Below are 57,178 nucleotides of genomic sequence, written 5' to 3' on the forward strand. Positions count from 1 at the left end.
ATCCACCAGTGCCAGCAGGCCTTGCCGCAGCGTCAGCAGATGCCCGACCAGGTTGCCGCTGTCCACGGTGGAGACGTAGCGCGGCAACAGCGGCACCAGCGTTTCGGTGTCGTACCAGTTGTAGAAATGGCCGCGATAGCGCGGCAGCGCTTCCAGCGTGGTCAGCGTATGGGCCACGCGGGCCATGACGCCGGCCACCGTCAGGTAGCCCAGATCGTAGGCGGCCAGATTGGCCAGCAGGCCCAGCCCGATATTGGTCGGCGAGGTGCGGTTGGCCACCACCGTGACCGGGTATTCCTGCACGTTGTCCGGTGGTAGCCAGTGGTGCTGCGCGGTGCAATGGCTTTCGAAGAACGCCCAGGTGCGCCGCGACAATCCACCGAGGAAAGCGCGTTGTTCCTGCGACAACTGCGCCACCGGTGCGGCGGGTTGTTCGCCCAGCCAGGCCATCAGCCAGGGCGCGGCCATCCACGCCAGCCCCAGTGGCAACGCCGCCCACAGCGCCAACGGCGCCCACCACGCCACCACGGCGATAGCCAATGCCGCGCTGCACGCGGCGCCGGCCATCAGCTGTTGCTCGGCATTGCCACTGCGCGCGCTGCGTTCCACTTCGCTGGATGGCGCCCACTGCAGCAGATGGCGCCGGGTGATCGACATCCGCACCAGCGTGCGGGCGATGGCGGCCAGCTGCATCCCTGCTTCGAACGGCAGGCAGGCCAGCACCACGCCGGTGCGCAGCAGATGCTGACGCAGCCCCACACCGACCTGGCGCGCGTGATGACGCAGCCCCAGGCCCTCGGGCGGATGCGCCAGCGCATACAGCGCCGAACACAGCCCTGGCAGCAGCCATAGCACCAGCAGCCACAGCGTCCAGCGCAATGGCGTGGGCGAACACAACCAGCCGATCAGCAACAGACTCAGCGCGGCCGGGGCCACCAGGCTGCGGCGCAGGTTGTCCAGCAGCTTGCCGCGCGACAACCACGACAAGGGATTGCGCGCGCGCCGGCCACCCCGGTCGGGTACCCACGGCAGCAACCACGGCAGCAACTGCCAGTCGCCACGCACCCAGCGCGCGCGGCGCTTGGCATCGGTGGCATAGCGTTGCGGGTGGCGCTCGTACAGACGCACGTCGCTGAGCAAACCGGCGCGCACATAGCAGCCTTCCAGCAGGTCATGGCTGAGCACGCGGTTATCGGGGAAGCGGCCGGCCAGCACCTGCTCGAAGGTGGCCACGGCATAGATGCCCTTGCCGATGAAGGAGCCTTCGCCGAACAGATCCTGATACACGTCCGAGACCACACGCGTGTACGGGTCGATGCCCGGCTCGATGCCGAACATGCGCGCAAAGCGCGACTCGCCGCCCTCGCTCATGCCGGTGCCCAGGCCCGGCTGCAGAATGCCGTAACCGGCCTCGACGATCTGCCCGGCCGCATCCATGCGCGGCACATTCAACGGATGCGACATCGCCCCGACCAGCGCGCGTGCCGCATCGCGCGGCAGGTGGGTGTCGCTGTCGAGCGTGATCACATAACGCACCTGCACCAGCGCGGCGACATCGCCTTGCACCTGCAGGAATTCGTGGGCTGCCTGCAGCCGCGCGTCGTCGGCGCAGAGCAGGCGGTTGAGCGCTTCCAGCTTGCCGCGCTTGCGCTCTGCGCCCATCCAGCAGCCTTCGCCCGCGTTCCACTGGCGTGCGCGATGCAGCAGGAAGAAGCGATCGCCGTGGGCATCGGCATAGGCCGCGTTGAGCCGGTCGATATGCTGCGCCGCATGTGCCACCAATGCCATGTCGCCAGGCAACAGCGCTTGCGCGGCATCGAGAAAATCGGTGAGCAGCGCGAAGTACAACTGGTCGTCGCGGTTGGCCAGGTAATGCACCTCCAAGGCGCCGACCAACTCGTCGATGGCCTCGTGACTGGCCAGCATGCTCGGCATCACCACCAGCGTGCGGCAATCGGGCGTGATGCCGGCACGCAGGTCCATGCGCGGCAACGGATGCGGGCGCACCCATAGCGTTGCCACCCAGTTGACCAGGGCAATGCCCAGCTCGCTGGCGGCCAGCAGCGCGATGCCAGCGGTGATCCACCACAGCGCTGGCGGCAGTGCGCTCACGCCCTGCAGCAGCACGCCGCTCCACAGCACGGCGATCACGGCGATCGGAAGCAGATACACCGGCAGCGCCACGCGTCGCGCGCGTGGGCGCGGTGGGGGCGGCGTATCTGCCGCTGCTGAGTCGCGAAGCGCGGCACGCAGCCGCGGCAATCCCGCATCCACCAGGTAATAGCCCACGTGGCCGGCCACCGGCATCGCGGCATCTGCGTGCGCCGCCAACTGCAGCACTGCCTCGGCCACGGCCGGCTCGTCGCGCTCCAGGCGCTGCGCCAGCTGTTCCACCACATGCCGGTAGGTATCGCGGGTGTGGAAATCCATGCGCGCATACACGTCGGCCGGATCCTTGCGCAAGGTCTGCTCGACCACGCTCATGGCCTCGACGAAATCGCGCCAATCCATGTCGTCCAGAAACCGCAGGCTGCCGATGCTGTTGCTGATCGCCACCTGCTCAGCCGCCTGGCGTTGGCTTTCGGCGTGCACCAGGCCTTCCACGCTGTGGCCCTCGCTTGCCAGCCATTGCTCCACCCAGGCGCTGGCCATCGACAACACCGGGCCGCGGCCCTGGATGCCGCGCGTCAGCTCGGCCACGAACGCACCGGTGGCCGGTGGCTGTGAGCGCGCCAGATCGGCCACCACCACCACCACGTCCTTGGGTTGCGCCGCCGCCGTGGCGTTGAGCAACGCGGCCCAATGCGCGGCCAGGCGGGTGTCGCGCCCGTCGTGCATGATGTCCTCGGCAATGCGGCGCAGATTGTCGATCAGCGCCAGCCGCAACATGATCGGAATCGCCCATAGCTCGCCGAGCTTGAGCGGCGCCACCTGTTGGTAGGCCGCGATGAAACGGCTCAGCGTGATCGCATCCACGCGCCCGTCGCCATGCGCCACCACCTGCAAGCCCAGCTCGTAGACGCGCGGCAGGCCCACCGACGTTGGCGTACGCAGACGCGGTAATTGTCGGCTATACCCGGGCGGAAGATGCTGACGCGCCAGGCGCATCTGCTCTTCCACCAGATAATAGTTGTCCAATAACCACTCGCCGGCCGGATGCAGGCGCAAGCCATCGGCAGACATTTCGGCCAATCGCGCTGCGGCCGTGCCGAGCGAGCGCTCGTTGAATTTGAGTTGCGACAGCAGCAGCTCGCGGGTTGGCCCGGTATAGAGCACATGCGCCTGCGCCAGGCTGTGCCCCAGCGCCTCCATCTGCTCGTCGCCAAGCAAGGCCGCACCTTCAGGCACGGCATCGCGCACCGACGGATGCTGCAGGGTTGCTGCCGGCTGGGTAATCGACTGCCACCAGAGAGAAAATGCAGAAGCCTTCCGCTGTGGCGGCATCGAGACATGACCTGTGCAGCATAAGAGCCGCTAGAACCACGATCATGCGCGCTTGGTCTGGCCGGCATGTGAAGGCACTACGTCGAGGCGTTGCAATCGTTGGCCTGGCGACAAACGCTCATGCGCCACGCGCGCCGATCCGGCAAACCGACGACTGCACGCGTGCCTCCATCGACGCAGCTGCAGCGGGCCGTACGCGGATGGTGCCGATCGCCGCCAGACGATGCGCGGCCAGGAGTGCAGACACGATTCGTTTCTCGCGCCGCTGGTTCTCCGGCGACCCGATGCACCACGCAGCCCATGCCGCACCCTGCGCGCCTGTTTATGGGATAACTGACATGCCGCTGAGTACCACTCTTTTCACCCGCAAGGTGCGCCACGCATGATCTGGATGAGCATGATTGCGACACGCAAGATCGCGAAAAGCACGATCTCGATCGGCAAGACAGCGCTATGGTGTCTTGCGGTGTGCCAGCTGATGCTCAACAGCGCAGCGGCGGCCCCGCCGACGCACGCCACGCTGACAGTTGCGGGATTGGAGCAGCCCGCGCAGATCCGTGTGGATCGCTGGGGCGTGGCGCATCTGTATTCCAAAACCGACAATGATGCATTTTTCGTGCAGGGCTTCAACGTGGCACGCGACCGCCTGTTTCAGCTGGATCTGCTGCGCCGCAAAGGGCTTGGTCACCTGTCGGCGGCGTTCGGACCTGCGTATGTGCAGCAGGATCGTGCCGCGCGGTTGTTTCTGTATCGCGGCAGCATGGCAGAGGAGTGGAGCAGTTACGGGCCCGACGCGCAGCGCGACGTGACGCGGTTTGTCGCCGGCATCAACGCCTACGTCGATTGGTTGGGCGCACATCCGCACGCGCTGCCGTATGAATTCCGCACGTTCGCGTATCGCCCGGAAAAATGGGCGCCGGAAGACGTGCTGCGTATCCGCACCACCGGCCTGAGCCGTAACGTCAAAAGTGAAGTGGCGCGTGCCAAGGTCGCGTGCAAGGCATCGCTTGCTGTCGATGCCGTGCGCCAAAAATTGCAACCGGCCTGGACAACCACGGTGCCTGACGGACTGGATCCTTGTCTGCCCGAAGATGTCTTGAAGGTCTACGAGCTGGCAACGCAAAGCCCCAGGCTCAGCGCCGACACCCACGTGGCAGAGGCGCAGACACCGCCATTGCGGCCGGGCGAGGAAGCCTTCGCCGAAGGCAGCAACAACTGGGTCATCGCACCGCAAAAATCGGCCACCGGCCACGCGGTATTGGCCGACGACCCGCACCGTGCCTACAGCGTTCCCAGCCTGCGCTACTTCGTGCATCTCAACAGCCCGGGCCTGGACATCATCGGTGCCGGCGAACCAACCGCACCGGGCATCGCGATCGGCCACAACCAGACCAGCGCGTTTGGGCTGACCATCTTCAACATCGACCAGGAAGACCTGTACGTCTATCGCCTGAACCCGGCCGACAACGCGTCCTATTGGTACAACGGCAAGTGGGAGCCGTTGCGCACGCAGCACGAGCGTATCGCAGTGCGTGCCGGCGCAGCGGTCGACGCGCAGCTTCAATTCACCCGCCACGGGCCGGTGATCTACATCGATGCAGACAGGCACATCGCCTATGCGATCCGTTCGGTGTGGAGCCAACCCGGCGCCGCGCCGTATCTCGGCTCGCTGCGGTATCTGCGCAGTACCTCGTTCGCGCAATTCAAGGACGCACTCGCACATTGGGGCGCGCCCTCGGTCAATCAGGTCTACGCAGACATCAAGGGCAACATCGGTTGGGCCACCGCCGGCATGACGCCGCGCCGCCCGCGCTCGGACGGCCTGCTGCCGGTGCCCGGCGACGGCCGCTACGAGTGGAACGGTTTCTGGAACGCAGATGTCCTGCCGTCATCGAAGAACCCCGCGGCAGGCTTCATCACCACGTCCAACGAGATTAATCTGCCGGCCGGTTATCCGTATGCGCAGCGCAAGATTGGCTTCGAATGGGCCAACGACGCGCGGCATGCGCGCATCACGCAGGTGCTGTCGCAGCTGCCGACGGTGAGCCTGCAGGATTCGGAAAGACTGCAGAACGACCAGGTATCGCTGCTGGCGCAGCGCCTGGTCGCCTTGATCGCCCCGCTGCAGGCGCACGACGAGGCCACCACTGCGGCGCTCGGCTTGCTCAAGCCCTGGGACGGCACGGTGAGCGCCACCTCTGCTGCCGCCGCGTTGGAAGAAGTGTGGTTCAGTCGCTATCTCGGCGATGCCTACAAGGCGCTGGTGCTGCGCGCCTCCGAGGCGGCCACCTTCGGCATGCCCGATGCAGCGGTGTTGATGGATGCACTTGAACATCCAGGCGCCGCCTTCGGCCCCGCACCGGCCGCACGCCGCGATCAGCTGCTGTTGGACTCGCTACGCAGCGCGTACCTGGCGCTGGTGGAGCTGCAGGGCCCGGATCCTGCGCAGTGGCAGTGGGGCAAGCTACACGTCAACAAGGTCTCGCATGCAATGAGCGCGGCGGTCGGCAGCGATCGTGCGCTGCTGGATGTCGGCCCGTTCGCCAAGGGCGGCAGCCCGTACACGCCGAATCAATCCAGCTACGACCCCAAGGATTTCCGCCAGACCATCGGCCCCTCCGCCCGCCTGATCATCGACCTGGGCAACTGGGACAACTCGCGCGCGATGAACTACCCAGGCCAATCCGGCGACCCGGCCAGCCCGCATTATCGCGACCTTGCACCGCTGTGGCTGCAGGGCACGTATTTCCCGTTGCTGTACACGCGCGCTGCAGTCGACGCGGCGACCGAGCAGATCGTGGATCTGGTGCCGGCCGCACGCCCAGGTTCGGTGCACGCGGGTCACTCCCACTGAGAACGTCCAGACCTCCAGTGTTCCAACTCCGCGCAGACGCTCAGTGCAATTCCGGCTGGTCCGGAACTGCCTAAGCGCAGTCCCACCGGAGATCGCAATGTCGGTAGCAGCCTTGCGCGCAGCTCAGGTTTGACGAACCTGAGCAGATCCTCGCGCCGGCGGGCAGGGCCAAGCAGCCCCACGAAGGCGCAAGGCGAGGCTGCCAAGGCCTGCAGCGACTCAAGATCGAGCTCGAAATTGTGGTGCATCAACAGCACCGCATCCGGCGAAAAATCAGCCAACAGCGCCGGGACGGACACCGATGCGTCGAGTGCCCCTGCGCCGCTGCGGTGACGCCACGTCGCGCGCGGCTCCCTGTACCTGGCCTGCCAGCCCAGGTCTTGCAACATCGCCGAAAGGTAGGTCGCCTCGGGGCCGGCCCCCAGCACCAACACGCGCGGCGGTGGCGCAATGCGAATGTTCCAGCAGCGGGACGGTTGCACGTGCTCCGGCAACACCGCCGCAAGCACGCGCTGGCTGATGTGCCCCGCACGGCCGAGGCGGATTTCGCCTGAGGCCATGACGGTCACCTCAAGTGGCGCGCCGCCTGCAGACCAGGTGTCGACGGCGGCGTCCAGGCAAGGGACGGCGCTCACTGGAAACAGCGCGACCAGTTGGCGGCCCCGACACCCTGTTGCGCCAGCGGAGAACAGGGCGCTGTCCTCCAGGCTATCGATCTCAAGCAGCTGCAATGTGTTGGTTGCAATTGCCTGCTCGCCACACGCAAGCAGGGCAGGTTCCAGGCAACCGCCGCTGAGCCACCCCACATGCCGACCCGAGCCGAACAGTGCCAGCGTGCCTTGCCTGGCATACACCGACCCTTCGGTGTCGAGCACGACGGCGAGCGCGGTGGGCACGCCGTCAACGCTGCTGGCGCGCGCTGCGGCAAGCACCACTGCTTGCGCGCCAGCGCTGCGCTCGCTGCACCTGCGCCAATCACAGGGCATCGGCACAGCGGCCGAGAGGCCGCTGTTGATCGAAAGGTTCCCAGCCATCCCTCACCTCGGTTGCCAACGCCTGACGCGTGCAACGTGCGTGCTCATCGTCCGGCAAGCTTGTCCAGCGTGATCGGCAGGCTGCGGATGCGTTTGCCGGTGGCATGAAAGACCGCATTGCCGATCGCCGGTGCGACGCCGACAACACCGATCTCACCCACGCCCTTGCCGCCAAGCGCGCTTGCCTGCAGGTCGGGAATACCGACAGAGATCACTTGCACCTCAGGCACGTCGGCGTTGACCGGCACCGCATAGTCGGCAAAGTTCGCATTGACGGTGCGGCCGTCGCGCTGGTCGATGTGGCCTTCCTCGAGAAGCGTCTGCCCGAGCCCCATGATCATGCCGCCGATCCACTGGCTCTCGGCCAGTTTCGGATTGAAGATGCGCCCGCTATCGAATGCCGAGACCATGCGTTTGACGCGGATCGTGCCGAAGTCCTCGTCGACGCGGACCTCGACGAACTGCGCACACCAGCTGTGCGCCGAGACGCCGCCTTCCAGCGCGGTTTTCAGTTGCGCGAAACTGCGATCGGCCTCGTCCTTCATTTGCTCGGTGGCATCGGGGGCGAACGTATTGCCCTCGACCGCCAGGCTGCTCTTTCCGACCGCCTTGAGCAGGTCGGCAATGGCGATACCGCCACGACGGCGCCGCGCAGGCCGGATGTAGCCGTCCTTGTAAACGAGTTCGGCAGGCCTGGAGCCCGCCAGCGGCGAGCGCGGGTCGGTCGCTGCAAGCGCCAGCAGAAGCGCACGCGCATTTCGCGCTGCACGGTCGACTGCGCCGGCCAGGTTGTTGGCTTGCTGCGAGCCACCGGCAAGCGCGGAGCGGGGCAGCACGGTATCGCCCAGGCGAACCATGACCGTTGCGACAGGCACGCCCAGGGCCGCCGCAGCGGTTTGCGCAAGGATGGTGTAGGTGCCGGTTCCGATATCGGTACCGGCGCTGAGCACCTCGATCTTTCCGCTGTCGTGGAACACGAGCCTGGCTTCACTGGCGGTGCGGATCATCGGATAGGCGCCTGCCGCCATGCCATAGCCGATCAGCTCGCGACCCTCGCGCATCGAGCGCGGTTGCGGGTTGCGCTTCCACCAGCCGATGGCTTCGGCGCCAGCCGCATAGGCTTCGCGCAGCTGCCGTGTCGTCCACGGCAACCTGCTGCTGGGATCGGTGTCTGCCCAATTGGCCAGGCGCAAGGTGATCGGGTCCATGTCCAGCGCGTAGGCCAGCTCGTCCATGGCGCTCTCCAGCGCGTAGGCACTTGGATTCTCGCCGGGGCCGCGCTTCCATCCGGGCATGACGGTGTGCACCGGAACCACGCTCAGCCGGGACGAAAAGTTAGGTGTGGCATACATGATCTTGGTGACGTTGTTGCAGGCCTCGACATGCACCTCGTCGATGGCGGTTTCGTTCCAGCTCTCGTGGACGATCGCGCTGATTCGTCCATCCTTCGATGCACTGATGGAGAGCGTCTGCCGCGTTGCAGGGCGCCCGCCCAGGCCGGTAAAGGTCTGTGGTCGGGTCAGCGAGACCTTGACGGGCCTGCCCAGCTGCCGCGAAGCCGCGCATGCCAGGCCCACATGCGGATGCGCGCCGATCTTGGAGCCGAACCCGCCGCCCACGTAAGGCGAGATGACCCGTACCTTCTCGATATCGATGCCCAGCCATTCCGACACCACGCGTCGCGCGCCTCCCACCCACTGGCTGGGCTCCCAGACGGTCATCTGGCCGTCCTGCCACGAGGCGATACAGGCATGCGGCTCCAGCGGCACGTTGTATTCGCGCGCGGTCGTGTACGCGACATCGACCTTCACTTCGGCGCTGGCCAGTGCTGCTGCAGCATCACCCCAGCTCGCACCCATCGCATCGACAACCTGCGGTGTCGCCTTGGCGTCGTTGAGGTCGAGGATGGGCGTGGCATCTTCGTAATCGATCTTGAGCAGGCTGGCCGCTTCGGTTGCCTGCTCGAAGGTGTCGGCGACCACGAGCGCGAGATGCATGCCGTTGAATCGGATCACATCGTCCTGTAGTGGCGTAAATTCCTCGGTCGCGCCGCCGCCCTTGCTGTAGACCGTTGGCTTGTTGAGCTTCAAGGGATGCTGCGGGGTGTAGACATCGATCACCCCGGGCAAGGCCAGGGCAGCCGATGTGTCGATACCAACCACACGCCCGGCGGGACGGGTGGATTGCACGGTGACGCCGTAGGCCATGTTCGGCAGCGTCTGTTCGATTGCGTAGCGGGCATTGCCCGTGACTTTCAACGGGCCTTCCGCGCGCGACAGGCGCGCACCCAATGGCGATTGGGTGTCGGCAGGCACACTTGCGGCAGCTTCCTCACCGGCCAGGCCAACGCCGGTGGCGGCAACCGTCACTGCACCCACGCCCAGTTTGATGAAGGTGCGGCGGTCAAGTTCCAGTTCGGTCTTGCGGGTCATGCGATGCCTCCTACCTGCATCAGAGCGCGTGCCACCACGCTGGGCGTCAGAGCAATCTTGAACGCGTTGTGTCCGCTCGCCTTCGCGTCGTCGACCGATGCTGCGGCTGCAGTGCGCAGCGTTTTCTCATCGAGCACGGCACCGTTGAGCAATGCTTCGACCTGGTGCAATCGCCAGGGCTTGGTTGCGACACCACCTACGGCGATGCGCGCCTGCCGAATGGTGGTGGTGTCGGCTTCCATTTCTAGACCGACCGCGGCACTGGCCGCAGCGAACTCGTAGGACGCGCGATCACGGACCTTGAGATAGTGCGAGCGCTTCAGTGCGGGCGAGCGCGGGATTTCAATCCCGACGATGATCTCGCCCGGTCGTAATGCGTGCTCAAGATGTGGCGTCTGCCCTGGAAGCAGGAAGAAGTCATCGACCGGAATCCGCCGTTGCGTGGATCCCTGGAGAAGGACCACCGCATCGAAGGCCACCAGCGACACCGCAAGATCGCCCGGATAGATGGCGATGCAGGCATCGCTGGTTCCGAACACGGCATGATTCCGGTTCATACCGTCCATCGCAGCGCATCCGGAACCGGGGTTGCGCTTGTTGCAGTTCGAATAGGCGCCGGGGTCGCGGAAGTAGGTGCAACGGGTCCGCTGCATCAGGTTGCCGCCAATGGATGCCATGTTGCGCAATTGCGCCGAGGCGGCACGCCACAGGCTCTGGGACAGCGCAGGAGCGAGCTGCTGGATGTCGGGGTGATCGGCAACCCTGCTCATCTTGGCAAGCGCGCCGATACGGATGACATCGGCCGAGATCGCGATGGTGTCCAGGCCCTGGAGTCTGGTGAGATCGACCAGGCGTGCAGGGCGCTCGACGTTGAGCTTCATCAGATCGAGCAGCGTGGTTCCTCCCGCAAGGAACTTCGTCTCCGGTTTGCTGCCTTCGGCAATCGCCATGGCGGCATCCTGTGCACGCAGGTAGTCGAAGCTCCTCATCGCACGGTCTCTTTCTCAAGGCGGCTGGCCGCATCGCGCACGGCCGCGACAATATGGGGATAGGCGCCACAGCGACAGAGATTGCCGCTCATGTACTCGCGAATCTCGCTGTCAGTACTTGCGTGACCTTCGCGGATGCAGGCGATGGCCGACATGATCTGACCAGGCGTGCAGTAACCGCATTGGAAGGCATCGTGTTCGACGAATGCATTCTGGACCGCGTGCATCACACCATCGGGCCCCTGCAAGCCCTCGATCGTGGTGACCTGATGGCCCACTGCCTGGACCGCCAAGGTGAGACAGCTCAGGACGCGTTCGCCATCCAGATGCACCGTGCAGGCCCCACACTGTCCGTGGTCGCAGCCTTTCTTCGTTCCCGGCAGGCCGGCATGTTCGCGCAGCGCGTCGAGCAGTGTTGTACGCACGTCGACGCGAAGTTGGTGGCGCTGGCCATTGATGTCGAGCGTCAAGGGAAGGGTTGCTGACATCGCATTTCCTTTTGAAGGTGGGGCTAATGGATCGCGCGTGGGCATCGGGCTTGCGGCCGTGGCCGGTATTCCCCCTGCCGGCCGGCCAACACCACATCTCCGCTGGACTCAGGCGGCTTTTCGAACGTTGAACCACCCTGTGGTGTTCGCGATAACCGCCCAAAGCTTGGCGGGAATGGCAAGACGCTGAACGTCGGACGCGGCGATATCGAATGCGACCTCTCCCTGTGCATCGCCCGTCGCGAAGTCGACCCAGTCCGGATTCATCACCAGCCCCTGGCCGACCGCGACCACACCGACTCCCGCAGCAAGCGCGTCCTCGGCGTGTTCCGGTGTCCGGATCTGGCCCGCTGCAATGAGCGGCACGCGGCCAGCCAGATGATCCCGCAGGACTTCAATGATCCTCGGGCCGTCGGGTGCATCGACCGGGCGCGCTTCAAGCGCATCCCCCAGCGACACATGCAGATAGTCAACACCGCTATCGATCAGGCGATCGACAAGCGCGAGTGATTCGGCAATGCGTAGGCCGTCCGCGTGCGGTTCGTCGACGGTGATGCGATAGCCCAGCACAAACGGTGTGCTGGCATGGCGTGCAATGGCGTCACGAACGGCCTGCATCACCGCGACAGGAAAGCGCATGCGGTGATCGAGGGAGCCGCCCCAGCGATCGGTCCGGCGATTGAAATGTGGGGACAGGAAGTTCTGCAGCAGGAACCCGTGCGCGCCATGCAGCTCGACACCGTCGAAGCCTGCCTCGATGGCACGGCGGGTTGCCTCGCCGAAGGCGCGCACAACGCCCTGGATTTCCTCATCGGCAAGCGCGCGCGGCACGACTGCCGGGGCATAGGGGCCAGCGTCGCCGGCAACCGCACTTGCGGCAACAATGTCCGAGACCAGTTCCGGGCTGGTCTTGACGCCGGCGTGGAAGAGTTGAAGGATCGCCGGCGCACCCCCGCTCTTGGCAGCGGTTGCAAGCCGCTTCAGGCTGGGAATGAAGCGGTCGTCATACGCGGCGAATTCGTCGGTGAATCCGATCCCGTTTTTCTGCACATGCGTACAACCGGTAATCACCAGTCCCACGCCTCTGACACGTCGCCGGTAATAAGCCTCCTCTGCATCGGACACCGTGCCGTCGGCATTGCCAGCCCATGTGGTCATCGGAGCCATCGCGATGCGGTTGCGCAGCGTCAGGCCATTGCCGAGCGAGAAAGGTTGGAGAAGCGCTGTTGAATTCATTACAGGGGTTCCATCATTTGCAAGAGTTGAAAGCTGTTTGTACGAGTTCTTGAAAGATCAACGTCCTCAAAGCGCCCGCTCGCCTGATCGACAGGGCGATGGCGCTGGAGCACACCGAAACGTCCACAGAGAAATGTGATCCGGCATCGGCGCGCGCTCACCACAACGGCGCCCGGTGCAGATGCGAACCGGAGCTACCAATGCTCCATGCAGCTCTGTTCCAACGCCCATGCTTGCCAGGATCGGGTTCGAGTTGGAAAGGCCCGGTTTTCCGGGTTTGGGAGACTGCATGGTCTGGATTCCTGCTCAGATACGCGCACACGGACGGTGACCCTTGCGCGTTGTCGAGATACCAAGACCATGGACACGGCGATGGGCCGTGCTTGCACACGTGCCTGATCTGGTTCGGGTCTTGAGCGGCGATACGCTGGGAAGACTTGCCCGAACGACGATAGGCCGTTGGCGATTAAGAGACTAGATGGCTAATTTCGAATGTGCCTAGAAGGCCGTTTTCTTAGTCGGCCGTATTGGCCGAGTGCCGGCGTTGAGCCGGCCTGCAGCGATGTCAGGGGCGGCGGTAGCGAAGCGCTTCGAGTACCAGCGCAAACGCCGGCGCGTGCTGTCGGCGGCTCGGGTAATACAGGTGATATGCCGGCCGTGGCGGCGACCAGGCACCAAGCACCTGCACCAGTGCGCCGTCTTCGAGGTCGGCGGCCACCTGGTCTTCCGGGAGATAGGCCAGGCCCAGGCCGTCCAGCGCGGCCTGGTGCATCATCCGCAATGAACTGAAAGTGGCCCGGCCGTCGATGCGCACCTTCAATTCGCGCCCGCCCTTGTAGAACTCCCACGCGTACGTCCCCCCATGGGTGGGCAGGCGCAGCCTTAGGCAGCTGTGCTGCGTTAGATCGTTGGGGCTGACGGGGCGTTTTCTGTTGGCGAAGTAGGCGGGCGCCCCGACGACGGCGAAGCGGAAATCGCAGTTGAGCGGCACCGAGATCATGTCCTTGTCGACCTGCTCGCCCAGCCGCACGCCTGCGTCATAGCGGTCGGCCACGATGTCTCTCAACGCGTACTCGCTGATGATTTCGATGTTGATATCCGGGTATTCGCGCAGCATCGGCGCAAGCCGCGGCCAGAGAATGGTTTCGGCAGCGTGTTCGACGGTGGTGATGCGCACCGTGCCCGCCGGCTTGTCGCGCATGCTACTGAGCGCGGCGATTTCGATTTCGATTTCGTCAAAGTGCGGGCCGATGCGGTTGAGCAGGCGTTCGCCGGACTCGGTGACCGACACACTGCGCGTGGTCCGCGTGAGCAAGGTGAGACCCAGGCGCGCTTCGAGCGTTCGAACCGTATAGCTCAGCGCCGACTGCGAGACCCCCAGTTGGGCGGCCGCCCTTGTAAAGCTCTGCTCGCGCGCGACTGCGATGAAGGCCAGGAAGTCGTTGACGTTATCTCGGCGCATTCATAAATCCAATTTATAGGTGCATGCGGATTATATGGGCTAATCAGTTAATTGGCCTTGCGCTATGTTGCATCCAACAGCCGCCGATTGGCCAGCAGAACACACATGGCCATTGCAGATTCCGTGGGCGGACCCTGCACGCGTAGCAGGCCCGCAGGGATGCAGTTACCACGTCCTTTCACCACCTGCGCGATGCGTGGGTGACAGCCGATCAACACACAGAGATAGATCTCATGACCGACAACAACGTTTGGTTCATCACTGGCACCAGCCGAGGGCTGGGTACCGATATCGCCCGGCAAGCACTGGACGCCGGCCACCGCGTCGTCGCCACGGGGCGCAATGCCGATAACGTGTCGAAAGCGATCGGGTCACACGACAATCTGCTGGCTATCGCGCTCGATATCACCGACCCGCACGCCGCGCAGGCCGCAGCGCAGCTCGCGGTCGATCGCTTCGGCAGCATCGATGTGCTTGTGAATAACGCAGGCAACTTCTACGCCGGTTATTTCGAGGAGATCAGCGACGCGCAATTCCGGGCGCAGATGGAGACGAACTTCTTCGGCCCCTTGAATGTCACGCGCGCAGTTCTGCCGATCATGCGCAAGCAGCGCAGCGGTCAGGTGATCACCGTTACCTCCACCGCCGCCTTCGTGGGCATGGAATTTTGCGCAGCGTATGCGGCCTCCAAGTTCGCGCTGGAAGGCTGGGTCGAGTCGCTGCGTTATGACGTGAAGCCGTATGGCATCGAGGTGATGGCGGTCGAGCCGGGATTCTTCCGGACCGAGCTGCTGGTCGAAGGCGCCTCGACGATCTGGCCCGAACTCTCCATCGAAGACTACGCGGCGCGCACGGCGCAGACGATTGCTGCATGGAAGGGCATGAACGGCCAACAAGGTGGCGATCCTGCAAAGCTCGCCGCTGCGCTGGTGACGCTGTCCGACGCCGACGAGCTGCCACTGCGCTTTGTGGCCGGCGCCGACGCCATGGACATCGTCGAAGCCGATCTGAAAACCGTTCAAGCGCAGATCGATGCGCAACGCGACTTGTCCGCGTCGCTGTCCTTCGATGCAGCTGCGTAGACCCGCAACGCGTCTTTGCTGATCGCCGCATTGATGCATTGCAACTGACAGGACGTTTCGCGCTGCTGACCGGTGCGAACAGCAGAATCTGGGCGGCGACAGTCGCCTCAACAGCCTATCGTCCGTCCGGGTCGTGCAGTCTTGAACGGACCTTGTTCCCTGGCAGTAGTGCAAAGATCGCACGCAGCGCCTCCACCTGGTTAGCCATCCAGGAAGTCGGACCCAGCCATGGAGTAGCGCGTACGCGTGCGCTTTCGTAGAGCTGTGTGAAAGATCCACGGAGCAGTGGAGCGGCCGGCTCTTCATTCTCAGCCCTTGCCTGCAGCGTGCTCCCACGCACTCCCGCGTGCCGCCGAATCCGCACCGCGGCAATGCTCTCCTTGCCAGCCCTGCCATCCGACCTATTGACTACAGTTGTCGTCACGCTTACGGTAGCGACAACTGTAGTCATGGAGAGCGGCATGCGTGGCAAGACCATCGGGGACCAGGAGCTGGCCCTGCTGCAACACATCGAGGAACAACGGCAGGCCAGTGTCGGCGAAGTGGCGGCCGCGTTCGGTGAGCCGCGTGGGCTGGCGCGCTCGACCGTGCTGACCATGATGGAGCGCTTGCGCGCCAAGGGCTTCCTGCGCCGCGAGCAGGTAGACGGCATGTACCGCTACAGCGCCACCAGCGGGCAGGATGCGGTGGTGCGCTCGGCGGTGGGGCAGTTCGTGGAAAAGACCTTGCAGGGCTCGGTGTCGCCGTTCGTGGCGTGGATGTCGCAGCGCGCCGAGGTCAGCGATAGCGAGCTGGCCGAGCTCGAAGCCCTGGTCGCCAAGCTGCAGTCGCAGCGCAAGGAGGATTGAGCATGTCGCCGATGATCGAAGCCTTGCTCTGGAAACTGGGTGCCACCAGCGTGCAGACCGCCGTGCTGGCGTTGGCGGTGTGGGCGCTGTGCCGCAGCGTGCGGCGGCTGCCGGCCACCACGCAGACCTGGCTGTGGTGGCTGGTGGGAGTGCAGGCCGTGGTCGGCCTGCTGTGGAACGCGCCGCTGCAGTTGCCGGTGTTGCCCGCAGCCACGCCCACGCCTGCCTTGATTGCCGGCGACAGCCTGGCGCCGATGGTGATGGCCAATGCCAGCGCATCCGGCGCCAGCGCGGTCGCCAGTGCGGGCGCGGCAGACGTGCTGCAGGGTGCAAGCGGTCCGTCCTGGGCGCTGTGGCTGGCCGCATTGTGGGTTGCCGGCGTTGCAGTGATGGCGCTCGGCACGGTGCGCGCATACCGACGCAGCCGTGCCCTGGTACGCGCTGCCGCACCGTGCACCGATCGTGCCCTGGTCGCCGCACTGCGCATGGCCGCAGAAGCGCATGGCCTGTCGCAGCCGCCGGAAATACGTCTGTCGCAGCAGATCGCCTCGCCGCAGTTGATCGGTCCCTGGCGCCCGGTCTTGCTGCTGCCCGCCGCACGCCTGCCGCACATGGCCGACGACGATCTGGATATGGCGCTGACCCACGAACTGATCCATCTGCGTCGGCGCGATCTGTGGTGGGGCTTGCTGCCGTCGCTGGCCCAGCACCTGTTCTTCTTCCACCCGATGGTGCATCTGGCCGCGCGCGAATACGCCACCGCCCGCGAGGCCGCCTGCGATGCCGCGGTGGTCGCAGGCCACCGTCATTGCCGCCACGACTATGGCCGGCTGTTGCTGCAACTGGGCGTGGCACCGCGCCCGCACGGCGGCGTGGCCAGCGCCTCGCCGTCCTTCCTCAGCCTCAAACGGAGATTGCTCATGTTGCAGAACCCGACCTCGTTCCCGCGGTTTGGCGCGGCCCTGATCCTGGGCGCGGTGGCCATCACCGGCGTGCTGCCGCTGCGCCTGGTGGCGATGCCCGCCGCGCCGGCTGTTGCTGCCGCATCAGCGGCCGCACCGGCCAAATCAGCTGCCGGCGTGTCCAGCACAGCGGCACCGGCCGCCGCCGCCGCTGCAGCTGCACCGGCAACTGCGGCAGCAACCGCCGCACCGGCAAACGCGGCCGCACCGGCTGCAGCGGCGTCGTCCACCAGCCAGACCTTCACCACCACCTCCACGCACGGCCAGATCAACCTGTCGCATGACCCCGACCGCGATGCCTACGTGCTGCTGCAGGGCAACGACAGCGTCATGAATGGCTCGGTGGACGATCTCAAGCATGTGCGTCGTCTGGCCGGCAAGGATGGCCAGCTGATGTGGTTCCGCAAGGATGGCAAGCAGTACGTCGTGCGCGATCCCGACACCTTCAAGCGCTTGAATGCGGTGTATGCGCCAGTCACCAAACTGGGCCAGGCGCAGGGCGCGCTGGGCGAGCGCCAGGGCGAGCTCGGCGAGCAGCAGGGCGAGTTGGGTGCGCAGATGGGTGAGCTGGGTGCACGTGCTGCCGACGCGGCCGCAAAGCACGTCAATGCATCCTTGCTCGACACCGATGCGCGCACACAGCAGGCCGCCGAGCGTGCGGCGCGGGAAGCAGAACGCGCAGTACGTCAGGCCGAGCAGGCCATGCAGCGCAGCGGCGCCCAGCAGCGGATGCAGGCGCTGGCCAGGCAGCAGGCGGCGCTCGCCACCGAGCAGGCAGATCTGGCCAGCCAGCAGGCCGCCGCCAGCGTCCGCGCCGACAAGGAAGCCCAGCGCATCATGCGCGAGGCGATCGCACAGGGGCTGGCCACGCAGATCGAGGGCTGATCGCTGCAGGCCGATGCTCGCCGAGACTGTGCAGCACGCGCAGACGGCGAGCAGCTGGCGCCCTCTCGGCCGGAGGCAGTGACTGGCGTCAAACCGGCTCGGCGCCGCACGCACCATGCAGGCACGCGCGGCGGGCGACACACAGCGCCGGTGACTCGGTGACCCGGCTGCTCGCCGATACTGTGCAACAGGCGCAGACGGCGAGCAGACAATGACGTACCGGGTGGTGGTGTTGGGGGGCTTCGGGCATTTCGGTGCGCGCATCGTGCGGGCGCTGGCGGCGACGGCGCAACTACAGGTGATCGCGGCCGGGCGGCATCCCGGCGATGTGGCGGCCACGTGGCCGGATGTGGCGCCCGGTCGCATCTCGTGCTGTCGCCTGGATATCGACGCAAGCGATTTTGCCGCGCAGCTGGCGGCCACTGCCGCCGATGCGGTGGTGCACACCGCAGGCCCGTTCCAGGGCCAGGATTACGCCGTGGCGCACACCTGCCTGCAGGCCGGCATGCACTACATCGACCTGGCCGACGGCCGCGCGTTCGTCCGCGATTTCCCCGCGGCAGTGGATGCAGTGGCAAGGCAAGCGCAGCGTGTGGCCATCAGCGGCGCCAGCACCTTGCCCGCGCTGTCGAGTGCTGTCATCGATGCCTTGCTGCCGCGTTTTTCCGCGTTGCATGGCATCCGCATGGTCATCGCACCCGCGCAAGGCACACCGCTTGGCCTGGCCACCGTGCGTGCGGTGTTGTCGTACTGCGGCACGCCGTTCGCATGGCTGCATGAGGGCCGCTGGCAAACGGTGGTGGGCTGGGCCAGACCCACGCAGGTGCAGTTCGCCCAGCTCGCGCCGCGGCTTGCGTCGCCCTGCGATGTGCCCGATCACGATCTGCTGCCACGGCGCTATCCCGGCGTGCGGAGCGTGCAGTTTCGCGCGGCGTTGGAGGTGCCGTTCCTGCAGCGCTGCCTGGCCGGTGTCGCCTGGCTGCGTCAGCACGGCGTGCCCTTACCGATGGCGCGCCTGGCCGAGGTGTTTGCACGTGCGGCACGCTGGTTTGACCGCTTCGGCACCGACCTCGGTGGCATGCGCGTGGAGCTGCGTGGCACAAGCCATCCCCAGACCGGCGATCCCCGGCCGCTGCGACTGCAGTGGGACCTCACCGCTGCGATGCTGCACGGCCCGGAGATTCCCTGCTTCGCCGCAATCCTGCTGGTGCGCAAGCTTGCCGCAGGGCAGGCATTACCGATCGGCGCGCATGCCTGCATGGGCTTGTTGACCCTGGCCGAATTCGAGCAGGAGTTTGCAGCGTGGCAGATGGTGACCGAGGTGTCGGACGTGCGTGTGTGAGGACACGTCGTGCACGACCGCTGCAGACGCACGCATCATCACACTGTGCGCAACACCTAACACCAGTACGTCACAACCAACGTGCCAGGGCGTAGAGCCTCTCTCCCCACGGGAAAGGGGTTGGGGTGAGGCTAGGGCCGCTAAAGATCTCAACGTCCTCCATCAACCACGCGCAACGTAGTTGCCATCACATGCAGCATGTAACGCGCTGCAGACGACTGTACAAACGAAATAGTGTGGTTTGGCGCTATTGCAAATGCGCCGGCGATTGCGAATGGGCGAGAATACGTACCCTCACCCCAACCCCTCTCCCGAGGGGAGAGGGACTTTACAGCGCTGCACGTCCATACACACGGCCAATGATCAGCTTGCAGCGCCGCAGCAGGTGTCGTTACACGCACAACAGATGGCCATACGCACTCAACTTCACACCTCGCGGAGCGTACGAAACGCATACATGTCGTTGAACGTGCAGAAGTGGAAACGCGGCACCGTGATCGGGCCGGCGGCAGCCAGCCGTTTCAGCCACACGCCCACCGCGCTGTGGTAGGCCGCTTGTTCGTCGGCATCGAGCGTCTCGCACAGATAGGCCAGCGAGATGTGGAACCGGTAGTGGCTGTAGTCCGGGCGCTGCAGTAGCGTCAACGCCATCAGGCCCTTGCGCGCCGTCTCCAGCCGCTGCGCGGTGGCCGCATCGGCAGGCAGCAACGGAATCAGCAGATTGTCGTTGCTGCCGGTCATGGCCGCGCTGGGGTCGACCACAAACCGGCACGCCCCCAGCGGCGTGGTGTTGCGCTGCTGCAACCGCGACAGGAAGCTGGCGTTGATGTCGGCCAGCGCAGCATCGCGCGCCAGATCGCTCGGCCACGGCCCGTGCGCGCGGTCGGTTTCATTGACCCCGCCCAGCAAGGTCACGTGATAGCTGCTGGGCGGCAGCACGGCGAGCTTGTTGGCAAAGCCGTGCTCGGGCAGCTCGCGGTAGATGTCCAGCACCCGGTCGAAGCTGGCGTAGCCATCGCCCTGCTGTTCGAGATGGCCGACAAACGTGTTGCCGGCAAACGGCATCGGCCGCCTGGAGCGCAGGAACTTGCGGCCCACATCCGCAGGCGGCGCTGCACCGGCAAGCGAAGGTAGTGCGGTTGCCAGCAACGAGGCGCCGGCGGCGCCGGTGAGCAGACGACGGCGGCTGAAGGTGGTATCCAGACATGACGACATGCGTAGCTCCTCAAAGTTTGACGTTGACGCCAACCATCACGGTGGGGGCCATCTTCCAGGCCGATTGCACATACTCCTGATCGCGGCCGATGCGGTATTGGTAGCCCTGGCCAGCCAGGTTGAGCACGTCCAGGCTCAGCGACACCGCCGGGGACACGTCCCAGCCCAGTTTCAGATCGATGCGGTCCAGCGGCTGCTGGTAACGGTTGCGATAGAACTCCTGCAGGCTGCTGTAATTGGGAAAGCGGTCATCCCACAGCTCGCCGGTGCGGCTCCAGGCCAGCGTGGCGCGCAGCGGCCCACGGGCGTAATTCAGGGTCAGATTCCACAACTGCCTGGGCTGCTGCGGCAGCACGTCCAGGGTGGTGCGGGTGCCATCGCCGAGCACCACCGGGTAGTCCACGTCCAGGAACGTGACATTGGCGGTCACCGACAAGCCGGCCAGCGCAGGCAGCCACGGCCCCAGCTCCTTGATGGCCCCCAGCTCGGCGCCGCGCAGGCGCACCGGCCGGTCCACATTGCGCGGCTGGGTGACCAGCACCTGCTCGCCGTCGATGCTGTCCATCTGGCCGTAGCGGAAGATTTCATCGTCGATGGTCTTGTGGAACAGCGCGACCGACAGCAGGCTGCCGCCGTCGTCAAAGCTCCAGTCGTGGCCAAGGTCCAGATTCTGCGAGCGGCGCGGCTGCAGGTCGGGGTTGCCCTGGTTGAGCGTGGGCGGTGTGCTGCCCAGCGTGAGCACGCCGCCGTTCAAGGCCATCTGGTCCAGGCGCGGGCGCCCGATCGAGCGCGAGACGCCAACGCGCAGCGTGCCGTTGGCGCTGGTCTGCAGTTGCCCGCTGAGCGATGGCAACCAGTTGCGGTAGGTGCGCACCGCGCTGACCGGTGTCCAGGTGGTTCCGCTCAGCTGCTGGCCGGCGCTGGCAAAGCGTGTCTGTTCCAGACGGATGCCGCCAGCCAGCAGCCAGCGCTCGCCGCGCCATTGCGCCTGGGCAAAGCCGGCGCGCACCTGTTCGTCGACCCCATAGCTGCCGCTGTTCTGCGCGGTGGTGTCCACCACCCCGCGCGCCTGGCCAGCCAGGGCATCCCAGCGTGCGTCGGCCAATGCCGGGTCGATGGTCATCATCTCCCTGTTGCAGCCCAGGGCGCAGGTCGGGCGGCCCAGCACGTCGGCCAATGTGTCGGGCAGGCCGTTCCAGGTGGTGCGCTGCACAGTGGTGCGCATATGCGTGCGGACCTGCCGTGCGCCCACGGCCAGCCCCAGCCCGCGGCTGTCCTCATCCATGTTGCGACGCAGCTCCAGCTGCAGGTCGCCGACCCGTTCGGCGTAGCCGGTGCGCTCCTGCTGGTGATAGGCATTGGGGTAGCGCGCCGGGTCATCAGCCAGGGCCGGATCCAGGGGCGTGAGGGCCGGCAGCGTGCCGCTCCAGTCGAACCCGTACCCCAGGCGATTTTGCTGGAAGCGGTCCCAGGTCTGCGGGTTGTCCACCGTGGCGCGCGAGGTGCTCGCACGCAGCGCGGCGCGCCACTGCGCCGGCAACTCGGCCAGCAGCTCGCCATTGATGCCCGTCAGCGCGCGCTTCCAGCGCAACTGCCCCAGTTCGACGTATTGATTGAGGTTGTCGAGCGTGCCGCTCTGCGCGCTAGTGCGGGTCAGGCGTGCGCTGTTCTGCACCTGGGCGTTCTGGGTATTGCGGTCCGAGGCCTCACGTTGGCGGAAGCTGTAGCCGGACACATGGCCGCTGAGCGGACCCTCCGGCTGCCAGTCCACGCGTGCGGTGAGGCCGCGCCGTTCGCGGGTGTTGGCGTAGTTGTACCAGCGCCGTTCGCCGGGAACCGCAGCGCCGGTGCCGCCGTAGGGCACCGGGTCGCGCGTGCCGTCGGCGGCGTACCAGTTCAAGCCGCCGCCGTTTTCCTGCTGCGGCACCGAGATCTCGCGCCGCCACTGGCTGGCAGCGCCCAGGAAGGCGAACTGCCCATCGCGACCGAAGCGCTTACCCCATTTCAGATCGCCCTCGCCAACCGGCGAGCGGCCGCCGTAGCGGCTGCCCATCAGGTTGGCGCCGCCCTTGGCCGAGAAGGTGAGCAGGCCGTCCGGGCGGCCGAAGCCGGTGGCGGTGACCAGGTTGGTGACGCCGCCGATCGCGCCGCCATCGTTTTCCGGCAGGAACGACTTCACCACATCGATGCGGTCGACAAAGTTGGCCGGCAGCACATCCATCATCGCCTGGCGGCTGCCGATGTCGTTGCTGGCAAACGCAAAGCCGTCGATCAGCATGCTGTTGTAGTTGCCGTTGAGGCCACGCACCGTCACGTAGCGCGGCTCGCCCTGGTACTCCACGGTGCTGACGCCGGTGACCCGGCGCAGCGCATCGCCCACATTGAAGTCCGCCAGCTGCCCGATGCTGTCGGCGGCGACCGAGTCCACGACGGTGGGCGCGGCCTGTTTGGTGGCGATGGCGCGCGTGTTCTGCGACTGGAACGAGGTGCGCACCTGCACCGCATCCAGGGTCTGCGGCGAGGCATCGGCGGGCGCCTCGGCGGCCTGCGCCGGCGCCTGCATCCAGCCCGAAACGGCCATGCCCAGCGCGAGCGACAATGTGCGACGCTGCGCGATGCAGGCCGGGCCGGGCAAACACAGGAAGCCAGAGGGAGAGCGATGAAACAGACGCATGGCACGATCCGCACTGTCGGGCAGCCCCAACGTGGTGGCCGCAAGCCGATTAAATTAATCTGCTTAATTTAAGCTTATGTGACACCACCGGTTCTTTTGCCTTCCATGTCTTCCTTCTTCGCCCACGCGGCCATTCGTTCGCATTACCGCCGTCGTAGCGACGGCCAGGCCGCCGGCTCCAGCGAGCGCGCGTTGCTGGATCTGATCCGCAGTGCCGGCCAGCTGGCGCGCGCGGATCTGCCGCGCGCCAGCGGGCTCAGCGTCCCCGGCACCAAGGGCATCATCGACCCGCTGGTCGCACACGGCCTGCTCCAGCTCGGCCCGTCGCTGCGGCGCGGCCGCGGCCAACCCAGCGTCGAGCTGAGCCTGGTGCCCGACTATGCATTCAGCGTGGGGGTCTCGTTGATGGTCGATGGCATCGCGGTGGTGCTGATCGACTTCGCCGGGCAGGTGCGCGGCATGCGCCAGCTCACGGCGTTCCCGCTGACGCTGGACCTGGTCGCGGCGCAGTTGCCGCACCTGGTGGAGCAGTTGCTGCAGGCGGCCGGTGTCGACCGGCAGCGGCTGTTCGGGGTGGGCGTCAGCATGACCGGCCCGCGCATCGGCGATGGCACGCGGGTCAATCCGCCGCTCACGCTGGCCGCCGAATGGATGCAGGTCGAGCTGGACCGCTTCATCGCCGAACGCCTGCAGTTGCCGGTCTGGATGGACAACGACGCCCATTGCGCCGCCCTGGCCGAAGCCTTGTACGGGGTCGGCCGCCAGTCGCCGGATCTGGTCTATCTGACCATCGCCGACGGGTTTGCCGCAGGCGTGATCGCCGCTGGCAGCGTGCACCGCGGCGCGCACGGCAACGTGGGCGAACTGGGGCGCATCTCGGCCATCACCGGCAGTGCGCGGCCCACGCTGGAAAGCCTGCGCCAGGCGCTGGTCGCCGATGGCCATGCGCTGCCGGACCTGCACACCATGCTGCAGCACTACGATCCGGCATGGCCGCAGATCGAGGCCTGGCTGGATGCGGTGCAACCCACCGTGACCCTGGCGGTGGCGGCGATCATCGCGTTGATCGACCCGCGCGTCATCGTCTTTGGCGCGCGCCTGCCGGCAGATCTTGCGCAGCGGCTGATCGCCCGGGTCGCCTTCGAGCCGGCGCCACGGCGCGGCGTCGCATCGCCGTATCCGGCATTGCTGGTCGGGCAGGTGCAGGCACACGCCACGGTGCTGGGCGCGGCCATGCTGCCGTTCAAGGAAACGCTGTTCTAGCGCAGGCGATGGACCAGCCGGCGTAGTGCGCCGGCGTTGCGGCGGGGCATCGTTTCGCATCGCGGCGGCATAGTTCGCCTCGGTTGCGCATTGTCATCTGCCAAGCGGTTTACTGGCCGCCCGCAGTGCTCTTGAGGTCGTCATGCGTATTGCTCCCTTGCAACCCGCCGCCACGCCCACCACCGCGCTGGCAACACCGGCGCACACCAGCGCGATCACCCCGATGGAGGTGCCGCACCCGCCAGGCGGCAACCCGCCGTTGCGCGCACGCCCGCGTCGCCAGGCCGCCGTGCTACCGCCGCTGGTGCCATTGGACGACAGCGCGATGACCGGCAAGCAGGCATTGGTGGCGCTGGACGGCGAGTTCTCCGAGCAGCGCCTGGCCGAAGTGCAGGCGCACCAGATCACCTTGCAGGCCGCGCAAAGCGCGCTGGCCAAGCAGTTGGCTCAGGAGGCCACTCCCGCACCCGGGCCCGACAGCATCGCGGCACGCTTTGCCGCCGGAACGCTGCAGCCGGTGTATCTGGACACCGCCGCGTTCGACGAGATGACCGCCAGCTTGCCCGAGCACTCGCGTGCAGCGGCCGGCCCGGTGCTGGTCGATGCGCAGCAGGGCCGCATCGTCTTCGATCTGGGCCACGCGTTTGCGCCTGGCGATACTTTCAGCGATGCCGCATGCACGGCATTGCGCAAGGCGCTGGATCTGCGCGCCCATGGGTTGGAAACACCCGGCTGGCTAAAGCCCGCCGCGTCCACGCCCGCGCAGCCGCGGCGCAAGTTGCAGCAGGCCGCGCGCTACCACGGCCACGAGGTGCCGGCGCGCGACGGCGGCGCAGCGTTCTTCAAGCGCAACGACCACCATCTGGTGGCCGGCAAGGACGCGCTGCTGCGCAAGCACCGCAAGGAGCTCGTCCACGACGCGTATTTCCAGGCGCCCAGCACGCGCGCGCTGGGCAAGGACGTGATGGTGCACCGGGGCCTGTTCGATAACCACGCCGGCATCCCGGAAAACTCGCTGGCCGCCATCGATCGCGCTTACGAACACGGCTATCGCAACCTGGAACTGGATGTGGAGGTCAGCGCCGACGGCGTGCCGGTCTTGATGCACGACTTCAGCATCGGCCGCATGACCGACGACCCGCAGAACAGATTGGTGTCGCAGGTCCCGTTCGCGCAGTTGCGCGAGATGCCGCTGGTGATCCGCAACCCGGTCGACGGCAACTTCATCAAGACCGATCAGAGCATTGCCGCCGTGGAGCAGGCGCTGGAGCACGCGTTGCAGAAGCCGGAGGCGATGTCGGTGGCGCTGGATTGCAAGGAAGACACCGGCGAAGCGGTGGCGATGCTGCTGATGCGTCGGCCGGACCTGCGCCAGGGCGCCGCGATCAAGCTGTATGCCAAGTACTACACGGGCGGCTTCGATCAGTTTCTGTCCAATCTGTACAAGCATTACCAGATCAATCCGCTGCACTCGCAGGACGCGCCCCGCCGTGCCGCGCTCGATCGCCTGCTGGCCAAGATCAACGTGGTGCCGGTCTTCAGCCAGGGCATGCTCGCCGACGCGCAGTTGCGCGATTTCTTCCCGGGCAAGGACGATGGCCCGGAGGGGCTGGCCGACACGGCGGTGCAATGGCTGGAAAGCTGGAACCGGATGCGCCCGGTCATCGTGGAGGCGGTGGCCACCGATCAGCAAAGCGCTGCGGGCAAGGCCATGGAGCTGACACGCACACGCCTGCGCCAGCCCGACTCGTCCTACGCGCAGGCGGCATTCTCGTCCGGCTACCGCTACGAGGATTTCTCGCTGCCGCGCGCCAACCACGACAAGGACTATTACGTCTGGCGCAACTTCGGCGAGATGCAGAAGCTCAGCGGCGAAGCCTTCGGCATCCAGCGCACCACCGCCGGTGCCTTTCGCGACGCCGGTGAAAGCCTGCTGACCGACCAGCCCGAAGAAGAACTGCTCGCGCTGCTGGAAAACCGCACCCTGGCGCGTGGCCACACCGGCATGGAACTGGACCTGCCGCCAGAGACGCCCATCGACAGCGCACGCGATGCGGCGATCGTGCAGCAGCGCACCAGCGAATTCCGCGCCGCGTCCAGGCCTGCCGACCCGGCGCATGTTGCGGCTGTGCGCGAAGGCCGGCTGCTGGATCGCTCGGCAGACCATTCGCACGATGCCGCCGCCAGGCAGGCGGTGGATGCACGCGCCGACGCGCTGGGACGGCTGACCGATCAGTACCGTGGCGCACCGGTCACCCATTACCTCAACGAGCAGGCCAGACAGATCGAGCCGGGCGAGTGATGCCGGTGCACTGATGCTGCGCCGGCGCGCGTCACTTGGCGGCATGACCGCTCAGGTGCTCGCCAATGGGTGGCGGCCTCGCAGTGTTGCCGGTGGACATCGCCTCTGCCGGCAAACTGCAGTGGCGCGCGCACCCAGGATGCGCGCATTGCGCCTGCTCCGGCGCTACGGTGTCTCCAACATCGGAATCACTTCACGGTCCTGCGCGTCCACCGCCACCAGGCGCTGCATCAGCAGCGACAAGGTCACCACGTCCTGGTGATTGTGCTCGGCCACGCGGCGCAGGTTGCGCGCGCTGCCGCCGCGCAGGTAGCTCAACCAGGCGGCCGGCGCTTCGGAGCCGGGCAGGTCGTCTTCGCGCACCACGCGCAGCAGCTGCCGTTCGATGGTGGCCAGCTTGCAGTTCTCCCAGGTGCCGCGATAGCGGCGCCGGGTGGGGAACAGCAGGTCCACATGATCCAGCGCAGAGATCGGGTCGCCGCGGCGCGCCAGCCGGTAGCGCGTCTTTAACAACGGCGCGTCGTAGCAGCGGCCGTTGTAGCTGGACAGCACTGTCTGTGGCGACAGCCAGCTGCGGAACAGGTCCAGCATCGCGCTTTCGGCCGCCATTGTGGACATCATCAACTGGCGCACGCGCAGCCCGCTGCCCTGCGTAGCGTCGGTGTACCAATCGGCCACGCCGATCATGAAGGCGCGCGTGCCGGTGCCGCCGGCCAGGCCGGTGGTTTCGGTGTCGAAGAACAGCAGGTCCATCGGGTCCACCGCGTCCTCGCGCTTGGCGAATGCCAGCGACAGCGCCTGGCGCGGGATCGCCTGCGGCAGGAAGGCTTCGATCAGGTGCAGGCCGGGCGCGATCTCGTTGCCGGGCAGATGCCGATCGGTGGACGCAGCGCGCAGCGGCGTATGTGTCGAGACCGCGCGCTCGCGCAGGCCGATCATCTTGCGCAGGCCGGCGATATCGGTGCGGCGCTGCGGTGCCGGCAGTGATGTGGGCGCAGCCGGTGTCGTGCGTACAGCCGGCACGCGCGCCGTCGCATCGGCCGCCGCACTTGCCGGCTTGTGGCGCACATCGTGGTCCACCCAGGCAAACGCCGAGCTATCGCGCGCAGGCGCTGCAGCAACTGGTGCCTGCAGGGCGCGGCGCGTCATTGCCGGTGCGGTGGGCGGGGTGCGCGGTGCACCGGCAGCCTCTGCGCTGCCGGGCTGCGCGCTTCGCACAGCAGCATCGCGCGGCAAAGCGCGTGACGCAGACGCAGCAGCACCCGGCGCAGGCTGGCGTTGCGCACGCGTGGGCATCACCGCATCGCCCTTGCGCGCCGTGGGTGTCAGCCCGCCGACCTGGCGGCGTAGCAGGCGCAAGCGTTCTGCGCTCACCCCAGGATCGCTGCCAGGCATCGGCGCTGCCGGCGCACGCATTGGCTGCGCCGCCGCAGGCATGTCACCTGCGGCACGCGTGCGCGCATTGCCTGCCACTGCATCCGCACCGACTGCATCACCCGAGGTGCGCGCCACCACCGCCGCGCGCAGCGGGTGGGCATCGGCCTGCGCATCGACCGCAGCGGAAACATCCGCACCATCCACTGCAGCGCCATCTGCAACCGCCGCCGGCGCTGGCACATCGGCGTGCCCGGCCTGACGCCGCAACAAGCGCAACCGGTCCGCACTCACGCTCATGCAAGCACGTCCAGCGCCAGGTCACCGTCCACCTGGGTGGCATGCCGCAACGGCGCATCCGCATCGAACAACAGCGCCAGCACGGTCAAGGCCAGCGACTTGGGCGACTCGCCCTTGCCTTCCTCATGCGCGGCCAGCACCGGGCCCACGCAGGCAGGGCAGCCGGCGCTGCAGTCGCAACGCCGCACCAGCTCGTCGGCGCGCTGCAGCAGCTCGGCCTGGCGCAGCCACAGCGGCTCGCTCAGGCCCACCCCGCCAGGGAAGTTGTCGTACAGATACACCGTGGGCACGAAGGCCTGCTGCAATTCCACCGCGCCTTCTTCGCCCTCGTCCACGCCGCGCAGCTGCCCGCGCCCGGTCTGGTCGGCCACCGCAAACCACGCGCCGTCGCCATTGCCCACGGCCTTCTGCAGGTCGCGCGCATCGGCCATCACTGCCACCGTGGCCACCACGTGCAGCGCATAGGCCGCACCCAGAAAACCATCCAGCGCATCCTGCTTGGAGGCGAACGCCTTGCCCAGCGTGGCCTGCGGCAGCTGCCACCACACCGCAGTGGTGTGCAGTTCCTGGTCGGGCAGATTGACCGGCCCGTAGCCGATGTTCTCGTGCGTGTAATAGCGGATCTTCTTATAGCCGGACACGCGCCGCACCACATGCACCTCGCCATGGTGCGAGTCGCCGCGCCCGGCCACGCCGCCGTCGAAGCGGTCCAGCACCTTCAGCTTGGTGTAGTCGATGCTGTCGGTGTAGTAGTCCACATGGGTGCGCGTGACATAGGCCTTGCGGCCTTCCCAGTCCAGTCGCTCCACCTGGTACGGCGTGCTCTGCACCATGTGGATGGCGCCTTCGTACAAGGTCAGCGCCGCGGCCGAATAATCCACCTCGGCGATGATCTGTTGTTTGCCGTCGCTCTTGTCCACCACCACGAAGTTGCCGTCGGCCACCGAGCGCAGGCTCACCGCATTGGCCGGGTAGCTGTCGGCGATCCACTCCCAGCGGTCGCCTTCCTGGTGGATCACTTCGCTCTCGGCCAGCGCTTCCAGGAACACCAGCGGGTCGATGGGCCCGAACGGTTCGCTGGCAATGAACGGCAGCTCGAACGCCGCGCAGCGGATGTGATCGAACAGGATCAGCGGCTGGTCCGGCGCAATGCGCGCATGCTCGGGCGAGGCATCGGCAAAGAAATCCGGGTGCCGCACCACGTACTGGTCCAGCGGCTGCGAACTGGCCACCAGCACACCCAGCGCCGGTTGCTGGCGGCGCCCGGCGCGGCCGAAGCGCTGCCAGGTCGCCGCCACGCTGCCGGGGTAGCCGTTGAGGATCACCACATCCAGCGCGCCGATATCCACGCCCAGCTCCAGCGCCGAGGTGGACACAATGCCGTCGATATTGCCGGCGCGCATCGCGCGCTCCACCTCGCGCCGCTCGGTGGGCAGGTAGCCACCGCGGTACGCACGGATGCGTGGCGGCTTGCGCGGGTCGTGGTCGAAGATGTCCTTCAGGTATTTGGTGAGCACCTCCACCATCAGGCGCGTCTGCGCGAACACCAGCGTCTTCAGGCCGCTCTTGATCGCGATGCGCGCAATGCGGTTGCTCTGCGAGCGTGCCGATGCGCGCAGCCCCAAATCCGCGTTGACCACCGGCGGGTTCCACAGCAGCACGTGCTTGTCGCCGGTGGGCGCGCCGGATTCGGTGATCGCATACACCTGTTCTTCGATCAGGGCCTGCGCGTGCGCATGCGGGTTGCCGATGGTGGCCGAGCACAGGATGAACTGCGGGTTGGCGCCATAGAACGCGCAGATACGCTTGAGCCGGCGCAACACGTTGGTGACGTGGCTGCCGAACACGCCGCGGTAGGTGTGGATCTCGTCGATCACTACATAGCGCAGGTTCTCGAAGAACTGCGCCCACTTGGTGTGATGCGGCAGGATCGCCTGGTGCAGCATGTCCGGGTTGCTCACCACGATGTCGCCATGCAGGCGGATCGCCTGGCGTGCATCGCCGGGCGTATCGCCGTCGAAGGTGAAGGCCTTCACCCCCAGCTCGCCGGCGCGGTTCAACTCCAGCAGCTCAGCCACCTGGTCCTGCGCCAGCGCCTTGGTCGGGAACAGGTACAGCGCCTTGGCCCCGGAGCTCATCGCCGCGCTTACCACCGGCAGCGTGTAGCACAGTGATTTGCCCGACGCGGTGGGCGTCACGATCGCCACATGGTCGCCGCGTTGCGTGGCCGCCCAGGCATCGGCCTGGTGGCTGTAGAGCTGGCTGATGCCACGCGCGCGCAAGGCGTCGGCCAGCGCGGCCGGCACATCGGCGGGAATCGGCGCATAACGGCCGTCGCGCCCGGGCAGGGTAAAGCTGCCGGTGATGCGGTCGTGGTAACGCCGTTCCAGGCGTTCGGTGAGCAGTGCACCATCGCGGCTGGGCCGGCCATCTGTGGTGGCCAGCGCGCGTTCGGCGGTTTCGGTGCGGGGAGCGAGGGCAAACGGAGGCATACGGCGGCTCCCAAAGAGGGGCATGAGACAGGGGAGGTGTCTCAGGGTATGAGACCAGCGCCGAACCGGCGAGCCTGTGTCACTGAGCGGATTCAGCAAGCCGGGTATTCTGTTGCCCCCACCGCGTCACCGTTGCCTTGCACGCTGTGGCTCCCCCATTTCGAAGAACCGCCGTGCCCGTTTCCCCCAGCCCCACCGCTCCGCACTACAAGACCCGTTCCGCCCGCCGTGCCGATGTGATCGTGCATGCCGCCGGCCTGTTCCTGGCCATCGTCGGCGGCGCCTGGATGGTCTGGCGCGCGCATGCCAACCAGACCATGCTGCTGGCCACCTGCGTCTACGCGCTGGGGCTGCTGGTCATGTTCGGCTGCTCGGCGGCGTACAACTTCGCCCCGCCGCAACGCCAGCCGATGCTGCGCAAGTTCGACCATGCCGGCATCTTCGTGATGATTGCCGGCTCCTACACCCCGTTCCTGCTGGTCGCCCTCGACGGCACCTGGCGCTGGGCGATGATCCTGGGCGTGTGGGGCGTGGCCTTGTTCGGCGTGTTCGCCAAGCTGTTCCTGCCCGGCATCGCCAAGGGCTTCTGGGTGGTGATCTACCTGTTGCTGGGCTGGGCCGGCATCGTGGTGATCAAGCCGCTGCTCGCCGGCCTGGACAGCACCGTGCTGTGGCTGATCGCCGCCGGCGGCGCGTTCTACACCGTGGGCGTCACCTTCTACGTGCGCAAGTCGCTGGTCTACAACCGCGCCATCTGGCACGCCCACGTGCTGGGCGGCGCGCTCTCGCACTGGTGCGCGATCTGGTTGTGCCTGCAGCCGTTGGGTGGGGTGTAGCGCGCTGTCGATGTCGTCGAGCAGTCGCGTATGCCCATCGCTCGGTAGCATCGACGCGTCATGGATCTATTGATCGCCTGACTACGCCGGCTTCCAATCAGAGCGCGCAGGTACGAGGGCAAGGATCAGCACATCGTCGCCGTCGCGTGTGTAGATCAAGAGATATCTGCCGTCCTGGCAGGTGTACAAACGCGTTCCCGGCAGTGGCCCAGAGTGATAGGTGGCGGCACCATCCAGCGCGTCGCCCTCGGCTTCGATCTGGTCGTCCTGTTCACATGCGGCGAAATAAATCTGCGGGTCGGAGATTTCGATCGCGCGCGCCAATGCTGAAGCGAGCAACGCGGTGCGCGCATCCAGCGCGCTCTGCTTCCAGGCCACGCTCACGCACGCGTGCCCTTTGCAGCCAGGGCTGCCTCAAGCGCCGCACGGTGTTGCGTCTTGAGCGTCTCCATCTGCTGCTTCGCCTGCGCGCTGGAGAGTGCGGGGCGGGGGTCGGCCAGGGCATGCTCGGTCTGGGTGCGTAGCGACACCGCATAGCGTGCATCCAACTCCTTGACCTTCATCGCCTCGGAGCGGTCAGGCCGGCGCTTCGCATTGCCGCCCTCGGCGTCCCACTGCGCAGCGTCCACGTGAAGCACGTCCAATGGCATGCCCATCTCGCGCAAGACCTTTAACGCACTTTCGAAGCTGCCAAACCGGCGCGGCGCATTCGCCTTGGTGGCCAGCACACGGGTCTGGTCATGGGTCTGCAATTGCACGGTCCAGGCACCGGCTTCCCCGATGACCGACGCGTGCCTGACCGCACTGGCGTCGACCAGCGCGCGTGCGGTCGCCAGCTTGACCAGATTCGTCATGGCACTATCCAGTTAACGATTAGGTGGCAGCCACCTTACCATTGATCAGGAACGCCAGCTAACGGTTGTCAGCCAGGCTCACACCCTCACAGCTTGGTCTTCATCACCGCCTCAAAGGCCGCATCCGGCGCGATGCTGTCGGAGAGCACGACCACCGAATGCAGCGTGCCCTTTGCCTGCACGTTGTATTCAAAGCCCACCGGCTTGCCGCCGCGGCTGAACACCTCGATCTCGCTGTACTCGCCGAGCCGGCCTTCATAACTCTCGCGCTCCAGCCCGTGCTCCTTGGCAAAGGTGCCGGCGGCGCTGCGTGCGCCCTCCCACACCGCGTCCTCATAGCTCATCGGTTGCAGCAGGCTGATCATGTGGGTCGCGCAGGCGTTGGTGCTGGTGACACCATAGCCATCGACCTCACCCAGCAACGGGATCTTGCGGACATCGCGTTTGGGTGTGGCGGTGACGGTGCAGCCAAGCTGCTGCAGCTCGGCAAGGGTGAAGTGCTCGGACTCCGGGCGCGGCGCGCTGGGGGTGGCCGTGCCACCGTTGCAGGCAGACAGCAGGCCCAGACAGGCGAGCGGCAGGAAGCGGCGTAGGGAAACGTGCGACAACGGTGACGTCCTTGTAGTGATGGGAAGAGCGGCGCGGCTGTCCTAGACATCGGTGCGCAACATGACGCCAACGCGTCACGCAGTCGCCCAGGTCGGGGCAGCCAGGGCGCGCGAGGGTAGCGCGTCAGGCGTCAACGCATGCTGAGAGCCATCAACCACGTCGCCGCGCTCATTCCGGCATCACCATGCGGATCTCGCGTGTGCCGATCTCTGCACCGGTGACTGCATCGATGGCAACCGGCTGCAGCTCGGTGCCGGTTTCCGCATCCAGAAAACGCAGCAACTTGCCCTCGCCACGGTGCTTGCGGCCCCACGCACCGATCATGAACAGCACCGGCAGGTAATCGCGCCCTGCCTGGGTCAGCACGTACTCCTCGCGCGGCGGGCGGGTGGAATACAGGCGCTTTTCCAGCAGCCGCTCCTCGGTCAGCGTCGCCAGCCGCTTGGTCAGCATGGTCGGGGCAATCCCCAGGCTCTGCCGGAACTGATCGAAGCGGGTCAGCCCGGAATTGGCGTCACGCAGGATCAGCATCGTCCACGCATCGCCCAGGAAGGTCAGGCTGCGCGCGATCGGGCACAGGCTGTCCGACGAATTTTTTGAGTTCATATCATTTCCGTATTGACTCACTATCAAATCGATACTAGCATGCGGCGCATGGGCAGTCCAACCGCGCGTTTCAGGCAGGTGACGGGCGCCCAGGCCGCGGCGGCAACCGCGGCGGCAGTCCGCATCAACGCACACCGCAATGCAGGTCAGCGTCAGGCACCGCGCAGCTGCACGCCGATGGCTGGCGATGTTTCTCCACCTTCCCTAAACCGCATTCCTTCAGAGACACCACGATGAAAAAGACAGTGCTGATCACCGGCGCATCCTCAGGGTTTGGCCTGTTGCTGGCCACCAACCTGCACAAGCAGGGCTTCAACGTCATCGGCACCAGCCGCGAGCCGGAAAAGCACCAGGCCAAGCTGCCGTTCAAGCTGCTGCGCCTGGATATCGACGATGACGCCTCGATCCAGTCGTTTGCCACAACGCTGTTTCAATCGGTCGACCGCCTGGATGTGCTGGTCAACAACGCCGGTTATATGGTCACCGGTATCGCCGAAGAAACCGCCATCGACGTGGGCCGCCAGCAGTTCGAAACCAACTTCTGGGGCACGGTCAAAACCACCAATGCGCTGCTGCCGTACCTCCGCAAGCAGCGGAGTGGGCAGATCATCACCGTCAGTTCCATCGTGGGGCTGATCGGGCCGCCGAACCTGTCGTATTACGCGGCCTCCAAGCACGCGGTGCAGGGGTATTTCAAATCGCTGCGGTTCGAACTTGCCCAGTTCAATATCAAGGTCAATATGGTGGAGCCGGTCTGGTTCAAGACCAATCTGGGCCATAACGCAGTGCCTGCCGCCGGCAACCCCATTGCCGACTACAACGCTTACCGCACGCAGGCCAATGCGGCGACCCAGAAGGGAATCGACACCGCAGAAGCACCGGATGCCGTGGTGGACACCATTCAGAAGCTGATCCAGGCCAAGGACCCCAAGTTCAGCAACCCGGTCGGAAAGATGACCGGCATGATCCTGTTCCTGCAGAGTTACCTGCCAAAGATGTTTGAAGGCGCGATTTTCAAAAGCATCAAAACAGCCTGAGTGCTGTGCGTTACATGCAGCGCCAATCCAGCTGCTGATTCAATCAAGTAAACCCCACAAAACCCCCGTGTTATCACCCGATCAACGGCTTTGCTAAAGCCGTGACGCATCCCCTATGCCACGAGTAGACAAAAATGAAAGCGTATTTCTGCAAATTCATCCCGCCGCGCGCTGACTTTCTGGCCACCATGTCGGATCAGGAAAAAGCCCTGATGCAGCAGCATGCTGCGTTTCTGGACCAGCGCCTGGCCGAGGGCGTGCTGCTGGCGCATGGCCCGGTCATCGATGAAACCGGCGGCTTTGGTCTATCGCTGTATCAGATTGCCGACGACCAGGACATTGCCGCCATCACCGCACAGGACCCGATCATCAAACACGGCGTCGGGCAGTATGCGCATTACCCCATGCTGCATTTGAAGGCGCGCGGATAAACGCCGCGCTGCAGGCGGCACGCTCAAATCGTCATCGCAACAGCGCGTTGCGGTGACGAGAGCGCGCCGCGCATGCAGCAAGCCATGGCGGCCGCAGGCGGGCTGCGCTCAGGCCACGCTGTCAGTTGCCCGCCGCCCGGACGGGCCGGGCGAGCGCTCTCACCGCACCGGCACCCGCGCAAGCCCTGCGTGGGAAACGCCGCCTCTACTGGCGCACGCCGCTGCACCCACATGTCACCCATCATCCGGTCCAGCCCGCGGTCCAGGCCGGTGACCAGCCCCGCACCCGGGGTAAAGGTCAGCTCGCCGAAATAGACCTGCCCGTGCTGGATGTACCAGTCCACCCGCACGTAATCGAAGTCGCTTGCCAGCAGCTTGCTCAGCTCCAGCGCCTGTTCCAGCAGCGCCGGCGCGCAGGGCGGTGCGCGCCCGTCGTCGCGGATGCGGTGAAAGGCCTCGTGCAGGTTGCCGACAAAGAAGGTCATGCCCAACTTCGGCGTGTCGAAGCGTCCGTAGATCACCTGCAGCACGTACTGAAAACTGCCGTCCACCTGCCGGAACATGTGGAACTTGTAGTCCACCGGCACCTGCTGCGCATCGCCGATGTACTGCTCCACCAAAATGCGCGGCGGAATATCGCGGTAATGGATCTCGCGCACCTTGTCGGAGAAGTCGGTGCGCAGCCATTGGCCGCAGCGCTCGATGATGCGGCGCTTCTGCTGCGCATCGGGCTCATCGCGCACCACCTCCACCATCGCCGCGCCATGGTTGGCCTTGATCACGGTCTGCCGCCACTGCGGCAGGCGCAGCAGCTCCTGCGGGTCGGTGCTGTCCAGCAGCAGCGGGATCAGATGCGCCTCGCCGATCCTGGCCGCCACATACGGGCGCACCGCAAACTTGTCCGCCAGCCGCCGGTACAGCGGGTAATCGCCGTGCACGCACTTGCGGTAGAGGATCTTCTCGTTGAAGCACTTGGGCGCGTACAGATCCGGCAGCCGGCCGAAGGTGTGCAGGTAATACAGCCGGTCCTGGTGCCGCCAGGGCAGGGTGCGCAGCAGGCCGCGCGCGCCCTTGCGCAGCAGGCGCTTGAGGCTGATGGCGTCAGTGGCTGGCGCAGCTGCGCCAGGCAATGCGGCCGGGCGGGCGTCGCCTGCAAACCGCGTCAACCCCGGCAGCAGCGCAGCCCACGGCTCACCTGCTGCCCCAACCCGCGCTCCCAGCGGCTGCGTCTGCAGCCCCATCCCGTTGTCCATCGCCAGATCCCTCTTCTCGTCGTTTAGTGAGACGCAGGTCACAATTAAATGTGATGCTAGTCACGGTATACGGGAAAAGTAAGAAGAGGGTTGCGAAACGTCTCAAGCAGACCGATTTCGCAAAGATCAGTGCGCTTTAGGGCCTAAAGACGGGTCTGGCGGCCGCTGTCGCGTCCGCTTTGCTGCGTTGCGGCAGCCTGCGCGGGCTAGGACGACGCAGCCACGGCCGGGCGCCGCTTGGGCACAACGCCGGTGAGGGGCGTAGGCGGAGGTCGCGCAACTCAAATGGCGGCGTGTGCGCTCCGCCACGATGGGGAGGTGCACTCAGGGGAAGCGCCAGGCGTTGAAGGCCAGCGCAGGCCCGCACTCAGGGGACGCAGTCGCATCGCGGCCCAGGATCGAGCAACATCAGGCGATACCACTGCAGTCCGCAACGGATGGCCCATGCACGTCACCAAACTCCTGTCCCTGGCAGCGCTGTGCCTTGCGCTTGCCGCCTGCGGCAAAACAGACCAGCCCGCACAAGCCGATAAGGCGCCCACATCGGCGCGTGCAGCATCCAGCCCCGCCACTGCAGATGGCAACGCCACCGCACTGCCGCCTGCCCAGGTGGCCAATAGCAGGCCGCCTTCGGTCAGCCAGGAGGCAAGGCGCTATCTCTGCCCGCAGGGCCCCAATGCCTGCCCGGCCGGTGGGCCGTTGATCGCCAACTCCGATGCAGAGGCGCAGTGGCTGCTGCGCCACGGCTACCCGACGGAACACGAACTGGCCCGCTTGGAAACCCTGACGCTGGACCAGCTCAAGGCCGAGTCGCAGGCAGGCAACCAGGCCGCAACGGTGATCTACGGCAAAAAGACCGCACTGGCGGGCCGTTTTTATCAGGGCATCGGCATCCTGCGGCGGGCCGCGGTGGCGGGGAACCTGTATGCGTACTACGGGCTGTCGGACGTGTACGTCAGCGACACCGCAAACAAGAACCTGGTCGACAGCCTGGCCTACCTGCGCCTGGCCTACCTGTTGGGCGATGCAAAAGCCTCGGCCGTCATCGCATCGCGTGGCCTGAGCAGTGTTGAAAACGTCGTTGCCGACGAGCGCGCCGCCTCACTGCACAAGACGTTTTCCAAGTACCAGCGCCCCTCGCCACGGCCGCTGGAATAACGCCGGGCGATCAGCCTCCCACATTCAGTTGCGGAATCTTGGCAAACGCCTCGGCAATAAAATCCATGAACACGATCGCCCGCTTCGGCACCAGCCGGTTGGCCGCATACAGGATGTGCATGGGCACCGCAGGTGCGGAGAATGCGCCCAGCACGATCTGCAGCTGCCCGGCCTTGAGCCCCTGCTCGAACAACCACTCCGGCCCCTGCCCGATGCCCAGGCCCGCACTTACCGACTCGCGCGCGGCCTCCGGCGAATTGACCCGGATCCGGCCGGACACCGGCACTTCCACATCCTTGAAACGCCACGTCGCCCCGGAGGCCAGCAAGGTGTACAGCACGCAATCGTGCTGGCGCAGGTCCTCGGGCACGCGGGGCACACCGCGCTCGGCAAGATAGGCGTTGCTTGCCACGCACACGCGCTTGAACGTGCCGATCCGCCGTGCGCGTAGCGCGCTGTTTTCCAGGTGGCCGATACGGATGGCAAGCTCCGCGCCCTCGTCAAGCAGATTGACGAAGCGGTCGTTGATCTGCAGATCCAGCTCCAGGCCCGGAAAGCGCCGTAAAAACTCCGGCACCAGCGGCATCACATAGTGATGCGACAACGCCGTGGGGCAGGCCACCCGTAGCAAGCCGGACGGTTGCACATTGTCGTGCAGCGCCATCTCCGACTCGCCCACCGCATCCAGGATGCGGCGCACCTCCGCGTAGTAGCGCTCGCCCTCCGGCGTCAGCACCAGCTTGCGGGTGGAGCGGTTGAGCAGCCGCGTGTGCAGGTGCTCTTCCAGCGCCGCCACGTGCCGGCTGACATTGGGCTGGCCCAGGCCCAGGTCGCGCCCGGCCGCAGAAAAGCTGCCGGTTTCCACCGCACGCGCAAAGCAGGTCATCAGCAGAAACCGGTCCATTGCCCACCCCCATTCATGCGCAGATCGCATGAATGGTATGTGCCGGCGCGGTCTTCCGGCAAATCGTGCATGGGCGCACGCTGCACCCCATCGAAGGCCGGCCACACGCGGCGGGCCTGTCACCCTCCCAGGAGCACCCCATGTCCCGTCTAGCAGGCAAACGCACCCTCATCACCGGCGGCACCAGCGGTATTGGCCTGGAGACCGCCCGCCAGTTTCTGGCCGAAGGCGCCCGCGTCATCGTCACCGGCAACAATCCCGAGTCCATCGCCAATGCCAAGGCCGCGCTGGGTGCCGAGGTGCTGGTGCTGCGCGCCGATTCGGCCAGCGTCGCCGCGCAGCAGCAGCTGGCGCAGGCGGTGCAGGCGCATTACGGCCAGCTCGACATCGCCTTTCTCAATGCCGGCGTGTCGGTGTGGGCACCGATCGAAGACTGGACCGAGCAGGCCTTCGACGCCTCCTTCGCCGTCAACGTCAAAGGCCCGTACTTCCTCATGCAGGCGCTGCTGCCGGTGTTCGCCAACCCCGCCGCGGTGGTGCTCAACACCTCCATCAACGCGCATGTGGGCGCGGCCCGCTCATCGGTGTATGCAGCCACCAAGGCGGCGTTCCTGAGCATGGCCAAGACACTCTCTAGCGAACTGCTGGCGCGCGGCATCCGCCTCAACGCGGTCAGCCCGGGCCCGGTGGAAACCCCGCTGTACGACAAGCTCGGCATCCCCGACGCGTACCGCGACCAGGTCAACCAGGACATCGCCGCCACCATCCCGCTGGGCCGCTTCGGCACCCCGGACGAAGTGGCCAAGGCCGTGCTGTACCTGGCCTCGGACGAATCCCGCTGGACGGTGGGCTCGGAACTCATCGTCGACGGCGGCCGCACGCTTAACGGCTGAGCGTTTCGAAGGCAGTGGCAGGCGAACGGCCACCCCCACACCCTTCAAGCCACCGAGCGCTGCAGTGTGCGTCCACGTTGCGGCGCAAGTGCAGCGACTCAATAATGCGCACGCCCCTCTTCAGCGGATGACACGTGCGCGCTTTATTCGTCTATGCCGCTGTCCCCGCGATCCTGCTGGCGGGGGTGGCAACCGCCCACGCAGCCCCTGCCGCTGAGTTATGCGAGGTCTTGGCCGCCTTTGTCGGTGCAGTACAGCCGGGCCAGACACGCAGTTTTGCGTTCCACACCTCGTGGGGAACCAACTTCAGGCATGCGCAAGAGCAGGCGCTTTCCGCCAAACGGTGTGAGCACGGTGGCGACCCCGCCGCGCAGGCCGTCTGCGCCTACCTGATGCAGCATGGGCAAACAGAGCTTGCAGACGCCACGGTAATGGACTCGGTGGCCTGCCTATCGAGCGGCACCACATTTGACAGCAGCCTGAGACTGCATCACGCCGAGCTGACCTTTCGCCATGAGGCCATCAACGCAGGCGCGACGGTCACAGTCACCTTTGGCGAAGAGACGGAACAGGGCGGCAGGGTGTTTCGACTTCAGGCAGAAGGCGACTAGCGCCGCCCTACATTTGCTCAGAGGCGCAACGCGCATTCGAGGTAACAAGCAACCGCTCACTAACCGCGTGCGGTTGCGTCATGCGGCTGTGGAAGGCCCGCATCCGGGCACGTGCTACCGGCGCAACACGCCGGCATGCCGCGTCAATGAATCTGCAACTCCGCAATCTTGCCGTCCACAAGCTGGAACACATGCTCCAGCTGCAGCGGGCTCTGCGGGAAATCGCCGGACACCTGCACAGTGACACTCACTTGCTCGCCCTGGGTGTGCACGCCAACCGGCACCGCACGATACGGCGTGGTGGCCTGCGTCTGTGCCAGCCATGCGGCTATCGCGGCAGCGCCACGGTGCTGGCGGTGCTCGTCATGCACCACCGCATCGTCGGCCAGGTGCGGCAGCAGCACCGCGGCATCGCCGGCGTTGCTGGCGGTAAAAAAGCAGGCAATGGCGGCGGGCAGGACAAGCGACATGGCGGCGGTGCTCGGTGGAAACGGTATGCCATGATCAGCAGCGGCATCACCTGCCGCAAGAACGCACGCAAAGGTAAGTCACGCACCCATGGGAAAGCCGCACACCCCGGACACCGCCGCGTGCGATGTCGAAGCCCTGCTCAAACTCATCGAAGGCCGCTGGAAACTGCTGCTGCTGTTCCACCTGTTCGACGGCAAGGTGCAGCGCTACTCGGACCTGGAGCGGCTGATTCCCGCCATCTCGCAAAAGATGCTGGCCCAACAGCTGCGCCAGCTAGAACGCGACGGCCTGGTGCTGCGCACCGTCTACGCGCAGGTACCGCCGCAGGTGGATTACCGCCTCACGCCATGGGGCCAGGCCCTGTGCCCTGCGCTGGACGCAATGCTCACCTGGGGCCAGGCGCGGCAGCCGTTGCCCGAGCCTTCGCCGCAGTGATGGCTTGGCACGCGGCTGTGGTACGCCGGCCTTAAAACATCAGGCACACAGCACCACGCATATCGCCAGAGAACTGACCCAGATAACGCACCGGCGGTCTTGCAGCATCTGCCGTCTCGCGCGCTGCAACCAGACTTGTGCGGCCAACATAATCGGCCTAGTTTCGCCTCGCCACCATTCGGGTGGCGAGGAGGTCACACGCATGGCGACCAACGAGAAAACCGGCCCCAAAGCGGCCAAAGCCGCAAGCAAGGTCTTGCGTAGCGGCAGCACCGGCAAGGATTCAAAAACTGCGGCCGCGTCCGCTTTGAGTCAAACGCCGGATAAAGGCGGAAAGAAGAAATAAGCGAACGCTGCAGTAAATGAGTAGGGGCGTTCGCACAAAGGCGAGCGTCTCTAGTCATGCAATTTAGTGCGTGCAATCACCGCGGATGACACCGCTGAGACAAAATGTCGGGTACCCCGCTGACAAAACCGCTACATAACTATAGGGTACAGACTGGAACGGGGGTTTCATGCATGGGAAGCAGATGGGGAAGTACCGAGTTTAACGCTGTGCGGTCACTATCATGGCCGCTTGGATCGCTATGGGAGTTGGTGCTTTTTTCACCATCCGTACCGGCGTGCCGTGGCTGCTATTGCAGCAAAGCGGTCCAATCGCACAAGGCCTTAGTCAAAGCGTCAGCGCAGCGCTCGCGTTCGCCACGCGTTGCCTGGGTGTGCCCGCTTCGTCTGTTGGCAGGCACAGGCAGCGCACATTGTTAAACACACATACCACGCTAGAGAGTCGGCCACCAATGGCCGGCACTACTTCGGGTTGTTGATTGGCGAAGTCTTCCGCAGCCAAGACTGTGCCGTAGAAGAAGCCGGCTGGGCGGCATCGACCTAATCCTGAGGGAAGACGGCCACCGCGGCTTAGCGCAATGCAAGCAATGGAGAGGAGTGTCAGTCTGCAACGGCTGAAAATATTTCTATGAGTTATGAAAAAATCAATCTAAAGGGTAAAAAATAAATGAGCTTTACCAAAACAATCGTATGTCTGGCTAATTCTAGAAAAAACAGCGGGCGCTGTCTCGCGGGTAAGGAGAAGTTAGCGGGAAATCAATTATCATGGATAAGGCCTGTCGGAACTACGGAAACGAAAGAGCTAAACGAATATGATCGGCAATACTCAGATGGAACCACGGCCCAGAACCTTGATATAATAGAAATACATTTTAATCACGTAGATCAGCATAGCTTTCAAGCAGAAAACTTTGTTATCGACTCCAAGGCTTATTGGCGAAAAGTGGGTTTTTTTCCAAAGCATAGGCTAAATGAATTGCAAGATTATCCGATGCAATTATGGGAAAATGGTGAAAGTAGCTATAGCGGCTTCAACGATAGAGTGGCGCTTGCCCATCTTGCAGCTAAGAGAGCAAGCCTTTATTTTATAAAGCCCAATAAGGCTCAGATTCACGTGAGTGCCGAAGGCGCTGCTTTCAATGACTCAAAGTTAAAAGTCCGGGCGCATTTCACATATAACAATGTCAACTATGCTTTATTAGTTACGGATCCATTCATCGAGGCGAAATACGTGGCAATGGGTGTCGGGCAATATTCGATAGATCCGGATTCTTACTTTACAGTTAGTCTCGGAGAGCCCTACAATGGCTTTGCATACAAGTTGGTTGCCGCAATATTATGAATATAAAAATCTTCACTATCGGCTTTACTAAGAAAAGTGCAGAGAAGTTTTTTTCTCTTTTAAGAATCTCGGGCGCTGTTCGGGTTGTAGATGTTAGATTGAATAATGTGTCTCAGCTTGCAGGTTTTGCCAAACGCGACGACTTGAAGTTTTTCTTGAAAGAAGTTTGCGGGATGGATTATTTTCATGCTCCAGAGCTCGCGCCAAAGAAAGAAGCGCTAAAGGCGTACCAAGAAAAAAAGATGAGCTGGGCGCAGTATGAGGCAGAATTTATAAATCTAATGACTCAGAGAAGAATAGAGACATCTTTAGATAAAAAAATGTTAGATAAAGGATGTTTTCTGTGTAGTGAAGACACGCCACATCAGTGTCACAGGCGATTAGTTTCCGAATATTTACAAAAAAATTGGCCGGATGAAAATGTCGATGTAAAACACTTATGAGAAAGGCTTGTGTTCTAATTGACTATCCAGAACATTTTATTTCTAAAAGTAAAATGGATCGAAAAGTCAGAAATTACTGTAGAGAATTGTTGGTTGAAAGTTTTGTCGCCAAAGCAGATCCACATGATTTCATTTCAGGTATAGCCGAATCTTTCGGCTTGCCTTTTCGACTGGACGAAGATGCCGCTGCTAGCTGCTCTCATGCTGTAATTTTCTGTCAAGGAGCTTGCGAGTTGGAAGCTACTTTACGAAGTAAAAAAGTACCGACAAAGATTGTCCAGTTTAAATTGACTTCCGTAGCGAATAAGGACAAGGGTGAAGTATTTGATGTATATATAGGACGTGGCACAGTCTGGGGGAATCCATACGTAATTGGTCCTGCAGGAGATCGTGAGGAGGTGCTGAGAAAATATAAGTATGATTTTGATCGGAGGTTGCTTAGGTTTTTCGAAAACCACGATGAGAATGTAAATAAGATAAAGGGGAAAATTTTAGGTTGTCATTGTAAGCCAGCAGCTTGCCATGGAGATATTTTAGCTGCGTATATAAATTCGTTAGACGACGGCGAATAAGTCAACGCATTAAAAAATCCGTTTTCCATGGTTTTTACATTGAAATTTTTCGAGTGTCATTTGTATTTTTAAGTTGATTTTTAAGTTGGGGTATTTGTGAGTAAGAAAATTTTTGCGGTACTCATGCAAAAATTTTCGGCATCAGCTACGTAAGCATTGCGCGAGGAATGCCAGCACTGTTCTTAAAAAACTGGGAGGCCAGCGTACAGGCGGGATTATTCCTGATGTGTGCAATCGCCACTCCTCCGACGCAAGAATATGCGGTGTTGATTCAATTGCATGCGCCCCAACGATTAGAATGGTACGTCATCGTCATTAAAGTTGTTGATATTGTCGTTGAGCGATAACGATTGACTTAGTGCTCTCTCTCTGGCTCGATCGGTTCTTGGCTTGCTTGTCACAAAAAGAGCGTCATTCGCCTCAATCCAGCTCCAAGCTCGATCAGTCAATCGAATTCCATCGTAAGGCTCATAATCACCGTCTACTTTTTCTAAATTAACGAAACTGCGAGCCATGAGCCTACGTAGAGCCAACTGAAAGCCCATAGACGTAATGCCTTGACGCTCCACCGACTGCTTTACTGACCAAAGGCCGGTGAAGTCCAGTGGCATATTAAGTTCCGAGGCTATCGCGGCTACCAATACTAGCTCGGAATGAGATATCCCACTCACTTCCGATACCAACTCACTATCCGCTGCTTGCTTAAGCATCTCGGCCTTGGATAATCGAGCCATCAAAGTCATTGTAATTCGAGAGCGAAGGTCATCGAAGTCACTAGTAGATTCTGTCCGATACACAATTATGCTTCTATGCTGGATATCAAACGGAAACTTTTGTCTCTCATCTGCACATATCATCACAACTGGTTTCCCCAGAGCCAGAGCGAATCCTAACTCGTACCACACGTTAGCGTTGTCGGATGTTATATCGGCAAGACAGATTGCAGCATTTTTGATGCCATCTTCTATGGATGAGATGAGAACCTCTGCGGCTGGATCACCATCAACTCGATATGGTTCGAGTCCTGCGTCTATAATCCCCGGTCTAAAACAATCTACAAATCGCTTGTCAAACTTGCCCCGATCAAATGGCTGGATTACGAAACATGTGGTCAAAGTGGGATCCCGGTAGTTATTTTTCGCTGTCAATACTAGCCCAGAGTAAGAAGAAAATTTCTCTTTTTCTTACTTAAGTGCTTGCACTATTGATAAGTAAATCTGTTCCCATCCGCAGCGGCTTCAACGACGGATCTCGTACGCCTGCATCGCCCAGCCGCTTAGTTTCCTCAGTGCGTAGCCCCATTAACGCGGTGATGGAGTCCGATAGAGCAGGGTGCCACTGTCGATGCGCTTTGTTGGAAAGGGTCATGTTTTGATACCGTGGCAGTGGCGCACCATGCACGAATGCTGATGCCGTATTGGTTCCAGTCTAGCGAGTGGTGCAGCACGCCATGGAGTTATAGGGTGTCGCGTCGACGGAATGTACTTCTTCGTTGCTCTCCAATTGGCGAAGCGTATGCATTGGATGTTAGTCGGCAACGCATATGTGGCTATGTACAGCACTACTTCTGTCCGCACGACGCGCCACACGCTAGCGTTGATCCTGTCCATGGTGCTACCCCCCTACCCGCCAATCCTAGCTCAGGCGTTGCGCGCGCGGGTTGATCAGGCCGCCTGGCAGCGTCGCGCTTTGTTCGGTCACTTGTCGCTTGGCTCGTATTAAGGGCAACACTCATCAGGCAGCGCCCGACTCGCCCAGCACGGCATCCACCTGCTCAGCCAGATGCTGCAGGCAATGCGCCCATTGTTGTAGTGGAATCGTAGGCGCTCCCAGCGCCCCTTCGTCGCGGGTGCGTGGCGTGGCAAGAGTGGCGAGTAGACGCAGTTGGTCGCGTATGCGCAGCAGTCGGTATTGCGTGCTTTCGGACATCCAGTAACCGGGTTCGTTGTGCATGCCGCTCTCCTTGCCGTGAGGCAGCTCCCGCTGCACAACGCAGCGGGATGCCGGGAGGCTAGAAACCGCAGACAGCCGGCGGGCTTATTCCCCTCGCGGGTGTTGTATTCGCCGCCCTCCCGGCGTAGGAACGCCGAGCAGTGCCAAGCCAGATGGCCGAGCACAAAAAACCCACCAAGTTCTCGGAGGTGGGTACCGCTGTCTGTGTGGAGTTTCTAGGCTCCGAGCGGAAGTGTGCGTGTGGCGGTGAGTTGGGTCAAGTTGAAGCGATGTCCGGCGCCCACGTGTGCGGCTTTGCACGTATTTTTTCGAGTGGATGCGCTGTGGCAATGACGCACTAGCTATCAGTTGACACATCGCCAAACAGGTAGCAATCTCGGCTGCAAGGAGCCTAGAAACTCCTCAGACAGCGGTACCCACCTCCGTCAAACCGGTGGGTTTTTTGTGCCTGGACTTTTTGTACGAGTGCAGCCGACGCGATGCCTATGTCGGAGTGCAGCCAATGCAAAGATGTTTGGGAAAACAATTCTGAAGTCTGTCTATGGTTTCTAGCCTCCTGACATCCCGTCGCGTCGTGCGACGGGGCATGTTCGTCAAGGAGGGCTTTGCCATGCGTCGGTCCACGTCCAGTCCCAAGCCATCGCGCAAGCGCGCCACGGTACCACCGCCTACCGAAGTCGTCTGGCGTTCGCTGGATCCCTCGATCCAGCCGCGGCGCTACCTCGAGCGCACGCCCGTCCCCGAACCTCGCGCCGAACCCCGCACACCACGGCGGCCCGGCCGCCCGCGTGCGCCGCAGCAGTGCACCGTCGGCTATGGGTACTATCCCGACAGTCACCAGCGCATTCCCACCCTGCGCCTGCGCGGCCGCTGGCTGGAACAATTGGGCTTTGCCATCGGCAGCAAGCTGCACATCCGCCAGCGCGATGGCGAGCTGGTCATCAGCGTTGTAGACCCTCGCTGATCACGCCGCAGTGCATGTGCGCACCGCATGTGCCCGGCCCGTTGCTGGAGACGTCGCATGATGAGTGAGGGCATGACCGGCGCGTCGCGTGCAGACCGCCACGGTGTCATCGACCAGGTGGTCGCGGCGCGCGCGCGCGCCGCAAGCGCGATGCCGGTTGAGCGCTACGGCGGCCGCCCGTGGCGCCACCGCAGCGCCTACGCCGTGCGCGAGCTGCCGGCCCGCGCACCCATGGCGGGCATCTACGCGCTTGGCCGCTTCACCACGCGCTGGCAGGTGCGCGAGGAGCGAGCGCCGGCCAGGGAGCGCTTCGACCAGGCCGTGGTGCAGCTGCAGGCGGAGCTGCTCACCTACATGCGGCGGCGCCTGCGCGACCCGCACACTGCCGCCGACCTCGCCCAGGAAGCGCTGCTGCGCCTGCTGGCCTACCGCGACACGCCAGACATCCACAGCTACAAGCTGCTGCTGTACCGCATCGCCCACAACGTGGTGCTGGAGCATTGGCGCACGCGCCACCGCAGGCACGCCTCCCGCCACGTGCCGCTGGAGGGCAGCGAACCGCTCGCCGCCGCCGGCACGGCGGTGGACCAGCTGGTGGACGCCCGCCGCACCCTGCAGCACCTGCACACCCACACGCTGCCCGCGCTGCCACCTAAATGCCGCCAGGCCTTCATGCTCAACCGCTTCGACGGCCTCACCTACCCGGAAGTCGCCGCCGTCATGGGCATCTCGGTCAAGATGGTGGAAAAACACATCAGCCGTGCTCTGGCTGCCTGCCGTGCGGCTGTGGGCGAGTAACGCCAGGCAATGCATCGCGCAGGTGGCGGTGCGTCACGACCAGCGGGCACTGCCAGGATTCATCGCACCTAGGTATTCGGCTAAGTTAGCAGCGGTTGTGGCACGCGGCCCTAGGGATCACCAGTAGGTGACGCTCATTCAACCAGAGGTCGCGAGGAAATCCGCTCGAGGCACGATTGGGAGCGAAGGCTCGATTATTAAAAGTATTGATTGTTAGGTTGAGATAGCAGAACGATATGCTGAAAAATGTAAAGTTCCCACTCTTATACATAGTTGAGCTACTGATATGGCTGCCGCTGCTCATCTCGTTTTATGTTACGTCCACGTTCCTTGCAGCCAAACCCATCGCTACTCTCGATCTTCAAGGTAAATCCTTACCAGCCGGCTGGGAGGCTGCAGTTCCGAGTCACGGTAAATTCTTGCAGGGCTATCTCATCTCAAATCATCCTGCCCCCTTCGGCTGTAGTGCAGTGATCATGGTTGGCCTGGCGCTCTTGCTTTACCGTGTTAACCGGGCACAGGCGGTGCAACGTGCTGCAGCTGGCAGCCGTAGCAATCGCTCCCACTTGATAGGGAATGGTCTTGTTTTCGCAACGTTGGCGCTGATCGGCTATGTACTACTGACGCGGGTTTTGGTCGGCGTCAGCGCGGTCTAACTGCACCGGGATCAGATCAGCGCCTTGCCGCCCCGTGCTCCAGGTTGGCTCTGAGTTGGTCTTCAACGGGCCGCAACCCGTCGTGGACTTTGTCTATGTGCTGGCATCCCCGTGCCTGCTGGCCAGGTGGGTACATGCATTGCTGACCAGCAGTGCGTCGCTTCGGATACACAATCGCCCATTCGCGTGTGCTTGCGCAGTGCCGGGGTAAGCCCTGGTCTACTTGCCGCCCGGCATTGGCGTCTCAGGAAAAAGCGATGGGCAACTGTTTTTCAAACAATGTCAGTAGCACGTATGCGCATGTGACCTACGCGCAGCACGAACCCACGCCCCAGGGGACGCCGCAGCGGCCGACGCCATCCACGCCCTTGCCGGATCAGTCGCCACTGCAGGGCCTGCAGCGCCGCTCGCCGCGCCCGTCGCGCCCGACAACCCCATCACGGCCCACATCACGGCCAAATCCCTCGCGGCCAACGACGTCACAGCCAACGCGGCCACAGCGCTCGGGCGTGGAAACTCGCATGCTGTTGCAGATGCAGGGGATGGCGCACGCGTTGCTCAATCAGATTGGTCCCATCCTCAACAATGAAGCGCTCCGTGCCGAACACAAATCAGCGCTCAGGCTGCTCAAGCACATGAGTGACTGCGCACTCGGAAAACGGGCCGTTGGCGGTAGCGACGATATTGCTGAAAGAATTGAGCAGATCCAGAACCGGATCGCGAATCATTATGCGAACCCGGACGCAGCTGCGCCGCCTGTCGAGGGCATCGAGCAATACGCGGGCCGCGCCACGTTCAAAAAGATGCGGCAACTTGCGGCGGATGTCGATCTTGAGATCCAGGTGGCCAAGGCAGGGGGCGATGAAAAGTTCCTGCGGTTCAAGGAGGGCCTGGTCCTCGATCGAGACGTGGCAGCGCAGGCTGCGAACCTGGTGTCCGGAGTCGAGGAGACCTACGACGCGCTGAGCGAAGAGCATGGAAGACGCATACAGAATCTTCTTAGAAAGCTTACGGAGGGAGCGGCCCTGTCAGGGGGACTCTTGGACATTGTCTGGCCGTTGCGCAAAGACCCGGTTGCATTGGCCGACGCACTGCACACGCTGGTCAGGCGGTACCCGACATTGGGAAATAACCCGAACTGGAAGAAATCCGATTAAGCGAGCCGCGCACCACCTGCACGAGCCCGTTCACAAGTGGCACCTATCGCGGTAACCAAAAAGTGACTGCAGAGCAGGTGGTTCCGTTTCGGAACATATGACCGCACACGCGTAGCAGCGCGCATGGGGTTCAGCTATCGGGCAGGGGGCCACCCTATGCTGCGCGCCCAGCGGAACATCTCGGCCACCCGGCCGGCGCCGCAGCGGAGGTTTCATGCAACGCCTGCTCCTTGTTTCCAGCCTGCTGGTGGGCCTGTGTGCCTGCAGCGACAAATCCGCACAGCACGCCACGCCTGCCGGCGCTGCCACCGCAGCGCCCGCCAAGACCGCTGCGCCGCCCGAGTTGCTCACCCGCGACGCGCTGTTTGGCGCCGCCGAGAAGGTGCACGTGCTGGTGAGCCCGGACGGCGCCTACATCAGTTGGGTGGCGCCGCTGAAGGGCGTGCCCAATCTGTGGGTGGCGCCGATCGATGCGCCCGACAAGGCACGCGCGGTCACCCAGGACAGCGGGCGCGGCATCAGCGAATATTCCTGGAGCCATCGCGCCGGCACGTTGCTGTACAAGCGCGACCAGGGCGGCGATGAAAACTTCCACCTGTACGCGCTGAATCTGGCCGACGGCAGCAGCAAGGACCTGACCCCGTTCGACAAGACCCGCGTGGAGCTGTACGGCCTGAGCGCGCAGCACCCGGATCAGGTCATGGTCGGCATCAACAACCGCGACGCGAAGTGGCACGACCTGTATCGCGTGGATCTGGCCACCGGCCAACGCACGCTGGTGGAGAAGAACACCCAACACATCGAAACCTATCTGCTCGATGTTGACCTGCAGCTGCGCTACGCAACACGCGTCACCGAAGACGGCGGGGTTGAGGTGCTTACCCGCCAGGGCAGCGCCTGGAAAACACTGGAACGCGTTCCCTTCGAAGATGTATTGACCACCGAAGTGGTGGGCTTGAGCAACGATGGCAACACGCTGTACCTGCGCGACTCGCGCGACCGCGACACCGCCGCGCTGTACGCGCTGGACACCGCCACCCACGCGCGCACGCTGCTCACAGAAGACGCGCGCGCCGATGTGGACAGCGTGCTGAAAGACCCAAAGACCGGCGCCGTGCAGGCCGCCTCGGTGGAGTACCTGCGCCGGGAATGGACCGTACTGGACAAGGGCATCGCCAAGGACCTGCAGGCCTTGAAGGCGCTGGGCCCGGGCGATGCGAAGGTGGAAGCACGCAGCCAGGACGATGCCACCTGGATCGTGAGTTATTCGGCTGCAGAAACGCCGTTGCGCTACTACCGCTACGACCGCGCCACTGCCAAGCTGACCAAGCTGTTTTCTGCGTATCCCGCCCTGGAAGGCAAGCCGCTGGTGCCGAGCTGGCCGCAGACGCTGACCGCGCGCGACGGGCTGCGTCTGGTGAGCTACCTCACCCTGCCGGCCGATGCGGACGCCAACCACGATGGCAAGGCCGACAAGCCGGTGCCGCTGGTGGTGTTCGTGCATGGCGGCCCCTGGCTGCGTGACAGCTACAACAGCTACGGTGCTTACACGCAATGGTTTGCCAACCGCGGCTACGCGGTGCTGGCGGTGAACTACCGCGGCTCCACCGGCTTCGGCAAGGCCTTCACCAATGCCGGCAACGGCGAGTGGGCCGGCAAGATGCACGACGACCTGCTCGACGCGGTGCAGTGGGCGGTCGCCCAAGGCGTCACCACGCCGGACAACGTGGCCATCATGGGTGGCAGCTACGGCGGTTACGCCAGCCTGGTGGGCCTGACCTTCACCCCGGACACGTTCAAGTGCGCAGTGGACATCGTGGGCCCGGCCAACCTCAACACGCTGTTGGCCACCATCCCGCCGTACTGGACAGGGTTCTACAAGCAGGCGATCAAACGCATGGGCGACCCGGCCACCGCGCAAGGCAAGCAGTGGCTCACCGAACGCTCGCCGGTGACGCATGTGGACAAGATCCGCAAGCCGCTGCTGATCGGGCAGGGCGCCAACGACCCACGCACCAATCGCGCCGAGAGCGAGCAGATCGTCAACGCGATGACGGCCAAGAACATCCCGGTGACCTACGTGCTGTTCCCGGACGAAGGCCACGGCTTCAAGCGCCCGGAAAACAGCAAGGCCTTCAACGCGGTGGCCGAAACCTTCCTGGGCCAATGCCTGGGCGGCCGCGTGCAACCCATCGGCAGCGACCTCACCGGCTCCAGCATCACCGTGCCCGCCGGCGCCGAGCAGATCAATGGCCTTGCCGATGCATTGAAGACGCATACGCAGGCGATCCGGAACTAGCCTGCGGGTGAGGGTGCCGGCTGGGACGTGGTGCGGTATGGCCACCCAGCCGGCAGCGCTCAACCTTGTGTTGCCTCACTGCAGCGTTGCGTGGATGGCCGCTGCAGTTGGTGCATAGGGCGAGGGCGGCTGGCGCGCGGCGTTTTGCGTGCCGAACGAGGCGAGCAGGAAGAGCAGCCCCAACGCGGCCGGTACCGCGCCCTTGGGCTTGCGCACACCCAGATGCGCCATGCCCGACAACAGCAGGTGGTAGAACATGCCGGCGTAGGCCAGATCGCTCAGCGCGGTGTTGAAGCGCCACACAATCGCCACCGGGCCCAGGATCTTGATGACGATCATCCACGGCACCAGCAACGGTGCCGAATACCCCAGCTCGGCCTGCGCCTTGCGCACGAACTCGCCCTTGGCCAGATACATGCCGGCAGAAGCCAGGTACAACAGGCACAGCAGGGCGGTACTGATCCAGTAAATAGAAATGCTCATGGTATTTGCCAGTTAATATTTAAATGCAACCGGCCATCAGAATGTCGCCTAAGATATCGATTGAAAAGTAGGATGAATCACCAGGGCCTAGTATGAAAAAGCAGACCATTGAGGACGGCGAGCGCAACATGCACGAACAGATGCGCCGTGCATTTGCGTTGCTGTCTGGCAAATGGAAGCTGGAAATCATGTGGCTGCTCAATCAGCGCGTGTATCGCTTCGGCGAGCTGCGCAAGGCCATCCCCGGTGTTACCCAGCACATGCTCACGGCGCAATTGCGCGAGCTGGAAGCAGATGGCCTGGTCACGCGCACCGTGTTTGCGCAGGTGCCACCGCGCGTGGAATACGCCATCACGCCAAAGGCGCGCGGACTGGGCCCAACGATGGAAGCGCTGACCGCGTGGTGGCAGCAACATGGCGACAGCGTTGCAAAGCGGCCCGCTGCACGCGGGCGCAAGCCCAGCGTCTAGGAGGAAGGCCAGGGAGCGCGTTGTGCGCGTGCACCTGGCTTGATCACCGTTGCGGCGACATGCAAACAATCCTGGCCGTCAGCCCGGTAAATCAAAAACTATTTCCAAAGCCCAAAACGCCAACGCCCCGATCATGTCGGGGCGTTGGTGCGATCTCTCGCCGAAGTGGGGTATAGCGTCTACATCGTCATACCTGACGCCTGGCGGCCAATCCACTGCTTCAGCGCGGCGGGCGTAATGCCTGCCTACGGTGCTGACTTGCCAGCGTTACTTGGCGGCGTCGCGCACTTTGTCGGCGACCTGGCCAGCCTTGTTCTGCACCTTGCCGACATTCTTTTCGGCAGCGCCTTCCAGCTCGGTGCTCTTGTCGCCGGTGACACGGCCAACGGTTTCCTTGATGGAACCCTTGACCTGCTTGGCGGTACCTTCGATACGGTTCTTGTCCACGGGGTGCCTCATACGGTTGGGGATGTTGCAGCCCAGTCTGTACCCGCAGGACGTGAGTGCGACGTGGGCATGCCGTCATCCCCGCGTCAGCACGCCCAACTGCCGCGCGCAGCGCCACCGCAGGGCACGCGCGTATCTGCACGGCTTGCTGAGGTCGCTGCGTGCCACAATGCGCGCACTTTCCGCCAGGCAATGCCGTCACGTGAGCACACAGCGCCCCGCCACCGAGTCCGCCGGCCTGGAGTTTCTTGCGGGGGGCGGCGAGATGGGCGCGTTGATGCGCATACACGACTGGGCCGCCACGCCGCTGGGGGCGCCGGAGACCTGGCCGCAGTCGCTGCGTTCGTCGTTGTCGGTGGTGCTCAACTCCACCCTGCTCGGTGCGGTGCTGTGGGGGCCGGAGCTGCGCCTGCTCTACAACGACGTGTACGTGCAATCGATGGGCGACCGTCATCCGCAGGCGCTGGGCCAGCCGGTGACCGAGGTATGGAAGGAAACCTACGCGCCGATCGCACAGGACTTCGCCCGGGTGATGCAAACCGGTGAGGGCTTCGGCCAGGGGGTCATCGCCTTGCCGATGCTGCGCAACGGCGTCAACGAGATGACCTACTGGAATGCCACCGCCTCGCCGATCCGCGGCGAAGACGGCAGCATCGTGGGGCTGATGAATATCGCCATCGAAACCACCGCGCAGGTGGCGGCCGACCGCAACCGCGACATCCAGCACGCGATGTTGAGCAACGAGAACACCCACCTGGTGCACGAGGTGGTCAACCGCACCAGCGAGCGCGATCGCGCGCTGGAGGCGGAAACCGTGGCGCGCCGCAATGCCGAGCGCGTGCAGCTGGCGCTGGCGGCCGGGGCGATCATCGGCACCTGGATCTGGGACCTGCCCACCGACGCGTTTTCGGTGGACGAGGCGTTTGCGCAGAACTTCGGCTTCGATCCGTCCACCAGCCGCACCGGCCTGTCGCTGGAGCAGGTGATCCAGACCGTGCACCCGGACGACCGCGAGGGGCTGCGCGCGGCCATTGGCGAAGCGCTCGCCCGTGGCGGTGCCTACGCGCACCAGTACCGGGTCAAGCGGCGCGACGGAAAGTATTACTGGCTGGAAGCCAATGGCCGGGTCGAAAAGGGCGCCGATGGCACGCCGCTGCGCTTTCCCGGCGTGCTGCTGGACATCGAGGCGCGCCACGCACTGTCGGAAGAGCGCGACCGCGCGCTGGCGGCACTGCGCGAGCTGAGCGACACGCTGGAGCAGCGGGTCACCGAGCGCACGCGCGAGCTGATGACGGTGGAAGAGGCGCTGCGCCAATCGCAGAAGATGGAAGCGGTGGGGCAGCTCACCGGCGGGCTGGCGCACGACTTCAACAACCTGCTGGCCGGCATTTCCGGCGCGCTGGAGCTGATGAGCCTGCGGATCGAGCAAGGCCGCTTCCGCGACCTAGAGCGCTACGTGGCCACCGCGCAGGGCGCCACCACGCGCGCGGCCGCGCTGACCCACCGCTTGCTGGCATTTGCGCGGCGGCAGACGCTGTTGCCCAAGCCGACCAACGTCAACCGGCTGGTGGTGGACATGCTGGAGCTGATCCAGCGCACGGTGGGCCCGGGGATCTGCGTGGAAAACCTTGCCGCGGCCGAGCTGTGGCTGGCCCTGGTGGATGCGCCGCAGCTGGAGAACGCGCTGCTCAACCTGTGCATCAACGCGCGCGATGCGATGCCCGACGGCGGGCGCCTGTGCGTGCAGACCAGCAACCGCCGGATCGACCGCGAGATGGGCCAGCAGCTGGGCATGCCGGAAGGCCACTACCTGTCGCTGTGTGTGAGCGATACCGGCACCGGCATGCCGCCAGACGTGGTGGCGCGCGCGTTCGATCCGTTCTTCACCACCAAGCCGATCGGCGAGGGCACCGGCCTGGGCCTGTCGATGATCTACGGGTTTGCCAAGCAATCCGGCGGGCAGGTGCGCATCCATTCGGAAGTGGGCAAGGGCTCGACGGTGTGCATCTACCTGCCGCGGCATGCCGGTGCCGACGACAGCAGCGACGGCGGTGCCGCCACGCTGGAACTGGCGCCCTCGCTGGCCGGCGAAACCGTGTTGATCGTGGATGACGAACCGTCCATCCGCCTGCTGTTCACCGAGGTGCTGGAGGAGCTGGGCTACACCGTGCTGGAAGCTGGCGACAGCGCCACCGGGCTGGGCATCCTGCAGTCGCCGGCGCGCATCGACCTGCTGATCAGCGACGTGGGCCTGCCCGGCGGCATGAACGGCCGGCAGATGGCCGATGCCGCGCGCGTGGGCCGGCCCAGGCTCAAGGTGCTGTTCATCACCGGCTTTGCCGAGCACGCGCAGTTGAACGACCGCCACCTGGAACCGGGTATGGCGGTGCTGGCCAAGCCCTTCAGCGTCAGCCTGCTGGCGGCGCGGGTCAAGGAGATGATTGCGAGCGAGTGCTGAGCGGTGGCGCTGCGTATGCGCCTGTCAGGGCAGGTGCTGCCGCAACCGGGCCGGCCTCACTCCACGCTGGCGGCGACCAGCCGTTGCCATAGCGCGGCGTTGGCCGCGTGGTCCGGCTCCAGCGTGGACAGCACACTGAGCGCATGCTCCTCCTGCTCGGCGCCGTGGCGGGCGAGCATGGCCAGCGCGGCGGCCAGCCGGCCGTAACGCAGCGCCATGCCGAGCGAGCTGGTGAGCAGGGTGGTGTCGTGCTCGGGGCGTTGCTCGTCCAGCGCGGTGCCCAGCGCGGCGGGCAGGTCCCAGGTGGTGGCAATGGTCTTGGCGACGGCGGCGGTGTGGCGTTCGACCAGCGCGGCGGCCACTTCCAGGCTGTAGGGCAGGCTCGGGCGCTCTGCGTAGGCATCGCGCAGCACGCGCAGGATCACCACCGCGCCCAGGCCTTGCAGCAGGCCGGCCAGCTGCGCCGACAAGGTGTCGCCACCGCGCTCGCGCATGTAGGCGGCCGCGGCGGCGGCGGTCCGCAGGGCATAGTCCCACACCGCCGCCGGCAGGCGTGCGTACAGGCCGCCCTCCAGGCTCAGCACCGGCTGCATCACCGCGGCGGCGACGATCTGGCGCACGCCCTCGGTACCGATATGCACCACGGCCCGCTCCAGGCTTTCCAGCGGGCCGCCCTGCGGGCGATACAGCGCGCTGTTGGCGATGCGTAGCAGGTTGGCGGCCAGCGCCGGGTCCTGCGCGATGATCGCGGCGATGCCGCGGCCGGAAGCATCCGGGTCGTTGACCGCGCGCATCAGCTGCGGCAACAACTGCGGACGGCGCGGCAACAGCTGTGGGCGCAGGTCCACGTGGTCGAGCGCAGCGCCGACCGCCGCCAGCACCGCGGCCTGGGCCGGGTCGGTCGGCAGGTGGCCGTCGGCCAGCGCCGGGGTGGACATCACCGCGGCATACATGCGGCGCAGCAGCGGCTGCATCGGTGGCGGCCCGGACGGCAGGGGCTGTGCTGCAGCGGCGGCATGCGCCTGGGCCTGCTGCGGCGCCCGCACCTGCTCAGCCACCGGCTGCGGCACGTGCGGCGCTCGTGCGGCATGGGTGACGGTGGCAGACGCGGCAGATGCAGCCGTGGTGCGCGCGCGCTGGCGCAGCAGCAGCCAGGCGACGACGCCGGCGAGTCCCAGGCCGGCAAGCAGTCCGGCAGCAAGCAGCAACACAATCACAAAGGTCCTGGAGTCGTCCGATCGGTGCAGCGACTATCCGCGAAGCCGGTGTTGACGGCAATGCAGGCGTGCTGCGGCATGCGATGCCAATGGCGCCCGCCACGCGCGCGCGCCAGGGCCGGATACCGGCAATGACCTGCTGCACTGCAGCGATGAGTGGGGTGTCTTCAAGTTGACTGCTGCGCTGCACGTGGCGCTAACGCCGCAGGCCGCACTATGCGTCACCAGCTGTGCAGCCCTAGAGCATCTAGGCAGCTTAAAGGGTGCAGGCATCCGCAGTTGGACCACTTTCGATACAAAGACACCGCGCACTGCGCGGTGTCTTCGTTTGTGGATGGCGATGGGTACGCGCGCTGTATCGCTTGCGGCGGCATCGCGACAAACGCGCTACAGCGTGCCCTGTTTCCACAGCCGCACGATCGCGGCCGGTGCATGTTCCTCGGGGATGCGCAGCGGTTCGCTGGCACCGTCCCAGGCAATGCTGAAATAACGGCGGTCGCCGCCACCGGCCTGCGGGCGCGGCAGCGCATGCACCAGGCACTGGTCCAGCAAGGTGCGCAGCTGCAGGCGCTGCGCCTCGTCCAGGTCATCCATCACCAGCTGGCGTTCGCGCCGCATGGCGGGAAAGGCGGCCACCCCGCCTTCGCGTGCCAGCCGCAAGGTCACGCCTGCATCCACCGGCGGACGCTGTGGACTCATGCCAGCACGCCCACGTCGCGCCAGGCCTGTTGCACCGCGGTTGCCTCGGCACTGCCGGCGCCATAGTCCGCACCGGCAATGCTGACGGTGAGCGCGGCA

At 64.5% G+C, this 57,178-nt stretch carries 49 protein-coding genes and 1 pseudogene (2 of these 50 only partly in view); 25 read left to right on the top strand and 25 right to left on the bottom strand.

All coding sequences use genetic code 11. From position 1 onward, the window contains the following. A protein-coding gene (locus tag ABQY74_RS00225; protein WP_372469994.1) for a GH36-type glycosyl hydrolase domain-containing protein crosses the window boundary here: on the bottom strand, window positions 1–3,444 show its 5' portion. Its footprint begins 5,223 nt before the window's first position; the window shows 3,444 of its 8,667 coding nt (coding positions 1–3,444); the start codon lies at window positions 3,442–3,444; its stop codon lies beyond the left edge, outside the window. Between the two features lie 382 nt (window positions 3,445–3,826). Here ABQY74_RS00225 and ABQY74_RS00230 point away from each other — a divergent pair, with 382 nt between their 5' ends. After that, complete coding sequence (locus tag ABQY74_RS00230) at window positions 3,827–6,298, top strand: penicillin acylase family protein (RefSeq protein WP_372469996.1); 2,472 nt, start codon at window positions 3,827–3,829, stop codon at window positions 6,296–6,298. Here ABQY74_RS00230 and ABQY74_RS00235 read toward each other — a convergent pair. From ABQY74_RS00235 to ABQY74_RS00260, 6 genes are all read right to left on the bottom strand, one after another. Further along, window positions 6,286–7,332 (bottom strand): XdhC family protein, encoded by a 1,047-nt coding sequence (locus tag ABQY74_RS00235; RefSeq protein WP_349792799.1) that lies wholly within the window; start codon window positions 7,330–7,332, stop codon window positions 6,286–6,288. The genes ABQY74_RS00230 and ABQY74_RS00235 overlap by 13 nt on opposite strands. Before the next feature lie 44 nt (window positions 7,333–7,376). Continuing rightward, entirely contained in the window at window positions 7,377–9,764 is a 2,388-nt protein-coding gene (locus ABQY74_RS00240) for a xanthine dehydrogenase family protein molybdopterin-binding subunit (RefSeq protein ID WP_349792801.1), read from the bottom strand. Continuing rightward, window positions 9,761–10,753 carry a xanthine dehydrogenase family protein subunit M gene (locus tag ABQY74_RS00245; RefSeq protein ID WP_104596027.1) on the bottom strand — a complete coding sequence of 331 codons (993 nt, stop codon included), beginning with the start codon at window positions 10,751–10,753 and terminating at the stop codon, window positions 9,761–9,763. The genes ABQY74_RS00240 and ABQY74_RS00245 overlap by 4 nt, the downstream gene beginning before the upstream one ends. Beyond that, a complete protein-coding gene (locus ABQY74_RS00250) occupies window positions 10,750–11,286 on the bottom strand; it encodes a (2Fe-2S)-binding protein (protein WP_372469997.1) in 537 nt (178 codons plus the stop codon). Before ABQY74_RS00250 ends, ABQY74_RS00245 begins: the two co-directional genes overlap by 4 nt. 63 nt (window positions 11,287–11,349) lie before the next feature. Further along, window positions 11,350–12,477 (bottom strand): NADH-dependent flavin oxidoreductase, encoded by a 1,128-nt coding sequence (locus ABQY74_RS00255; protein ID WP_349792804.1) that lies wholly within the window; start codon window positions 12,475–12,477, stop codon window positions 11,350–11,352. Between the two features lie 565 nt (window positions 12,478–13,042). Beyond that, window positions 13,043–13,939, bottom strand: coding sequence for a LysR substrate-binding domain-containing protein (locus ABQY74_RS00260; RefSeq protein ID WP_349792806.1), 897 nt, complete (start codon window positions 13,937–13,939; stop codon window positions 13,043–13,045). Window positions 13,940–14,172: 233 nt separating this feature from the next. On the opposite strand from ABQY74_RS00260, the gene ABQY74_RS00265 reads away from it, so the two are divergent. From ABQY74_RS00265 to ABQY74_RS00280, 4 genes are all read left to right on the top strand, one after another. Beyond that, window positions 14,173–15,021 carry an SDR family NAD(P)-dependent oxidoreductase gene (locus tag ABQY74_RS00265; protein ID WP_349792808.1) on the top strand — a complete coding sequence of 283 codons (849 nt, stop codon included), beginning with the start codon at window positions 14,173–14,175 and terminating at the stop codon, window positions 15,019–15,021. A gap of 449 nt (window positions 15,022–15,470) precedes the next feature. After that, window positions 15,471–15,869 (top strand): BlaI/MecI/CopY family transcriptional regulator, encoded by a 399-nt coding sequence (locus ABQY74_RS00270; RefSeq protein ID WP_024940429.1) that lies wholly within the window; start codon window positions 15,471–15,473, stop codon window positions 15,867–15,869. Between the two features lie 2 nt (window positions 15,870–15,871). Beyond that, window positions 15,872–17,716 (top strand): M56 family metallopeptidase, encoded by a 1,845-nt coding sequence (locus ABQY74_RS00275; RefSeq protein ID WP_349792810.1) that lies wholly within the window; start codon window positions 15,872–15,874, stop codon window positions 17,714–17,716. A 211-nt stretch (window positions 17,717–17,927) separates the two neighbouring features. Then, window positions 17,928–19,058 carry a saccharopine dehydrogenase NADP-binding domain-containing protein gene (locus ABQY74_RS00280; RefSeq protein WP_349792812.1) on the top strand — a complete coding sequence of 377 codons (1,131 nt, stop codon included), beginning with the start codon at window positions 17,928–17,930 and terminating at the stop codon, window positions 19,056–19,058. Window positions 19,059–19,484: 426 nt separating this feature from the next. On the opposite strand, the gene ABQY74_RS00285 is transcribed toward ABQY74_RS00280, so the two are convergent. Further along, window positions 19,485–20,273 carry a DUF1868 domain-containing protein gene (locus ABQY74_RS00285; RefSeq protein ID WP_349792814.1) on the bottom strand — a complete coding sequence of 263 codons (789 nt, stop codon included), beginning with the start codon at window positions 20,271–20,273 and terminating at the stop codon, window positions 19,485–19,487. Window positions 20,274–20,283: 10 nt separating this feature from the next. Further along, the gene (locus ABQY74_RS00290; RefSeq protein ID WP_372469999.1) at window positions 20,284–22,947 is read right to left on the bottom strand and encodes a TonB-dependent receptor; all 2,664 of its coding nucleotides are present in this window, start codon (window positions 22,945–22,947) and stop codon (window positions 20,284–20,286) included. A 105-nt stretch (window positions 22,948–23,052) separates the two neighbouring features. Here ABQY74_RS00290 and ABQY74_RS00295 point away from each other — a divergent pair, with 105 nt between their 5' ends. Continuing rightward, on the top strand, window positions 23,053–24,210 hold the full coding sequence (locus ABQY74_RS00295) for an ROK family protein (protein ID WP_126967488.1): 1,158 nt from the start codon (window positions 23,053–23,055) through the stop codon (window positions 24,208–24,210). A gap of 142 nt (window positions 24,211–24,352) precedes the next feature. Continuing rightward, a complete protein-coding gene (avrBs2, locus tag ABQY74_RS00300; RefSeq protein WP_349792817.1) occupies window positions 24,353–26,512 on the top strand; it encodes a type III secretion system effector avirulence protein AvrBs2 in 2,160 nt (719 codons plus the stop codon). Window positions 26,513–26,677: 165 nt separating this feature from the next. On the opposite strand, the gene ABQY74_RS00305 is transcribed toward avrBs2, so the two are convergent. Further along, entirely contained in the window at window positions 26,678–28,186 is a 1,509-nt protein-coding gene (locus ABQY74_RS00305) for a ribonuclease H-like domain-containing protein (protein WP_349792819.1), read from the bottom strand. Further along, complete coding sequence (locus ABQY74_RS00310; RefSeq protein WP_349792821.1) at window positions 28,183–30,678, bottom strand: DEAD/DEAH box helicase; 2,496 nt, start codon at window positions 30,676–30,678, stop codon at window positions 28,183–28,185. Before ABQY74_RS00310 ends, ABQY74_RS00305 begins: the two co-directional genes overlap by 4 nt. Window positions 30,679–30,851: 173 nt before the next feature. Between ABQY74_RS00310 and ABQY74_RS00315 the strand changes: the two genes are divergently transcribed. After that, window positions 30,852–31,514 carry a hemolysin III family protein gene (locus ABQY74_RS00315; protein ID WP_102250647.1) on the top strand — a complete coding sequence of 221 codons (663 nt, stop codon included), beginning with the start codon at window positions 30,852–30,854 and terminating at the stop codon, window positions 31,512–31,514. A gap of 81 nt (window positions 31,515–31,595) precedes the next feature. On the opposite strand, the gene ABQY74_RS00320 is transcribed toward ABQY74_RS00315, so the two are convergent. The 4 genes from ABQY74_RS00320 to ABQY74_RS00335 form a co-directional block, all read right to left on the bottom strand. After that, window positions 31,596–31,898, bottom strand: coding sequence for a plasmid stabilization protein (locus ABQY74_RS00320; protein WP_349792823.1), 303 nt, complete (start codon window positions 31,896–31,898; stop codon window positions 31,596–31,598). Next, a complete protein-coding gene (locus tag ABQY74_RS00325; RefSeq protein WP_228315113.1) occupies window positions 31,895–32,368 on the bottom strand; it encodes a hypothetical protein in 474 nt (157 codons plus the stop codon). Before ABQY74_RS00325 ends, ABQY74_RS00320 begins: the two co-directional genes overlap by 4 nt. A gap of 86 nt (window positions 32,369–32,454) precedes the next feature. Further along, complete coding sequence (locus ABQY74_RS00330; RefSeq protein ID WP_016902924.1) at window positions 32,455–32,976, bottom strand: hypothetical protein; 522 nt, start codon at window positions 32,974–32,976, stop codon at window positions 32,455–32,457. Between the two features lie 169 nt (window positions 32,977–33,145). After that, window positions 33,146–33,583 carry a helix-turn-helix domain-containing protein gene (locus ABQY74_RS00335; RefSeq protein WP_065046354.1) on the bottom strand — a complete coding sequence of 146 codons (438 nt, stop codon included), beginning with the start codon at window positions 33,581–33,583 and terminating at the stop codon, window positions 33,146–33,148. A 233-nt stretch (window positions 33,584–33,816) separates the two neighbouring features. Here ABQY74_RS00335 and ABQY74_RS00340 point away from each other — a divergent pair, with 233 nt between their 5' ends. Then, window positions 33,817–34,620, top strand: a complete 804-nt coding sequence (locus ABQY74_RS00340; protein ID WP_047129839.1) for an SDR family NAD(P)-dependent oxidoreductase — start codon at window positions 33,817–33,819, stop codon at window positions 34,618–34,620. A 134-nt stretch (window positions 34,621–34,754) separates the two neighbouring features. Next, window positions 34,755–35,051, top strand: coding sequence for a YciI family protein (locus ABQY74_RS00345; RefSeq protein WP_039529401.1), 297 nt, complete (start codon window positions 34,755–34,757; stop codon window positions 35,049–35,051). Between the two features lie 182 nt (window positions 35,052–35,233). Here ABQY74_RS00345 and ABQY74_RS00350 read toward each other — a convergent pair. Beyond that, window positions 35,234–36,292, bottom strand: a pseudogene (locus ABQY74_RS00350) (ATP-grasp fold amidoligase family protein); the annotation flags it as partial. 456 nt (window positions 36,293–36,748) lie between these two features. On the opposite strand from ABQY74_RS00350, the gene ABQY74_RS00355 reads away from it, so the two are divergent. Further along, complete coding sequence (locus ABQY74_RS00355) at window positions 36,749–37,462, top strand: hypothetical protein (RefSeq protein ID WP_349792826.1); 714 nt, start codon at window positions 36,749–36,751, stop codon at window positions 37,460–37,462. A 10-nt stretch (window positions 37,463–37,472) separates the two neighbouring features. Here the strand turns inward: ABQY74_RS00355 and ABQY74_RS00360 are convergent, their stop codons facing one another. Continuing rightward, window positions 37,473–38,366 (bottom strand): LysR family transcriptional regulator, encoded by an 894-nt coding sequence (locus ABQY74_RS00360; RefSeq protein WP_104544175.1) that lies wholly within the window; start codon window positions 38,364–38,366, stop codon window positions 37,473–37,475. A 140-nt stretch (window positions 38,367–38,506) separates the two neighbouring features. On the opposite strand from ABQY74_RS00360, the gene ABQY74_RS00365 reads away from it, so the two are divergent. Both ABQY74_RS00365 and ABQY74_RS00370 read left to right on the top strand, forming a co-directional pair. Beyond that, window positions 38,507–39,259: an SDR family oxidoreductase gene (locus ABQY74_RS00365; protein ID WP_349792828.1), complete on the top strand. Its 753-nt coding sequence runs from the start codon at window positions 38,507–38,509 to the stop codon at window positions 39,257–39,259. A 134-nt stretch (window positions 39,260–39,393) separates the two neighbouring features. Continuing rightward, window positions 39,394–39,870, top strand: coding sequence for a hypothetical protein (locus ABQY74_RS00370; RefSeq protein WP_349792830.1), 477 nt, complete (start codon window positions 39,394–39,396; stop codon window positions 39,868–39,870). Window positions 39,871–40,013: 143 nt separating this feature from the next. On the opposite strand, the gene ABQY74_RS00375 is transcribed toward ABQY74_RS00370, so the two are convergent. Further along, window positions 40,014–40,340 (bottom strand): nuclear transport factor 2 family protein, encoded by a 327-nt coding sequence (locus ABQY74_RS00375; protein ID WP_349792832.1) that lies wholly within the window; start codon window positions 40,338–40,340, stop codon window positions 40,014–40,016. A gap of 88 nt (window positions 40,341–40,428) precedes the next feature. Between ABQY74_RS00375 and ABQY74_RS00380 the strand changes: the two genes are divergently transcribed. The 5 genes from ABQY74_RS00380 to ABQY74_RS00400 all read left to right on the top strand — a co-directional run bounded on the left by ABQY74_RS00380 (window position 40,429) and on the right by ABQY74_RS00400 (window position 43,478). Further along, window positions 40,429–40,776, top strand: coding sequence for a helix-turn-helix domain-containing protein (locus ABQY74_RS00380; protein ID WP_039411606.1), 348 nt, complete (start codon window positions 40,429–40,431; stop codon window positions 40,774–40,776). A 202-nt stretch (window positions 40,777–40,978) separates the two neighbouring features. Continuing rightward, complete coding sequence (locus ABQY74_RS00385; RefSeq protein ID WP_349792835.1) at window positions 40,979–41,122, top strand: hypothetical protein; 144 nt, start codon at window positions 40,979–40,981, stop codon at window positions 41,120–41,122. 666 nt (window positions 41,123–41,788) lie between these two features. Continuing rightward, a complete protein-coding gene (locus tag ABQY74_RS00390; RefSeq protein ID WP_349792837.1) occupies window positions 41,789–42,463 on the top strand; it encodes a hypothetical protein in 675 nt (224 codons plus the stop codon). Beyond that, on the top strand, window positions 42,460–42,906 hold the full coding sequence (locus tag ABQY74_RS00395) for a DUF488 family protein (protein ID WP_221238066.1): 447 nt from the start codon (window positions 42,460–42,462) through the stop codon (window positions 42,904–42,906). The genes ABQY74_RS00390 and ABQY74_RS00395 overlap by 4 nt, the downstream gene beginning before the upstream one ends. Before the next feature lie 53 nt (window positions 42,907–42,959). Continuing rightward, the gene (locus ABQY74_RS00400) at window positions 42,960–43,478 is read left to right on the top strand and encodes a DUF4326 domain-containing protein (RefSeq protein WP_184631308.1); all 519 of its coding nucleotides are present in this window, start codon (window positions 42,960–42,962) and stop codon (window positions 43,476–43,478) included. A gap of 293 nt (window positions 43,479–43,771) precedes the next feature. On the opposite strand, the gene ABQY74_RS00405 is transcribed toward ABQY74_RS00400, so the two are convergent. Both ABQY74_RS00405 and ABQY74_RS00410 read right to left on the bottom strand, forming a co-directional pair. Continuing rightward, complete coding sequence (locus ABQY74_RS00405) at window positions 43,772–44,593, bottom strand: hypothetical protein (RefSeq protein ID WP_349792840.1); 822 nt, start codon at window positions 44,591–44,593, stop codon at window positions 43,772–43,774. 619 nt (window positions 44,594–45,212) lie between these two features. After that, window positions 45,213–45,431: an XAC0095 family protein gene (locus ABQY74_RS00410; RefSeq protein ID WP_184631310.1), complete on the bottom strand. Its 219-nt coding sequence runs from the start codon at window positions 45,429–45,431 to the stop codon at window positions 45,213–45,215. A 610-nt stretch (window positions 45,432–46,041) separates the two neighbouring features. On the opposite strand from ABQY74_RS00410, the gene ABQY74_RS00415 reads away from it, so the two are divergent. From ABQY74_RS00415 to ABQY74_RS00435, 5 genes are all read left to right on the top strand, one after another. Then, complete coding sequence (locus tag ABQY74_RS00415) at window positions 46,042–46,395, top strand: SymE family type I addiction module toxin (protein ID WP_102255320.1); 354 nt, start codon at window positions 46,042–46,044, stop codon at window positions 46,393–46,395. A 72-nt stretch (window positions 46,396–46,467) separates the two neighbouring features. Then, on the top strand, window positions 46,468–47,193 hold the full coding sequence (locus ABQY74_RS00420) for an RNA polymerase sigma factor (protein WP_349792843.1): 726 nt from the start codon (window positions 46,468–46,470) through the stop codon (window positions 47,191–47,193). 236 nt (window positions 47,194–47,429) lie between these two features. Next, window positions 47,430–47,849, top strand: a complete 420-nt coding sequence (locus ABQY74_RS00425) for a hypothetical protein (protein ID WP_349792845.1) — start codon at window positions 47,430–47,432, stop codon at window positions 47,847–47,849. Window positions 47,850–48,370: 521 nt separating this feature from the next. After that, complete coding sequence (locus ABQY74_RS00430; protein WP_349792847.1) at window positions 48,371–49,006, top strand: hypothetical protein; 636 nt, start codon at window positions 48,371–48,373, stop codon at window positions 49,004–49,006. Window positions 49,007–49,220: 214 nt separating this feature from the next. Further along, entirely contained in the window at window positions 49,221–51,305 is a 2,085-nt protein-coding gene (locus ABQY74_RS00435) for a S9 family peptidase (protein WP_349792849.1), read from the top strand. 75 nt (window positions 51,306–51,380) lie between these two features. Here the strand turns inward: ABQY74_RS00435 and ABQY74_RS00440 are convergent, their stop codons facing one another. Then, complete coding sequence (locus tag ABQY74_RS00440) at window positions 51,381–51,788, bottom strand: DoxX family protein (protein ID WP_102596585.1); 408 nt, start codon at window positions 51,786–51,788, stop codon at window positions 51,381–51,383. 92 nt (window positions 51,789–51,880) lie between these two features. Here ABQY74_RS00440 and ABQY74_RS00445 point away from each other — a divergent pair, with 92 nt between their 5' ends. Continuing rightward, entirely contained in the window at window positions 51,881–52,258 is a 378-nt protein-coding gene (locus ABQY74_RS00445; protein ID WP_016902943.1) for a helix-turn-helix domain-containing protein, read from the top strand. A gap of 267 nt (window positions 52,259–52,525) precedes the next feature. Here the strand turns inward: ABQY74_RS00445 and ABQY74_RS00450 are convergent, their stop codons facing one another. Next, on the bottom strand, window positions 52,526–52,705 hold the full coding sequence (locus ABQY74_RS00450) for a CsbD family protein (RefSeq protein ID WP_016902944.1): 180 nt from the start codon (window positions 52,703–52,705) through the stop codon (window positions 52,526–52,528). 169 nt (window positions 52,706–52,874) lie between these two features. On the opposite strand from ABQY74_RS00450, the gene ABQY74_RS00455 reads away from it, so the two are divergent. Next, entirely contained in the window at window positions 52,875–55,163 is a 2,289-nt protein-coding gene (locus ABQY74_RS00455) for an ATP-binding protein (RefSeq protein WP_349792851.1), read from the top strand. A gap of 56 nt (window positions 55,164–55,219) precedes the next feature. Here ABQY74_RS00455 and ABQY74_RS00460 read toward each other — a convergent pair whose 3' ends face one another. From ABQY74_RS00460 to ABQY74_RS00470, 3 genes are all read right to left on the bottom strand, one after another. Further along, complete coding sequence (locus tag ABQY74_RS00460) at window positions 55,220–56,380, bottom strand: HDOD domain-containing protein (RefSeq protein WP_160955020.1); 1,161 nt, start codon at window positions 56,378–56,380, stop codon at window positions 55,220–55,222. A gap of 387 nt (window positions 56,381–56,767) precedes the next feature. After that, entirely contained in the window at window positions 56,768–57,079 is a 312-nt protein-coding gene (locus ABQY74_RS00465; protein ID WP_026064425.1) for a protealysin inhibitor emfourin, read from the bottom strand. Continuing rightward, a protein-coding gene (locus ABQY74_RS00470; protein WP_349792854.1) for a M4 family metallopeptidase crosses the window boundary here: on the bottom strand, window positions 57,076–57,178 show its 3' portion. It continues 968 nt past the right edge of the window; only the last 103 of its 1,071 coding nucleotides appear in the window; the start codon falls outside the window, past its right edge; its stop codon occupies window positions 57,076–57,078. The genes ABQY74_RS00465 and ABQY74_RS00470 overlap by 4 nt, the downstream gene beginning before the upstream one ends.

The organism is Xanthomonas sp. WHRI 7064 (genome assembly GCF_040202355.2).
GTDB classification, from domain to species: domain Bacteria; phylum Pseudomonadota; class Gammaproteobacteria; order Xanthomonadales; family Xanthomonadaceae; genus Xanthomonas; species Xanthomonas arboricola.

Coding starts and splice junctions, on each gene's coding strand:
- ABQY74_RS00230 (WP_372469996.1), top strand. CDS start 3,827: ATGATCTGGATGAGCATGATTGCGACACGCAAGATCGCGAAAAGCACG.
- ABQY74_RS00235 (WP_349792799.1), bottom strand. CDS start 7,332: ATGGCTGGGAACCTTTCGATCAACAGCGGCCTCTCGGCCGCTGTGCCG.
- ABQY74_RS00240 (WP_349792801.1), bottom strand. CDS start 9,764: ATGACCCGCAAGACCGAACTGGAACTTGACCGCCGCACCTTCATCAAA.
- ABQY74_RS00245 (WP_104596027.1), bottom strand. CDS start 10,753: ATGAGGAGCTTCGACTACCTGCGTGCACAGGATGCCGCCATGGCGATT.
- ABQY74_RS00250 (WP_372469997.1), bottom strand. CDS start 11,286: ATGCCCACGCGCGATCCATTAGCCCCACCTTCAAAAGGAAATGCGATG.
- ABQY74_RS00255 (WP_349792804.1), bottom strand. CDS start 12,477: ATGAATTCAACAGCGCTTCTCCAACCTTTCTCGCTCGGCAATGGCCTG.
- ABQY74_RS00260 (WP_349792806.1), bottom strand. CDS start 13,939: ATGCGCCGAGATAACGTCAACGACTTCCTGGCCTTCATCGCAGTCGCG.
- ABQY74_RS00265 (WP_349792808.1), top strand. CDS start 14,173: ATGACCGACAACAACGTTTGGTTCATCACTGGCACCAGCCGAGGGCTG.
- ABQY74_RS00270 (WP_024940429.1), top strand. CDS start 15,471: ATGGAGAGCGGCATGCGTGGCAAGACCATCGGGGACCAGGAGCTGGCC.
- ABQY74_RS00275 (WP_349792810.1), top strand. CDS start 15,872: ATGTCGCCGATGATCGAAGCCTTGCTCTGGAAACTGGGTGCCACCAGC.
- ABQY74_RS00280 (WP_349792812.1), top strand. CDS start 17,928: ATGACGTACCGGGTGGTGGTGTTGGGGGGCTTCGGGCATTTCGGTGCG.
- ABQY74_RS00285 (WP_349792814.1), bottom strand. CDS start 20,273: ATGTCGTCATGTCTGGATACCACCTTCAGCCGCCGTCGTCTGCTCACC.
- ABQY74_RS00290 (WP_372469999.1), bottom strand. CDS start 22,947: ATGCGTCTGTTTCATCGCTCTCCCTCTGGCTTCCTGTGTTTGCCCGGC.
- ABQY74_RS00295 (WP_126967488.1), top strand. CDS start 23,053: ATGTCTTCCTTCTTCGCCCACGCGGCCATTCGTTCGCATTACCGCCGT.
- avrBs2 (WP_349792817.1), top strand. CDS start 24,353: ATGCGTATTGCTCCCTTGCAACCCGCCGCCACGCCCACCACCGCGCTG.
- ABQY74_RS00305 (WP_349792819.1), bottom strand. CDS start 28,186: ATGAGCGTGAGTGCGGACCGGTTGCGCTTGTTGCGGCGTCAGGCCGGG.
- ABQY74_RS00310 (WP_349792821.1), bottom strand. CDS start 30,678: ATGCCTCCGTTTGCCCTCGCTCCCCGCACCGAAACCGCCGAACGCGCG.
- ABQY74_RS00325 (WP_228315113.1), bottom strand. CDS start 32,368: ATGACGAATCTGGTCAAGCTGGCGACCGCACGCGCGCTGGTCGACGCC.
- ABQY74_RS00335 (WP_065046354.1), bottom strand. CDS start 33,583: ATGAACTCAAAAAATTCGTCGGACAGCCTGTGCCCGATCGCGCGCAGC.
- ABQY74_RS00340 (WP_047129839.1), top strand. CDS start 33,817: ATGAAAAAGACAGTGCTGATCACCGGCGCATCCTCAGGGTTTGGCCTG.
- ABQY74_RS00345 (WP_039529401.1), top strand. CDS start 34,755: ATGAAAGCGTATTTCTGCAAATTCATCCCGCCGCGCGCTGACTTTCTG.
- ABQY74_RS00355 (WP_349792826.1), top strand. CDS start 36,749: ATGCACGTCACCAAACTCCTGTCCCTGGCAGCGCTGTGCCTTGCGCTT.
- ABQY74_RS00360 (WP_104544175.1), bottom strand. CDS start 38,366: ATGGACCGGTTTCTGCTGATGACCTGCTTTGCGCGTGCGGTGGAAACC.
- ABQY74_RS00365 (WP_349792828.1), top strand. CDS start 38,507: ATGTCCCGTCTAGCAGGCAAACGCACCCTCATCACCGGCGGCACCAGC.
- ABQY74_RS00375 (WP_349792832.1), bottom strand. CDS start 40,340: ATGTCGCTTGTCCTGCCCGCCGCCATTGCCTGCTTTTTTACCGCCAGC.
- ABQY74_RS00380 (WP_039411606.1), top strand. CDS start 40,429: ATGGGAAAGCCGCACACCCCGGACACCGCCGCGTGCGATGTCGAAGCC.
- ABQY74_RS00385 (WP_349792835.1), top strand. CDS start 40,979: ATGGCGACCAACGAGAAAACCGGCCCCAAAGCGGCCAAAGCCGCAAGC.
- ABQY74_RS00390 (WP_349792837.1), top strand. CDS start 41,789: ATGAGCTTTACCAAAACAATCGTATGTCTGGCTAATTCTAGAAAAAAC.
- ABQY74_RS00395 (WP_221238066.1), top strand. CDS start 42,460: ATGAATATAAAAATCTTCACTATCGGCTTTACTAAGAAAAGTGCAGAG.
- ABQY74_RS00400 (WP_184631308.1), top strand. CDS start 42,960: ATGGATCGAAAAGTCAGAAATTACTGTAGAGAATTGTTGGTTGAAAGT.
- ABQY74_RS00410 (WP_184631310.1), bottom strand. CDS start 45,431: ATGCACAACGAACCCGGTTACTGGATGTCCGAAAGCACGCAATACCGA.
- ABQY74_RS00415 (WP_102255320.1), top strand. CDS start 46,042: ATGCGTCGGTCCACGTCCAGTCCCAAGCCATCGCGCAAGCGCGCCACG.
- ABQY74_RS00420 (WP_349792843.1), top strand. CDS start 46,468: ATGACCGGCGCGTCGCGTGCAGACCGCCACGGTGTCATCGACCAGGTG.
- ABQY74_RS00425 (WP_349792845.1), top strand. CDS start 47,430: ATGCTGAAAAATGTAAAGTTCCCACTCTTATACATAGTTGAGCTACTG.
- ABQY74_RS00430 (WP_349792847.1), top strand. CDS start 48,371: ATGCTGTTGCAGATGCAGGGGATGGCGCACGCGTTGCTCAATCAGATT.
- ABQY74_RS00435 (WP_349792849.1), top strand. CDS start 49,221: ATGCAACGCCTGCTCCTTGTTTCCAGCCTGCTGGTGGGCCTGTGTGCC.
- ABQY74_RS00440 (WP_102596585.1), bottom strand. CDS start 51,788: ATGAGCATTTCTATTTACTGGATCAGTACCGCCCTGCTGTGCCTGTTG.
- ABQY74_RS00445 (WP_016902943.1), top strand. CDS start 51,881: ATGAAAAAGCAGACCATTGAGGACGGCGAGCGCAACATGCACGAACAG.
- ABQY74_RS00455 (WP_349792851.1), top strand. CDS start 52,875: ATGCGCGCACTTTCCGCCAGGCAATGCCGTCACGTGAGCACACAGCGC.
- ABQY74_RS00465 (WP_026064425.1), bottom strand. CDS start 57,079: ATGAGTCCACAGCGTCCGCCGGTGGATGCAGGCGTGACCTTGCGGCTG.